Raw genomic sequence first — 55,790 nt, forward strand, 5'->3', positions numbered from 1 at the left:
CGCGAAGGCGTGCTGCGTGCCGAGCGCCAGCGCAAGGTCGGCGAGCTGATTCTCAGCCGCGAACCGTTGACCGGTCTGGATGAAAACGCGCGCAGTCAGGCCCTGGTCAATCTGGTGCGACGCAAGGGTCTGGAGCTGCTGCCATGGACGCCAGAACTGCGCCAGTGGCAGGCGCGGGTGGCGCTGCTGCGTCAGCTCGATCTGAACACTCAGGACGACAGCCAATGGCCGGATGTCAGCGATGCAGCGCTGCTCAATACCCTGGAAGACTGGTTGCTGCCGTATCTGGGCAAGGTCTCGCGGCTGAGCCATTTCGCCAACCTCGACCTGTCGAGCATCGTGCGCAATCTGCTGCCGTGGCCGCTGCCACAGAAACTCGACGAGCTGGCGCCGCATCATTTGAGCGTGCCGTCGGGTTCATCGATTCGTCTGGATTACAGCGAACATCCACCGATTCTCGCGGTGCGTTTGCAAGAGCTGTTTGGTCTGGCCGATACGCCACGGATCGCCGGCGGCCGGCAAGTGGTCAAGCTGCATCTGCTGTCGCCAGCGCGGCGACCGGTGCAGGTCACGCAGGACCTGGCCAACTTCTGGCGCAGCACCTATGCCGAGGTGAAGAAGGATCTGAAGGGGCGTTATCCGAAGCATTATTGGCCGGACGATCCTTTGATCGCCGAAGCCACGGCGCGGGCGAGACCACGGGGCACCTGACCCGCAATGGCTGCGTGCCATTAGCCCATCCGTGCTAATTGCCCTTGGTTGTTCAGGCTCGCAAAATCGCCGCCTGAACAATAACAAGCCTTGTTGCCTGACAACTTGCGCCCAAGGAACGGAACTGCCCATGAGCTCTTTCTTCAAGTTCAAGAAGTTGATCTTCTTGTCGGCTGCGCTGCTGGCCGCCTCTGATCCGGCAATGGCCGAAGAGTCCAACCCGATTGGCGACTGGTGGATTATCTACGGCAACGGCGTGCCCCAGAAAAACATCATGTACGTCGCTGATGCCACCTCGGTCGTGCCTTCGCAGAAAACCAAAGGCGCGACCATGGTCGCAGTGACCCTGGTGTATGAAGAGCCGGGCAAACCGATGATCGACGTCTACAACCTCGAAGCCCAATGCTCTACGGGCAAGGTGCGTTTTATCAATGGCCAGTCCATCGAGCGTCTTGCCTACACCATGCGTCATCTGAAAGTTGCCAATCAATGGCAGGCCCCCAAAGAGTTCTGGGTCCAGCAAGCGCTGAAGTTTGCCTGCGCCCCTGGCAGTCGCGCCAAAAACGACATGGCCGCAGTGGGCAAGATGGAATACCTGCAGATGATCGAGATGCTGCAGCAGATGTTCTTCAAGCTCGCGCCGATTCAGCAAAAGAGCCAGATGATGGACAACATCGACAGCCTGCTCGAACTGAAGAAATAAGCCGGGGCATCCAATGACTTACACACGTTTGTGGCTGGCAACCCTGGTGGCAGGATTGCTCTTGAGCGGTTGTGGCACTATCGCGCAGAGCCGCTGGGAAGGCCGCGATCTCCAGGAAGCACTGGACCTGTTCGGCACGCCTGATTCGATGAAAAAAGAAATTGGCCCAAATGGCGAACCCTTGGCCGTGCTGACCTGGTACAAGTCCGCGAGCTGGACCACCACCGAAGCGGCTGGCACTTCGATGACCCATACCGGCAACGGCATGGTGTACACCGAGCATTATCAGCAAGTTGGGCACAGTTCCGATTGCAAATTGCAGGCGAAGATCGATCAACAGAAGAAGATTGCACAGTTCCTGATCGAGGACGGGCGAATCCTGCATGGCAAGTGCCTGGGCGTCCGGTTTGTCCCCGGTTACATTCCGCCCGGCTTCTAAGGGCAGAGCGCTCAGGGCGCAGCAGGCAGGAGGAACCGCGCAATCACCGGCATGTGGTCGGAGATGCGCAAGGTATCGTCCTGCCGCACCTGCGCTTGCACTCGTTTGAGCTTCGGGCTGTAGAACAGATAATCCACCGTGCGATCCGGGCCGTTGAGGCCGGGGTCGTTGGGGTAATGGGTCAGCCATTTGGCCCGGTCGATGCCGCCAGCCTCGTTGTTGGTCGGGATCATCGGGTACTTGTCCCACAGCAGATGCAGTTCGCTGTCGGCAGAGTAGGGCGCGCGCCGCTCGACGGGCAGGCGTCGGTACTGGCCCAGCGGCAACAGATTGAAATCGCCACCGATCAGCCAGGGCAGGCCTTGGCTTTCATATTTGTCTAGCACCTTGGCCACGGCGGCGACTTGCGCCTGCAAGTGGCCGTCCGCCTGGCTGGCGCGCTGCAAGTGGGTGTTGAACACGGTCAGTTGTCCGCCATCGCTGAGCGGCAGTTTGACTGCCAGCAAAGCGTCTTTGGGCTGGAACTGGCGGCTGATGAAGTTGCTCGGGGCCACGGGCAGTTGCAGGCGTTCGGCGTGTTCGATGCGATAGCGACTCAACGTCGCCAACTGGCGGCCGACGCTGCCGTAGATATGTGGCTCGGGAACAAAATCCGCCTTCCAGTCGAAGGCGCTGGTGCTGCACGGGTACAGATCGGCGACACGTTCCTGCAACAGCTTTAGCTGATTCTGGTAGTCGCTGGCCTTGGCGCCGTCGTCGAGCTCCTGCAACAGCACCACATCGGGTTGTTCGTCGCGGATCACCCGCGCCACTTCGTCGAGGCTGAAGGCCATGTCTTCGGCGGTCGGCGCTTCGTCGTCGCCCTGAGCCAGGTCATTCCAGAATACGTAGCGCTTGCCGGCGAGGAACTGCACGTTCCAGGTCATGACTTTCAGTGCTTGCCCGGGCACCAGCGTCGGCGCCGTGGCGTTGCAACTGACCGGCAGGGTTTCGCGGGCATCGGGGCGCCAGGTCAGGCTGAACAGCAGTACGCCGAACAGGACGACGGCAAGGATGACGAGAAGCAGGGTGTAGCGCAGCAGACGGGTCATGGCTCGGCTTATAGCGTTACAGGAAGTGGCCCCGAGCATACCTGACGGCAGCCGCGAAGCCCAAGCACGGCGCGGTCAGACCGCTCCGTTACGTTTGTCAGGCAATTCGCTGATCAGCATGAACAGGCGGAACAGCACCACACTGGTGAACAGTTGCAGAAAGCTGTGAGCGCTGTCGATCAGCCCGGCAATCAGCGGATTCTGCGGTTCGGGGTACACCGCAAGCGTCGCGCCCTTGAGCAACCACAACGGAGTCATCACGCAGAGAATGCACAGCAGGATGCGCCAGAAGTGCCCGCGCGTCAGGCGCAGGCTTTCCTTCATCGCCTGCAACGGCCCGAGGCCGCGCAGCACCAACAGGTATTCAGCGAAGGCGAGCATGACCATCAGCATCAGGCCCGGGAGGAAGTACAGCGACAGGCCCAGCAGAATCAGCAAGGTATTGAGCGCGGTCAGCACGGCGAAGCGTGGCCACAGGGTTGCGGCCATCGCCAGCAGGTCGCTGTTGCGCGGCGACTCGCCACGGCTGCGCGCATCGAGAAACAGGATCAGCGCGGCGGTGTACAGCGGATACACCAGCAGGCCGACGATGATGCTGACTCCGGCGAAGGTGTCCGGCCCGGTGGCGTGATCGACCGCCTGCTGCAAGAAAGCTTCGACGATCACCAGCGGCAGGCACAACTGCACGATGCTGCCCAGATGGCGTTTGAAAAAATACAAAGAGTCGCGCAGTACTTCGAGGGCATTCATCAGTCGGTATCGCAGGTCGAAAACAGTGGCTCACTTTAACCGATGCAACGCGGGCCGACACAAACGTAAACATTCGGTAAAGGTCATTGAAACGTTTTGTCACTGTCTCCATTACAGGAGAGCACCGCGCCCAGAGTGGGTGCGGGCACGTTATTACCGGCAATCTACGAGGTCGCCATGAACAGCGAAGAGCAAACCCTGATCGATGGACTGTTTTCCCGGCTGCAACAGGCCGAAACGGAGGCAGCCCCGCGCGACGCCCAGGCCGAGGCGCGGATCAAGGAACACCTGACGCGCCAACCGGCGGCGGGCTATTTCATGACCCAGGCGATTCTGGTGCAAGAGGCCGCGCTGAAAAGCCTCGATGAGCAGAACAAGCAACTGACCCAGCAAGTCCAGCGCCTGCAGGCCGAGCTGCAATCGGCCAAGGCCCAGAGTGGCGCTGCGGCAGCGAGCGGTGGCGGTGGCTTTCTGTCGAGCATTTTTGGTGGCGGCAATTCGCGTCCGGCGCCGAGCCAGAGCGCAGCGCCGTCGTCCTCCGGCGGCTGGCGTGAACCAGCGCCGCAGCAGAGCTACCAGGCACCGGCGCCACAACAGAGCTTCGGCGCCGCGCCACCCAACTATGCGCAGCAGGCAGCCCCGGCGGCGGGCAACAGCTTCCTCGGCGGCGCGCTGAAAACCGCCGCTGGCGTGGCCGGCGGTGTGATGCTGGCGCAGGGCATCAGCAGCCTGTTCCACCACAATCAGCAACCGGAAGAAATCGTCGAGGTCATCAAGGAAGAACCGGCGCAGGTCGCCGACCAGAGCAACAACGGCTGGGGCGATGATCAGCGCGTGGCGGACAACGGCTTCTCTGGCAATGACCAGGGCGGTTTCAGCGACGCCGATTACAGCAGCGACAATTCGTCGTTCTTCGATGACGACGACTCCTTTGTCTGACATAGCCTCTGAAGGCTGACATGCACCCTGTGGCGAGGGGATTCATCCCCGCTGGGCTGCGCAGCAGCCCCCGCTTTTCCTGGTTAAAGCGAGGACTGCTGCGCAGCCCAGCGGGGCGGTGCGACGTTTCGCTAAATCCCCTCGCCACAACACCGTTTGTCAGGGACACCTCGGCGCCAGCCGGTGATTATTCGCTGAATCTTTCTCTTGGCTGGCATACTGAGCGCCTTTTTCAGGCCTGATCGCCTGACCCCGCTTCGTGCGCTTGTGCGCCCACAGGAACTCCGGTGAAAAAAATCGCAGTGTTCGCCGATGTGCAGAACCTCTACTACACCGTGCGTCAGGCCTATGGTTGCCACTTCAACTACGCCGCATTGTGGGCGGACATCAGCAAGAACGGGCAGATCGTCGAGGCCTACGCCTACGCGATCGACCGTGGCGACAGCAAGCAGCAGCAGTTTCAGCAGATCCTGCGCAACCTCGGCTTCATCGTGAAGCTCAAGCCCTACATCCAGCGCAGCGACGGCTCGGCCAAGGGTGACTGGGACGTGGGCATTACCCTGGACATCATGGACGCCGCCGACCATGTCGACGAAGTGGTGCTGGCCTCCGGTGACGGCGATTTCGACATGCTGCTCGAGCGCATCATCAACAAGCACGGTGTGCAAGCGGTGGCCTACGGCGTCCCTGGCCTGACCGCCAACTCGCTGATCCGCGCCGCCAGCCGCTACGTGCCGATCGAAGGCGCACTGTTGCTCAAGAGCTGAGCTGAACAATAGATTTGAACGGAGTACACCCCGGTTTGGAACGCATCGCAGTCATCGACTTTGAAACCACCGGCCTGTCGCCGAACAGCAGCTGCCGCGCCACGGAAATCGCCGTGGTCATGCTGGAAAACGGCCGCATCGTCGAGCGTTACCAGAGCCTGATGAACGCCGGCGTGCGCGTCCCCGCGTTCATCGAGCAACTGACCGGCATCAGCAACGCCATGCTGCGCACCGCGCCGCCGGCCGAGCGGGTGATGGAAGAGGTCAACGAATTCGTCGGCTGCACGCCGTTGCTGGCGCACAACGCCTCGTTCGACCAGAAGTTCTGGGATTTCGAACTGGGGCGGATCAAACGCACACGCCTGCAGAATTTCGCCTGTTCACTGCTGCTGGCGCGGCGCCTGATGCCGGCGGCGCCGAATCACAAGCTCGGTACGCTCACCACGTTCGCGCAGTTGCCGCACACCGGCCAGGCTCACCGGGCCATGGCCGACGCCGAGATGGCCGCCAATCTGATGGCGCATCTGGCTGAAGAGCTGCGGGGCAAACATGGAGTGCGCGAGTTGAATCACGACCTGCTGTGCAAATTGCAGAAAGTCCCTGCCGCAAAAGTCGGCGAGCATCTGCAGCGTTATCGCTGATCCCGGGTACTCCGACTGATCGTTCCCACGCTCTGCGTGGGAATGAAGCCCGGGACGCTCCGCGTCCCTTTCAAAGCCGAACGCAGAGCGTCCGTTGAGGCATTCCCACGCGGAGCGTGGGAACGATCCATGCGGTGTGTCATTCAACGCAACTGTGACTGATACACCGCTTTCGCGAGCAGGCTCGCTCCCACAAGGACCTTGTCGGTCTCAGTTGCTTTCATGCAAAAGTGTACCGGCGCGATAAACAGGTTTTGTAACTTATTTTTGCGCGGCAGCCTTTCTAGAATAAACCGTTCACCGAATCTGACTGTCGAGCTGCCCATGCCTGCATTGCGCCGTTTTTCCCTGCCGTTGATCGCTGCGTTTTTTGCGTTGTACGTGATTTGGGGATCGACCTATCTGGTGATTCGCATTGGCGTCGAATACTGGCCGCCGCTGTTGCTGGCCGGGGTGCGCTTCGTCATTGCCGGCAGCTTGATGTACGCCTGGCTGCGCTGGCGCGGTGCTCCTGCGCCGACCTGGGCGCAGTGGAAAGCGGCGGGGCTGGTCGGCATTCTGCTGCTCAGTTTTGGTAATGGCGCGGTCAGCGTGGCCGAGCACACTGGTGTGGCTTCCGGCGTTGCCGCGCTGGCGGTGGCGACGGTGCCACTGTTCACCTTGTTGTTCGGCTACTTCTGGGGCGCGCGCAATACGCGGCTGGAGTGGGCCGGTGTGGCGTTGGGGATTATTGGCATCGCCATGCTCAACATGGGGTCCAACCTGCAATCGAGCCCGCTCGGCGCGATGTTGCTGATCTTCGCGGCGGCGAGCTGGGCGTTCGGTTCGGTATGGAGCAAGCATCTGCCGCTGCCAGCAGGGGCGATGGCCAGTGCGGTGGAAATGCTCGTCGGCGGCGTGGTCTTGCTGATCGGCAGTGCGCTGAGTGGCGAGCACCTGCAAGCCATGCCGCCGCTCGAGGGTTGGCTGGCGCTGGCCTATCTGATCTTCTTTGGCTCGATCATCGCCTTCAATTCCTACATGTATCTGCTCAAACACGTGCGCCCAGCGGCGGCGACCAGTTATGCCTACGTCAACCCGGCGGTGGCGGTGTTGCTCGGTGTGGTGTTTGTCGGCGAGACCATCGGCATCGAAGAAGCGCTGGCGATGCTGGTGATCATCAGCGCTGTGCTGCTGATCAGCCTGCCGCAGTGGCGTCGACCGCCGCAGCTTCCGGTCGAAGAGGCGAAAGCCGTTCCGACGGAAGCGCGTACGAATTAGGGTAAACTGCGCGGCATTGCATCCCCGCGTCATTTTTTCCTACGGTACTCCCATGACTTTCGCCTCCCTTGGCCTGATCGAACCCTTGCTGCGCTCCCTCGAGACGCTCGGCTACCAGACCCCGACGCCGGTGCAGGCGCAAGCCATTCCGGCGGTGCTGGCCGGTCGCGACCTGATGGCAGCGGCCCAGACCGGCACCGGTAAAACTGCCGGTTTCGCTTTGCCGCTGTTGCAGTTGCTGACCATGGAAGGGCCGAAAGTCACCGCCAATTCGGCGCGTGCGCTGATTCTGGTGCCGACCCGCGAGCTGGCCGAGCAGGTCCACGAAGCCGTGCGCCAGTACGCGGAAAACCTGCCGCTGCGTACTTACGCGGTGTATGGCGGTGTCAGCATCAACCCGCAGATGATGAAGCTGCGCGGCGGCGTCGATGTGCTGGTCGCCACACCCGGTCGCTTGATCGACCTGTTCCGCCAGAACGCGCTGAAACTCGATCAACTGCAAACGCTGGTGCTGGATGAAGCCGACCGTATGCTCGACCTGGGCTTCTCCGAAGAACTGGCGAACATTTACCGCATGCTGCCGAAAAAGCGCCAGACCCTGCTGTTTTCCGCGACCTTCTCCGATGATATCCGCCTGCTTGCCGGGCAGATGCTCAACGATCCTTTGAGCGTCGAAGTCAGCCCGCGCAACGTCGCTGCCAACACGGTCAAGCAGTGGATCGTCACCGTAGACAAGAAGCGCAAGGCTGAACTGTTCGTGCACCTGATGCGCAAGAACAAGTGGAAGCAGGTGCTGGTGTTCGCCAAAACCCGCAATGGCGTCGATGCGCTGGTGGAAAAACTTCAGGGCCTCGGTGTGAATGCTGACGGCATCCATGGCGACAAACCGCAGGCCACGCGCCAGCGCGCGCTGGACCGTTTCAAGCTCAGCGAAGTGCAGATTCTGGTCGCGACCGACGTCGCCGCCCGTGGTCTGGACATCGAAGACCTGCCGCTGGTGGTCAACTTCGATCTGCCGATCGTCGCCGAGGATTACATTCACCGCATCGGCCGCACTGGCCGCGCGGGTGCCACCGGTGAGGCGATTTCGCTGGTGTGTGCCGATGAAGTGAACATGCTCTCGGCCATCGAAATGCTGACGCGGCAGAACCTGAAGCGCCAGAACGAGCCGGATTTCGAACCTGAGCACCGCGTGCCTGATACCGATGCCAGCGGTCAGGTGATCAAGAAGCCGAAGAAACCGAAGAAGCCGAAAGCCTCGGGCGGTGGCGGTGGAAAACGCAATCTGGGCAAGTGGGTCGACAGCGGCGAGACCTCGGCACCGGAGCCATCGATCAAGCCAGTGCGCAAAGTGCCGGTGTTCAATACTGGGCCGCGTAAGCGCAAGCCGTGATTTGATGCGGCGTCTGCGATAACGCCTTCGCGAGCAGGCTCGCTCTCACATTGGGGATGCGTTTCCCTGTAGGAGCTGCGGAACGCTGCGATCTTTTGATGTTGATTTTTGAAGATCAAAAGATCGCAGCCTCGTTTCACTCGTCAGCTCCTACAGGGGTTTGTGCTTAAGCCATTGCACGATTCCCAGCCCAGCCGCCCGCCCACTGGCAAAACACCCGGTCAGCAAGTAGCCGCCCGTCGGCGCTTCCCAGTCGAGCATCTCGCCGGCGCAAAACACCCCCGGCAACGCCTTGAGCATCAAGCGCTCATCCATCGCCTCGAATCTCACGCCACCGGCACTGCTGATCGCTTCATCCAGCGGACGGGTTTTCACCAAGGTCAGCGGCAACGCTTTGATCGCTCGCGCCAGGAGCGCCGGATCGGCGAACGTTTCGGCGTCGGTCAGTTCGCGCAACAACGCTGCTTTAACCCCATCAATCCCCACCTGACTGTGCAGATGCTTGGCCATCGAGCGCGAGCCGCGTGGTTTGCTCAGCGCCGCCTGTAATTTATCCACAGGCCGGCCGGGCAGCAGGTCGATGTGGATAACCGCTGCGCCATAGCGATTGATTTCTTCGCGTATCGGCGCCGACAGCGCATAGATCAGGCTGCCTTCAATGCCGGTCGCGGTGATCACGCATTCGCCCAAGCGCGGGATGTCGTCGTTCAAACCGATGGCAATGTTTTTCAGCGGCGCGCCGGCGAATTTGCTCACCATCAGCTCGCTCCAGGCCTGCACCTCGAAGCCGCAATTGCTTGGCTGCAACGGTTCCAGATCCACGCCGCGCTGCTCCAGCGGCAACATCCACGCGCCATCCGAGCCCAGCCGCGACCAACTGCCGCCGCCGAGGGCGAGCAGGGTGGCGTCGGGGTTTACGCTGATTTCGCCTTGCGGGCTGGCGATCCGCAGTGCACCGCTTGCGTCCCAGCCGAGCCAGCGATGGCGTGTGTGGATAACCACGCCACCGTCGCGCAGGCGCTTGAGCCAGGCGCGCAACAGCGGGGCGGCTTTCATGTCGGTGGGGAACACGCGGCCGGAGCTGCCGACGAAGGTTTCGATGCCCAGATCGTGAATCCACTGGCACAAGGCATCGGCATCGAATGCGCGCAGCAGCGGGGCGATCTGCGGTGCGCGTTCAGCGTAGCGGGAGAGGAACGCCGGGTACGCTTCGGAGTGGGTAATGTTCATGCCGCCAACCCCGGCCAGCAGGAACTTGCGCCCGACCGAGGGCATGCCGTCGTACACGTCGACGCGGATTCCGGCCTGGCTCAGCACTTCGGCTGCCATCAGGCCGGCGGGGCCACCGCCGATGATAGCGACGTGGGTGTTGGCGGGGGCGGAGTTCTGGGTCATGGCTATGCGCTGCGGTATGGCGGGACAAGGCGCGCATTCTAACAGCGCTGAACCCTGTGGGAGACCCCATGTGGGAGCGAGCCTGCTCGCGAACGCGGTCTGTCAGTCAATTAGATGTTGTGGGTGCTAAAGCTTTCGCGAGCAGGCTCGCTCCCACCGGGGCTGCGGTGTATTTCGAGGCTGGTTAAAAAATAAACAGTGCGCTGGGCGCCATGCCCAGCCTGGCCTGCAGTCCCTTTCACTCAGGTTATCCACAGGCAGTTCCACAGCGATTGTGGGTAACGCAGCACGTTTCAATGACAGCCGTGTGAATCCCAGACCCGTTGCGCGCTGTGATGGAGGATGCCGTGGCGGCGGGCGAGGGCGTGGCGATCCTTGCTGTAGCCGCCGCCGATCACCCCGACCACCGGGATGTCGCGGCCCAGGCAGTGGCGCATCACCCGTTCATCACGCTCGGCTACGCCCTCGTCGGTCAGTTGCAGATAACCGAGGGCATCGTCCTTGTGCACATCAACGCCAGCGTCGTAGAGCACCAGATCCGGTTGATACAGCGGCAACAGGTAATTGAGCGTGTCATCGACCACCTGCAGATAGTCGGCATCGCCCATACCTTTGGGCAGCGGAATGTCCCAGTCACTTTCTGCCTTGCGTGCGGGAAAATTCTTCTCGCAGTGCAGGGAAACGGTAATCGCCTCCGGCGTGTCATGCAGAATCCGCGCGGTGCCGTCGCCCTGATGCACGTCGCAATCGAAGATCAGTACGCGATTGACCCGGCCGCTCTGCAACAGGTACTGGCTGATGATCGCCAGGTCATTGAAGATGCAGAAGCCGGCAGGGTAATCGTAGTGAGCGTGATGGGTGCCGCCGGCCAGATGACAGGCCAGACCATGCTCAAGGGCTTGCTCTGCCGCGAGGATCGAACCGCCCACTGCACGCACGGTGCGTCGCGCCAGCGCTTCGTTCCACGGCAGGCCGAGGCGCCGTTGGTCTTCGCGGGACAACTCGCCGCTCATGTAGCGTTCGATATAGCTGCGGTCATGGGCGAGGGCGAGGATGTCGTTGGGGCAGATCTGCGGGCGCAGCAGGTCGGCGTCGCGGGTCAGGCCGCTGTCGACCAGGTGATCGCGCAACAGACGAAACTTGTCCATGGGGAAGCGGTGCTCCGCAGGAAACTCGGGGCTGTAGTCTTCGTGGTAGATCAACGGCAAAGGCATGGCTTGTTTCGCGCAGAACCTGGGAAAGAATGAACGATCCTACCAGCGATGTAGACTCAACGGCATGGAAATGGAGGGGACGATGGAGCCGATACTGGAGCTGCAAAGCGCGCGGTTGTTGATGCGTCAGTGGCAGGATGAGGATTTGCCGGCATTCGCCGCGATGTGCGCCGATCCGCAGGTGATGCGCTACTTTCCGGCGCCGTTGACCCGGCTCGAGAGTGCCGCATTGATCGGCCGTGTGCGCGGGCATTTTGCCGAGCACGGCTTTGGCCTGTGGGCGCTGGAGCGCAAGGACACGGGTGAGTTCATCGGTTTCACCGGGTTGGGCGTGGTCGGCTTCGATGCGCCGTTTACCCCGGCGGTGGAAATCGGCTGGCGTCTGGCCAAGGAACACTGGGGCCTGGGTTACGCCAGCGAAGCGGCGTGGACGGCTCTGCGCGCGGGTTTCGACCAGTTGAAACTGGAGGAAATCGTCTCGTTTACCGCCGGGCAGAACGCGCAGTCGGAGAAGGTCATGCAGGCGATCGGCATGCATCACGATCCGCAGGATGATTTCGATCACCCCAAGGTTGCGCTCGATCACCCGTTGCGCCGCCATGTTCTGTATCGCATCAGCCGCGAACAATGGCTGCAAACCTTGCATGAATAAGCCGACACGGACGTTTACAATGGCCGCCATCGTATTTGGCCCGTGCCAGAACCTGAATCGTCCGCCGCAGCCAAGACTGCGCGGCCATTGCTTTGTGTGAGGAGAGTCTGAATGAGCCAAGTGCTGGAAGATCTGGTCGATCTGCTGACCCTGGAACCGATCGAAGAAAACCTGTTCCGTGGCCGCAGCCAGGATCTGGGGTTCCGCCAGTTGTTCGGCGGTCAGGTGCTGGGCCAGTCGCTGTCGGCGGCCAGTCAGACGGTGGAAGAAGCGCGTCATGTGCACTCGCTGCACGGTTATTTCCTGCGCCCGGGCGATGCCAAGTTGCCGGTGGTCTATTCGGTGGATCGCGTGCGTGATGGCGGCAGCTTCAGCACTCGCCGCGTGACTGCGATCCAGAAGGGCCACCCGATCTTCACGTGCAGCGCTTCGTTTCAGTACGACGAACAAGGTTTCGAGCATCAGGGCCAGATGCCCGTGGTGGTCGGCCCGGAAAACCTGCCCTCGGAGCTGGAACTGATCCAGCAGCGTGCGCACCTGATTCCCGAGCACATGCGTGAAAAACTGCTGTGTCCGAAACCGATCGAAGTACGCCCGGTTACCGAAAAAGACCCGTACAACCCGCAACCGGCCGATCCGCTGAAGTACGTGTGGTTCCGCGCCGACGGCGCCTTGGCCGACATCCCGGCGCTGCACAAATACCTGCTGGCGTATGCCTCGGACTTCGGTCTGCTGACCACGTCGATGCTGCCCCACGGCAAGTCGGTCTGGCAGAAGGACATGCAGGTCGCCAGCCTCGATCACGCGCTGTGGTTCCACAATGATCTGCGCGCCGATGACTGGTTGCTCTACGCGATGGACAGCCCGTGGGCCGGCAACTCCCGTGGTTTTTCCCGTGGCAGCGTATTCAACCGTGCCGGGCAACTGGTCGCTTCGGTGACTCAGGAAGGTCTGATCCGCCATCGCAAGGACTGGGCATGAGCCTGACCGAGGTTCGTCATTGGGTGTTCGACATGGACGGCACGCTGACCGTCGCCGTGCATGATTTCGCGGCGATTCGTGTGGCACTGGCGATTCCGCCGGAGGACGACATCCTCACCCATCTCGCTGCATTGCCAGCGGATGAAGCGGCGGCCAAGCATGCCTGGTTGCTCGAGCATGAACGCGATCTGGCGCTGGGCTCGACCCCGGCCACCGGTGCGGTAGAGCTGGTGCGCGACCTGCATGCGCGCGGTTATCGCCTCGGCATCCTCACGCGCAATGCGCGGGAGCTGGCGCATGTCACGCTGGAGGCGATCGGCCTGGCTGACTGCTTCGCGGTCGAGGATGTGCTGGGTCGCGACGAAGCACCGCCGAAGCCGCATCCCGGCGGTTTGCTGAAACTGGCCGATGCCTGGCAAGTGCCGGCCAGTGACATGGTGATGGTTGGTGATTACCGCTTTGATCTGGATTGCGGCCGAGCAGCGGGGGCGCGGACGGTGTTGGTGAACCTGCCGGATAACCCGTGGCCGGAGTTGACGGATTGGCATGCAAGGGATTGTGTTGAGTTGCGGCGGATGCTGCAGGCCTGAGATCGTTGTTGTCTGATCGGACGCCTTCGCGAGCAGGCTCGCTCCCACAGGGGAATGCATTCCGAGTGTGGCATTTATTCCAAATGTGGGAGCGAGCCTGCTCGCGAAGGGGCCGGTGGATTCATTAGAAAACTCACTGATCAAACAAAGCCTTCTGCCCCTCCGCCGACGTCAGCATGCCATCCCCGTCATGCCCGACCCCAGGCACTTCAATCAGCCGCTGATTGACCCCCTCGGGATGCCGGCGCAGTAAGTAGCCGAAATACATTTTTCCGCGCATCAAGCGGTAAGCCCCTTGCGCCTCGGCCGCGCAGCTCTTGTCCAGCGCCGGATGTTCCGGGTCGACGTCCTGCTGCCCGAGCAGATAAATCACCTCGCGTTTGACGTAAGCGCTCTCGACCTGCAACGGCGTTTGCCCGCCGGCATACACCGGCATGTCCGCCAGGCCGTACTTCCAGCGATTGAAGCCCGGGCATTGTGCGTGGTCGAACGCCACTGGCCGCTGCTCGTTGAAGTACGCATAAGAAGAAGGATTGGCCACTACATAGCGCAAGCGAATACCGTTGGCCTTGAGCGCCGGCTGATCCTTGGCCAGCAGGGCGTAACGCTGCACCACCTGACCCCCACCGGAGTGGCCGAAGATCACGATCTGCTTCACGTCCGGAAACTGTTTGCGATCGCTGACCCGCGCGACGATTTCATCCAGCGCCGCGTAGGAGCTCAGCGGATTTGGCCCGCTGGACAAGCCGCCGCCCATCCACTCGTTGCCCTGCCAGCGCAGCACCGTTGGCGGCAAGGAGTACAGGGTGACGTCGCTTTCATTGAGAAACTGCGGAGCGATCACCAGCGTGTGCGCGGTCTGCCCGGCGAGTTCGGCGGCGCTTTCCGCGCTTTTGCGGTAGGTCTCGGCGTTGCGCAGGCGACCGTGAATGACGATCAGCACCCGCTCGATCTTCTCCGGTGCCGGGCCGATGCCCACCGCCATCTCCCCGGCCTTGAGTTGCAGGCGACCGGGGCTGATCGCATCGACGCCGGCCGCTTGCGCGGTGCCGACGATCAACAGTAACGCCACAAGCCATTTATGCATTTACAGGGTTTTCGCCGCGAAGGTGTCGCACTGGCTTACCTGGCCTTGCGCGAATCCGGTTTTGAACCAGCGCACCCTTTGCGCTGACGTACCGTGGGTGAACGAGTCCGGCACCACACGGCCCTGACCCTGTTGCTGCAAGCGATCATCGCCGATGGCGTTGGCGGCGTTCAAGGCTTCCTCGATGTCGCCCGGTTCCAGCCAGTTCAGGCGTTTCTGCGCGTTATACGCCCAGACGCCGGCGAGACAGTCGGCCTGCAATTCCTGGCGAACCAGCAAGCCGCCGTCGCCCTCCATCTGCCGGCCTTGCTGACGCGCCGCCTGCATCTTCGCCGAGACGCCCAGCAGCGTCTGCACATGGTGGCCGACTTCGTGCGCAATCACGTAAGCCTGAGCGAAATCGCCGGCGGCTTTGAAGCGCTGCGACATTTCCTGAAAGAACGCCATGTCCAGATAGACCTTCTGGTCTGCCGGGCAATAGAACGGGCCGGTGGCAGAAGTGGCCATGCCGCACGCGGAGTTCACCCGATTGCTGAACAGCACCAGTGTCGGGTCTTTGTATTGGCGTCCGGCCTGCTGGAAGATCGGACCCCAGGTGTCTTCGGTGTCGCCGAGGATCGAGCGGACGAATTCGGCCTGTTCATCATTGGCCGGTGGCGCCTGACGGGTTTGCGAGGAGGGCGCCGGCTGCTCCATCTGCCCGGTCAACTGGCCGAGGATCTGCAGCGGGTCCTGGCCGGTGAGCCAGCCGATGCCGACAATCAGCACGATGGCCGTCAGGCTCAGGCCCTTGCCGCCGCCGAAGCGCATGCCGCCGCCACCGCCTGCGTCATCACCCCGGGCGTCGACGACGTTGTCACTGCGTCGGCCTTTTTTCCATAGCATGTGGGAATCCTCTTTTATTGCCGGTGATGAATCTGCTGGTGATGAGTGTTGCCGCTGTGTGAGTGTGGCGCCAGTCCGGTCGTCCGTCCATGCACACGCGCCCACATGGTGCGGGCCTGGTATTGACGGTCGAGCGGGCCGTGAATTCAATCCCGAGTGGAATTTCTTCTGCCGATTCATGAACCCGCCGTTTCGACGGCAGTCTGTGATGTTGCACACTGGCCGGGCGCCGAAGTGGCGGGAATCTTGCCTCGAGGTTTTGCTTAACGGCGGTTTCCCGGCGAAGAAGAGTGCAATCTGTGCGGTTGCTGAAAGCTCTGCCGACTATGATTGCCACACCGATTGCCGCCAGCGCGAACGCTCGCCCGGGTATTTTTTCAGAGATTGCCAATGACCGTCAGCACCCCGCTCTCCGGTGTCAACCAGCCCTTCAAGGGGATTCTGCTGATTGTCGTGGCGACGTTCCTGTTTTCCAGTCACGACGCGCTGTCGAAATACCTCTCCGGTTTTTATCCGATCGTGATGGTGGTGTGGGCGCGCTACGTGGTGCACACCTTGTTGATGGCGGGGATTTTCGTGCCGCAGTCCGGTTTGCGCGTGCTGCGTACGAAAAAACCGTTATGGCAGCTCGCCCGTGCCCTGTGCCTGCTCGGCACCAGCCTGTTTTTCACCACGGCGCTGCTGTACATCCCGCTGGCGGAAGCCACGGCGGTCAACTTTCTCGCGCCGGTACTGGTGACGGCGTTATCGGTGCCGCTGCTCAAGGAACGAGTGACGCGCGGGCAGTGGATCGCGGTGATCTGCGGCTTCATCGGCGTGCTGATCATCGTCCACCCGGGCGGCGAACTGTTCACCCCGGCGATCCTGCTGCCGTTCTGCTCGGCGCTGTTCTTCTGCTTCTACCAATTGCTGACGCGCAAGCTCGCCGAAGTGGACAGCCCGACCACCAGCAACTTCTTCGCCGGGCTGTGCAATACCCTGGTGATGAGCGCGCTGGTGCCGTTCTTCTGGCAGGTGCCGACGTTGCCTCATGCCGCGCTGATGCTGGCGCTGGGCAGTTGCGGGATGACGGCGCATCTGTTCCTGACTCAGGCCTTCCGTCACGCAGCACCAGCCTTGCTGGCGCCGTTCGGCTATTGCCAGATCGTCTTTGCCGGGTTGTTGGGCTGGCTGCTGTTCAATCACACACCGAGCGGGTTGACGGTGATCGGTATTGCGGTGATCTGTTGCAGCGGATTGGCGGCGGCGTGGCAGCAGAGCCGGCGCTAGGGGGGAGCAAAGATCCCTTGTAGGACCTGACGAGTGAAACGAGGCTGCGATCTTTTGATCTTAAACAGCAAAATCAAAAGATCGCAGCGTTCCGCCGCTCCTACAGGGGCAATTTAGCGGGTTATTCGACGGTCGGAATCTTGCGCGGTGCCATGAAGTACATCCACGTCAGTGCGAGGAAGTACATCGCCGGGATCAGCGTGAACAGCACTGTGTAGTTATTGTTGGTGACGGTGAGGATGTGGCCGACGATCTGGGTCATGAACATCCCGCCGATCGCCGCGCACATGCCGCCGAAGCCGAACACCGTGCTCATCATGTGCTTGGGCGTGTAGTCCATCACCAGGCTCCAGATGTTCGCAGTCCAGGCCTGATGCGCGCCGATCGCCAGCGAGATCGCCGCCACCGCCACCCACAGATTCGCCGAACCGGCGGCCATCACCACGCCGATGATGCAGCAGGCAAACAGCAACATCGACAGCAGCCGCGCCTTGATCGAGTTCATCCCGCGACCGATCAGGAACGAGGACAGAATCCCGCCGCCGACACTGCCGAAGTCAGCCGTGACGTAGATGATGATCAGCGGAATACCCATCTGCGTCACGTTGATGCCGAGGTTGTATTGCTGATTGAGAAACGGCGGCAGCCAGTACAGATAGAACCAGAACACCGGCGCGGTCAGCGAGTAAGCGAGGGCGAAGGCCCAGGTGCCGCGCATGCGCAGGATCTTGCTGAACGGCACGCGGGCCTGTTCCGGTTCGACTTGCTGCTGGATGTAATCGAGTTCCGACTGTTTAACCGTCGGGTGATCTTCCGGATTGAAATACTTCAAGCCCCAGAACAGCAGCCAGATGCCGCCGAGTGCCGCCATGCACAGGAACGCCGCTTGCCAGCCCCACACATGCAGGACCAGTGGCAGCAGCATCGGCGTGAACATCGCGCCGACGTTGGTGCCGGCGTTGAAGATGCCGGTAGCGACAGCGCGTTCACCGGCCGGGAACCACAGGCGCGTGGTTTTCACACAGGCCGGGTAGTTGGCCGCTTCCGTCAGGCCGAGGATGAAGCGGCAGACCATGAAGCCGACTGCCGAGGTCGCCAGGCCATGGGCGCCAGTGGCCAGGCTCCAGAGCAGTACGGCGCAGAAGAACACGCGCTTGACGCCGACCCGGTCGATCAGGCGTCCCTGCAGGACAAACCCGATCGCGTAGCCGACCTGAAACCAGAAGTTGATGTTGGCGTAGTCCATCGCCGTCCAGCTCATTTCCTTGGCGAGGATCGGCTGCATGACGCCGAGGGCGGCGCGGTCGATGTAGTTGAGGGTGGTGGCAAAAAACACCAGCGCCAGCATGCCCCAGCGGGTCTTGCCGACGGCCATGGCGCCGCGGATCTTGTCGCCAATGCCACCCGTGGCAGTGCTCATGGCCGGAGCCATGCGGGAAGTCTGTGAAGGAATCATGTGTTCCACCCGTTTTTGGATTTGTTATTTGGTGTTCTTTTCTGTCGAACACCTTGCCCGGTGGTTAGTGGCCGGACTCGATGTGCAACCGATGTTGGGCAGTGAACAAAAAATCGTCAATTCGCCAAATCGCCTTAGTGTTCGATAATCGCACGCAAAACTAACCGGGTAGTACACTTTAAATTGCTGCGCGCAGGGATGCAGCCAATAATTTCCCTCACTATAAAAACCCATTCCCCGGTAGGAGCTGCCGAAGGCTGCGATCTTTTGATTTTGCTGTTTTGGTAATCAAGATCAAACGATCGCAGCCTTCGGCAGCTCCTACAGTAAAGATAAAGCGGCGCAGTCCGGGAGTTGAAACATGCAGCGTTCCATTGCCACCGTTTCCTTGAGCGGCACCCTGCCGGAAAAACTCGAAGCCATTGCCGCCGCCGGGTTCGACGGCGTGGAGATTTTCGAAAACGACCTCCTTTACTACGACGGCAGTCCCCGGGAAATTAAACAGATGTGCGCCGATCTGGGGATCGCCATCACCCTGTTTCAGCCGTTCCGTGACTTCGAAGGCTGCCGCCGCGATCGCCTGGCGCGCAACCTCGAGCGTGCCGAGCGCAAGTTCGACCTGATGCAGGAACTTGGCACCGACCTGGTGCTGGTCTGCAGCAACGCCTCGCCGGACAGTGTCGGCGATCAACAAATCCTCGTCGATGATTTGCGCCTGCTGGCTGAACGCGCCGGCGCCCGTGGCTTGCGCATCGGTTACGAAGCGCTGGCGTGGGGCCGTCACGTCAATACTTATCAACAGGTCTGGGACATCGTTCGTCAGGCTGATCACCCCAACCTCGGCGTGCTGCTCGACAGCTTTCACACCCTGTCGCTAAAGGGCGATCCCAGCGCGATCGCCGACATTCCCGGCGACAAGATCTTCTTCGTGCAAATGGCCGACGCACCGATCCTGGCCATGGATGTGCTGGAGTGGAGTCGGCATTTCCGCTGTTTCCCGGGGCAGGGCGAATTCGATCTGCCGGGTTTCCTCGCGCCGATCATCAAGAGTGGCTATAGCGGGCCGCTGTCGCTGGAAATCTTCAACGACGGCTTTCGCGCCGCGCCCCCGCGAGCCAACGCCGCCGACGGTTTGCGCTCTCTGCTTTATCTGGAAGAGAAAACCCGTCAGCGTCTCGAGCAGGAAGCGGCGCCGGTGGCCAACCGTGAGATTCTTTTCGAAACGCCGCCGGCCAGCGAATACAACGGCGTGGAATTTCTCGAATTTGCCGTCGACGAAGCGCTGGGCGCGAAGCTCAGTCACTGGCTGCAACGCCTCGGTTTCGCCAAGGCCGGGCAGCATCGCTCCAAGAGTGTCAGCCTGCTGCGTCAGGGCGATATCAACCTGATCCTCAACTCCGAGCCGTATTCCTTCGCCCACAGCTTTTTCGAAGCCCACGGCCCGTCACTGTGCGCCACGGCCGTGCGGGTCAAGGACAGCGCCAGTGCGCTGGCCCGCGCGGTCGCTTACAAGGGGCAGCCCTATCGCGGGCTGGTCGGGCCGAATGAACTGGAGCTGGCGGCGGTGCGCGCACCGGACGGCAGCCTGATTTATCTGGTCGATGAGGACGCCGACGTGTACGGCACCGATTTCAATCTGTTGCCGGACGCGCAGACCGGCGGCGGCCTCAAGCGTATCGATCACATGGCCATGGCGTTGCCGGCGGACAGCCTCGACAGTTGGGTGCTGTTTTACAAAAGCCTGCTGGATTTCGAAGCCGACGACGAAGTGGTGCTGCCCGATCCGTACGGTCTGGTGAAGAGCCGCGCACTGCGCAGTCGCGACAGCTCGATCCGGCTGCCGCTGAACATTTCCGAGAACCGCAACACTGCCATTTCGCATGCGCTGTCGAGTTATCGCGGCTCCGGCGTGCATCACATCGCCTTCGATTGTGACGACATCTTCGCCCAGGTCAGTCGCGCCAAAGAGGCCGGTGTGCCGCTGCTGGACATCCCGCTGAATTACTACGACGACCTCGCGGCGCGTTTCGATTTCGACGATGAGTTTCTCAGCGAGCTGGCCTATTACAACGTGCTCTACGACCGTGACGCCCAGGGCGGCGAGTTGTTTCACGTCTACACCGAGCCGTTCGAGGGGCGTTTCTTCTTCGAGATCATCCAGCGCAAGAATGGCTATGCCGGCTACGGCGCGGCCAACGTTGCGGTGCGGCTGGCGGCGATGGCCAAATCCCGCAGCGGTGCGGTGCGTCAGGCGAAGTTGTAGGGAATTCGTAAACGCGGGATTAAACACCGGCTGCGCGGCTTCCTTCACTGTCCCGCGCGGCCCATAATCGCCAGCTTGTGCAGTGATGGCCGTGAGCCCGCGATGACCATGAATTCAGAACTTTCCGCCGCTGCTGTCGAGTCCGACGCAGTGCCGCGCAAGAGTCGCAAGAACAATCCGGAAAAGACCCGCGAAAACATTCTGCAGGAGGCGATCGTCGAGTTCGTCCAGCAGGGCTTGTCCGGCGCCCGCGTCGACGCGATCGCCGAGCGCATCCACACCTCCAAGCGGATGATCTATTACTACTTCGGCAGCAAGGAGCAGTTGTACGTCGAGGTGCTGGAGAAGCTTTACGGCGATATTCGCAGCACGGAAAACCGCCTGCACCTGGACGAGCTGCTGCCCGAGCTGGCGATCCGCCGACTGGTGGAATTCACCTTCGATCACCATGACCACAACGTCGATTTCGTGCGCATCGTCAGCATCGAAAACATCCACAACGCCGAGTACGTAAAGCGTTCCGATGCGATCAAGGCGCTGAACAACACGATCCTCGACACCTTGGGCGGGATTCTGCAACGAGGCGCGGACGAAGGTTTGTTCCGGCGTGGCATCGATGCGCTGGACGTGCACCTGCTGATCAGTTCGTTCTGCTTCTATCGCGTGTCGAACCGCCACACGCTGGGAGAAATCTTCCAGATCGACCTGCCGGACGAAACCATCAAGCAGCGCCACCGCGAGATGATCTGCGAATCGGTGTTGCGCTACCTGAAGGCCTGACTCGATCCCCCCTGTGGGAGCGAGCCTGCTCGCGAAAGCGGTGTGTCAGTCGCCCTGTTCGTTGACTGAATCGACGCCTTCGCGAGCAGGCTCGCTCCCACAGAGTTACCCTGTTGTTCAGCCATTCATGCTCTGAAAATGCTCAAGCATGCGCTGCGCATCCGGCACCACGCCGCTGAACAGTTCAAACGCCTTCACCGCCTGAAACACCGCCATGTTGCCGCCATCCAGGGTGCGGCAACCCAAGGCGCGGGCATCGCGCAGCAGCTCGGTTTCCAGCGGGAAATACACAATTTCCGCGACCCACATTGCCTTGCGTAGCAAGCCGGCCGGCACCGGTGAACCCGGCAGCTTGGCCATGCCCATCGGCGTGGTGTTGACCAGGCCATCGGCCTGCGCCAGCGCCCCGGGCAAATCCCGTCCCGCCTGCGCGCGACCGGCGCCAAAATGTTGATTCAGATTGTTCGCCAGGCTCTCGGCACGCTCGCGGTCGACATCAAAAATCGTCAATTGCCGTACGCCTTCACTGAGCAGCGCGTGGGCCACCGCCGCGCCAGCGCCACCGGCGCCCATCTGGACGACACGTTCTCGGGCAGCGTCCGGCAGACCTCGGCGAAAACCCTCGGCGAAACCGAGGCAATCGGTGTTGTGGCCGACACGCTTGCCGTCCTTCAGCACCACGGTGTTGACCGCGCCGATGCCACGGGCTTCCGGCGATAACTCATCGAGCAGCGGGATGACCGCCTGTTTGCACGGGAAAGTGATGTTCAGTCCGGTGTAATTCATCCGCTCCGCCGCTTGCAGCAGGTCGGGCAGGGCCGTGCTGTCGAGGTGCAATTGATCGAGGTCGATGAGCTGGTACAGATAACGCAGGCCCTGCGCATCGCCTTCGTGCTCATGCAGTGCCGGTGTACGTGAAGCCTGAATCCCGGCGCCGATCAGCCCGGCGAGTATCACCTTGGAACGCGACATGGTTCTTACCTCTGCAACCGCTGACTGAAATGCTCCAGCGCCAGGCGATAGCCATGGCTGCCGAACCCGCACATCACCGCCGTGGCAATGCCGGAAACAAACGAGTGATGACGGAACGGCTCGCGGGCATGCACGTTGGACAGATGCACCTCGATCACCGGCAGTTCACTGGCGACCAGCGCATCGCGAATCGCCACGGACGTGTGCGTCCACGCCGCCGGATTGATCACGATTCCGGCACAACGACCGCGGGCGGCGTGAATCCAGTCGAGCAGCTCGCCTTCATGATTGGTCTGGCGAAATTCCACGGTCAGGCCGAACTCGTCAGCCGCGCGACCACACAGTGCAGAAATATCGGCCAGGGTTTCATGACCATAAGTCGCCGGCTCGCGGGTGCCGAGCAGGTTCAGGTTCGGGCCGTTAAGCACCAGAACGATAGGGGACATGGGGGCAACTCCACTTATTGTTTTTGGCATGGGCCGAGAGGTTCCGGCCTGTGGAGATAAAATGTACTAGATGGTTACATCGGTCAATTGAACAGAAATGACCTGGGCGTTTTATGTTCGGTGATCGCACAGATCAAAAGATCGCAGCCTTCGGCAGCTCCTACAGATAACCGCGTTCCACATGTAGGAGCTGCCGAAGGCTGCGATCTTTTAGAGCACCCACAAAAAAGCCGTCAATCACGACGGCTTTCTCGTACCAACTACCCGCGATTAGCGTCGGGTCAGCAGCACACCGGATTCCATGTGATGGGTCCACGGGAACTGGTCGAACAATGCGCACTTGGTAATGCGGTGGGTGTCATGCAGCTGGGCGATGTTGGCCGCGAGGGTGTCAGGGTTGCAGGAGATGTAGAGGATGTTGTCGAAGCGTCGTGTCAGCTCGCAGGTGTCCGGATCCATGCCGGCGCGTGGCGGGTCGACGAAGACGCTGCCGAATTCGTAGCTCTTCAGATCGATGCCGTGCAGGCGGCGGAACGGGCGCACTTCGTTGAGCGCTTCGGTCAGCTCCTCGGCGGACAAACGCACCAGCGTGACGTTATCCACAGTGTTTTCGCTGAGGTTGCTCAAGGCCGCGTTGACTGAAGTCTTGCTGATTTCGGTAGCGAGCACTTTGCGCACGCGAGTCGCCAGCGGCAGGGTGAAGTTGCCGTTGCCGCAGTACAACTCGAGCAGATCGTCGCTGCGATCGCCCAGCGCTTCGTAAGCCCAATTGAGCATCTTCTGGTTCACCGTGCCGTTGGGCTGGGTGAAGGCGCCTTCGGGCTGGCGATAGCTGAAGGTGCGGCCGCCGACTTCGAGTTTCTCGACGACATAGTCCTGACCGAGCACTTCGCGCTTGCCTTTGGAGCGGCCGATGATGCTCACGCCGAGATCTGCCGACAGCTTCGTTGCTGCCGCATGCCAGTGCTCGTCCAGCGGACGGTGATAGCACAGGGTGATCATCGCGTCGCCGGCCAGCGTGGTCAGGAATTCGACCTGGAACAGCTTGTGGCTCAGCGCCGAACTGGCTTGCCACGCGGCCTTCAACTGCGGCATCAACTGGTTGATGCGCAGGCTGGCAATCGGGAATTCTTCGATAAGGATCGGCGTGCGCTTGTCGTCCTGGGAGAACATCGCGTAATGGCGTTCGCCGCCCTCGCGCCACAGGCGGAATTCGGCGCGCAGGCGGAAGTTCTGCAGAGGCGAGTCAAACACCGTCGGCTCGGGTGCATCGAACGGTGCCAGCAGATCACGCAAACGCGTGACCTTGGCTTCGAGTTGTTCGGCGTAGGCTTGGGAATCGAAACTCATGCGTTGAACCAACCCAACTTGATCACAAACAGAATCGACAGAATCACCAGTGCCGGGTTCAGCTCACGGGCACGGCCGGACAGCAGCTTGATGGCAGTCCAGGCGATGAAGCCGAAGGCGATACCGTTGGCGATCGAATAGGTGAACGGCATGGCCAGCGCGGTAACCACAACCGGCGCAGCCACGGTGATGTCGTCCCAGTCTATTTCCGCCAGGCCGGAAGTCATCAGCACGGCGACGAACAGCAGCGCTGGCGCAGTGGCGAACGCCGGAACGCTGGCCGCCAGGGGCGAGAAGAACAGCGCCAGCAGGAACAGGATTGCCACGACGATGGCGGTCAGGCCCGTGCGGCCACCGGCACTGACGCCGGCAGCGGATTCGATGTAACTGGTGGTGGTCGAAGTACCCAGCAGCGAGCCGGCCATGGCCGCAGTACTGTCGGCGATCAGCGCACGGCCCATTTTCGGCATGTGGCCGTCCTTGCCCATCAGGCCGGCGCGCTTGGCGACGCCGATCAGGGTCCCGGAGTTGTCGAACAGGTCGACGAACAGGAAGGCGAAAATCACGCTGACCAGACCGATGTCGAGTGCGCCTTTGATGTCCAGTTGCAGGAAGGTCGGCGCCAGCGACGGCGGCATCGACAGGATGCCGCCGAACTCGGTGACGTTCAGTACGATCGAGGCGATGGTTACGGCGAGAATGCCTATCAGCACCGCGCCACGCACTTTCAGCGCTTCGAGGGCGACGATCACGGCAAAGCCGACGGTGGCCAGAATCGGTGCCGGTTTGGTCAGATCGCCGAGGCCGACCATGGTCGCCGGGTTGCTGACCACGATACCGGCGTTGTGCAGGGCGATCAGCGCCAGGAACAGGCCGATACCGGCGGCAATCGCCGAGCGCAGTGGCAGCGGAATGGCGTTGATGATCCATTCACGGATGCGGAAGATCGACAGCAGAAAGAACAGCACGGCGGAAATGAACACCGCACCCAGCGCCACTTGCCAGGTGTGGCCCATGTGCAGCACCACGGTGTAGGTAAAGAAGGCGTTCAGGCCCATGCCCGGAGCGAGAGCGATCGGGTAGTTGGCGATCAGGCCCATGACGGTCGAGCCGATTGCAGCCGCCAGACAGGTGGCGACGAAGATCGCGCCTTTGTCCATGCCGGTCTCGCCGAGGATGCTCGGGTTGACGAACAGAATGTAAGCCATGGCCAGGAAAGTCGTGACGCCCGCAAGAATTTCGGTGCGCACGTTGGTGTTGTGTGCCTTGAGTTGAAACAGCCTTTCCAGCATGTCTGCTCCCCGTGGCGCGCGTGGCGCCGTGAATGTATCGACCTCAACAGCAAAGCACAGACCGTCGCAAGCGCCTGGAAAATTGTAGTGGGCCGGAAAAAGCCGCGCATCATACCAGCCGCGTGAGGAATTTGGCGGATGTTGGTGTCGATCGTCGGCGAAGTTTTGCGCAGCCAACAACTGCGCCATACTGCGCGCTGATTTTTTGGAGTGGGCAGGCATGCGCAACGGTTGGATCAGGATTTTCGGATGGATTGCAGCACTGCTGCTGACAGCTCCGGCGTTCGCGGCATCGGCGCCGCCGCTCACCGAGGTGAAGGTGATCAAAGTGCAGTCACCGTCCTGCGGCCTGGAAGATATTGCCGATAACCAGCCGCAAACCCAATGCAATCACAGCGGGCCGAATATCAAAGTCTTCGTGCTGGAAGTCGGCTATGGCCAGAACCAGCCACACGTGACTCTGGATGGCTTCGAGGTCAACGGCACCCGAGGTCCGGTGTGCGCCTTCGATAATGGCAACCTCACCGAATGCACGCCTGGCAGCAAAACCGTCGGCTCTCTTTATACCTTCGATCTGGCCGGCAAACAGGAAGGCACCTTCAACTTCAGCAACACCTCGATCAACGCCCCGCGCAACACGCTTTCGACCCAGCTTTACATCAAGTAACGGCTGTCTGCGAACAGGGTGGGACAAAGCTGACTACGCTTGACTGACTATCCAGCGGAAAGCGCCCATGACTTCCAGAGCCCTGATTGCCCTCGCCGAGGGCATCGACGATTTGCAAAGCGTGACCCTGATCGACGTGCTGCGCCGCGCCGGCATCGAAGTGGTCGCCGCCAGCATCGAAGGCCGACGCATGCTGACCTGCGCGCGCGGCACCCGGCTGACTGCCGACGGCATGCTCGTCGATGTACTGGCACAGACTTTTGACCTCATTGTCCTGCCGGGCGGTGCCGTCGGTTCCCGGCATCTGGCGGCGCATCAGCCCTTGCAGCAATTGCTCAAGGACCAAGCCAGCGCCGGCCGCCTGTTCGCCGCCATCGGCGAAGCTCCGGCTGTCGCCCTGCAAGCATCAGGCGTGCTGCGCCAGCGACGCATGACCTGCCTGCCCGGCGCCAGCCATCAACTATCAGGCTGTACGTTTGTTGATCAAGCGGTGGTGGTCGACGGCAACTGCATCACCGCCCAAGGCTCGGGCGCGGCGCTGGAATTTGCCTTGGCCCTGGTCGAGCAGCTTGGTGGCAAGGCGTTGCGGGCGAGGGTGGCGGGGGAGTTGATGGCCTGACGGGTCAGCCGTGGGCTGCGAGGGGTTCTATCATTGGTTGCTCACGGTGCTCCGCTTGCCAGAGATCGTAGTCGGTTTGGACGCCTAGCCAAACGCGCGCCTTGCCGATCCCTGCACGCTCAAGTCGTACTGCCAGATCCGGGCTGATTGGCGCGTGTCCGTGCAGTACGCGCGAAAGATGCGGGCGTGCAAAGCCAAGGTGCCGGGCCAATTCGCTCACGCTGATACCAAGCTCGGGCAAGACATCCAGCAGCAGGGTTTCACCGGGGTGTGGCGGGTTGTGCATGGGCATGAGCCTGCCTCCTGTCAGTGGTAGTCCAGATAATCGACCAATTCGATATCCGAACCGACAAAACGAAAGATCACTCGCCAGTTGCCTGAAACGCTGAGCGACCAATATTCGCTCAGCTCACCTTTCAACGGATGCAGGCGCCAGCCGGGCAAGTCCAGGTCTGCGGGAAGCGTCGCTCGATCCATGAACTGCAACATGCGCGAAAGCCGTTTTGCATGGTCGGCACGAATTCCACGAGTCGTACCTGTTTCATAGAAGCCACGAAGGCCTTTGTGCTGAAAGGATTTGATCATGGCGGCGAGTGTAAGGCGATACATTACACCCGGTGCGGTAACTATGTACCGCACGTTGTCGCTTAATGAGTGCTAAGCAGGTGAGTTTTTCCAAAAAACTCAGACCTTCTCTTCCACCGGTACATGCATCCGATCCCGATTCGCCAGGGTCGGGAACAGCTTGATCCACGTCCCCGTGACCACCAGCGTGCCGATCCCGCCCATGACCACCGCCGGCACGGTGCCGAACCAGTGGGCGGTGAGGCCGGATTCGAATTCGCCCAACTGGTTGGATGCGCCGATGAACAGGCCGTTGACCGCACTGACCCGGCCGCGCATTTCGTCGGGGGTTTCCAGTTGTACGAACGAGGCGCGGATGACCATGCTGATCATGTCCGCTGCGCCGAGCACCACCAGCACCGCCAGGGAGAACCAGAACGAGGTCGACAAACCAAACGCGATAGTGGCGACGCCGAAGATGCCGACGGCGGTGAACATCACCCGGCCAACATTGCGCTCCACGGCAAATCGCGCCAGGAACAGTGACATCAGCAACGCACCCACCGCCGGCGCCGAGCGCAACAGGCCAAGGCCCCACGGGCCGGTCAGCAGAATGTCCTTGGCGAACACCGGCAGCAACGCCGTGGCGCCGCCGAGCAACACGGCGAACAGGTCCAGCGAGATCGCACCGAGGATGTCCGGGCGGCTGCGGATGAAGCGAATTCCCGCCAGCAGCGAGTCCAGCGTGGCTTTGCCTTTATTCAATGGCGTCTGGCGTGCCGGCAGGTTGAGCATCAGCGTGCAGGCGATCACGTACAGCAGCACGGTCGGGCCGTAGACCCAGACGCTGCCGAACGCGTAGAGCAAACCGCCAAGAGCCGGAGCGACGATAGTGGCCGACTGCTGCGCCGATTGCGCGGCGGCAACCGCACGGGGGAAAAGCGCACTGGGGACGATGCTCGGCAGCAAGGCCTGAGTCGTCGGCATCTCGAACGAACGGGCGGCGCCGAGCAGGAAGGCGAGGATGAAAATCATCTCGCGGGTGACGTGATCGGTGGCGCTGCCGATGGCCAGCGCCAAGGCAATCAATGCCTGCAACGACTGGCAAAGCGCGGCGACCTTGCGCCGATCATAGCGATCGGCAACGTGCCCGGTGTGCAGCATGAAAAGCACGCGCGGGGCGAATTCGACCAGCCCGACCAGGCCCAGATCCAGCACGTTGCCGGTCAGTTGATACAGATTCCAGCCGATCGCCACGGTGAGCATCTGGAAACCGCTGGCGGTGAAAATCCGCGCCAGCCAAAAGGCCATGAATGGACGATGGTGACGTAACAGCAGGGGCTCTTGAATGGGCATCTGAAGGCAGGTCTTGGGCGAGTGAACGGCGAGATTATCACCAGTCTGTAACAGGAAGTTGCTACGAGAAACAATTCAGTTAGCCAGACATCGATCTTTCATGCTGACAATCAACCCTGTGGTGAGGGGATTTATCCCCGTTGGGTCGCGCAGCGGCCCCAAAAGCTGGAAGCGACGACTGCTGCGCAGCCGAACGGGGATAAATCCCCTCGCCACGGGGGAGTGAGGCAACTTGTCACGCGGCAAACCACCACGCAGTTCATTGGTAAAAATGGGACTACTCTTTCAACGTTGCTTGATCCAGATCAAGACCCCGACCGGAACTGATCTGGCGGCCATTTGGCCAGACTCCCTGCGTTGCGATGGTTGCAAAAAAAGAACGAATCCGAATTCGCCGCACTCCATATCCGTGGGGGCAGTGGTGCAGGCCTCCGGGCCAGCTACCCGTATTACCTGACAGAGGAAGCCATATGTTCGGTTTAGAGGCTCTGGATCTCGCCCGAATTCAGTTCGCGTTCACCATCTCGTTCCACATTCTGTTCCCGGCCATCACCATTGGCCTGGCGAGTTACCTGGCGGTGCTCGAAGGCTTGTGGCTGAAGACCCGCAACGACACCTACCGCGATCTCTACCATTTCTGGTCGAAGATTTTTGCCGTCAACTTCGGCATGGGCGTGGTTTCCGGGCTGGTCATGGCTTATCAGTTCGGCACCAACTGGAGTCGTTTTTCCGACTTCGCCGGTGCCGTCACCGGGCCGTTGCTGACCTATGAAGTGCTTACGGCGTTCTTCCTTGAGGCCGGTTTCCTTGGCGTGATGCTGTTCGGCTGGAACAAGGTCGGGCGCGGCCTGCACTTCTTCTCGACGGTGATGGTAGCGATCGGCACGCTGATTTCGACCTTCTGGATTCTCGCCTCCAACAGCTGGATGCAGACCCCGCAAGGCTTTGAAATCGTCAACGGTCAGGTCATCCCCACCGACTGGCTGGCAATCATCTTCAACCCGTCATTCCCTTACCGGCTGATGCACATGGCCACGGCGGCGTTCGTCGCCACGGCGTTCTTCGTCGGCTCGTCGGCGGCCTGGCACCTGCTGCGCGGCAGGGACAACCCGGCGATCCGCACCATGCTGTCGATGGCCATGTGGATGGCATTGATCGTCGCGCCGATTCAAGCGGTGATCGGCGACTTCCACGGCCTCAATACGCTCAAGCATCAGCCGGCAAAAATCGCTGCGATCGAAGGCCACTGGGAAAACCATGGCGACGAAGCGACGCCGCTGATCCTGTTCGGCTGGCCGGACATGAAAGAGGAACGCACCAAGTTCGCCGTAGAGATTCCATACCTCGGCAGCCTGATTCTGACCCACTCGCTGGATAAACAAGTACCGGCGCTGAAGGAATTTCCACCGGAAGACCGGCCGAATTCGACCATCGTGTTCTGGTCCTTCCGGATCATGGTCGGTCTCGGTTTCCTGATGATCTTCACCGGTTTGTGGAGTCTGTGGCTGCGCAAACGCGATTCGCTGTATACCTCGCGGCCGTTCCTGCATCTGGCGTTGTGGATGGGGCCGTCCGGCCTGATCGCAATTCTTGCCGGTTGGTTCACCACGGAAATCGGCCGTCAACCGTGGGTGGTCTATGGCCTGATGCGCACCGCAGATGCTTCGTCCAACCACAGTTTCATGCAGATGAGCATCACCCTGATCATGTTCGTAGTGGTGTATTTCGCCCTGTTCGGCGCCGGTCTCGGCTACATGATGCGCCTGGTGCGCAAAGGGCCGAAGATCAGCGAAGGCAGCGCAACGCCGGACGGTGGTCCAGGCAAGAAACGCACCCCGGCGCGTCCGTTGTCCGCAGCCGATGATCCGGCCGAGGGCGAGCACGAAGACAACACTCGCTTGACCAAGGAGATTTGACTCATGGGTATCGATCTTCCGCTGATCTGGGCCGTGATCATCATCTTCGGCATCATGATGTACGTGGTCATGGACGGCTTCGACCTGGGCATCGGCATTCTCTTCCCGTTCGTACCCGGCAAGACCGATCGCGACGTGATGATGAACACCGTCGCCCCGGTCTGGGACGGCAACGAAACCTGGCTGGTGCTGGGTGGCGCGGCGTTGTTCGGCGCCTTCCCGCTGGCCTATTCGGTGGTGTTGTCGGCGCTGTACCTGCCGCTGATCTTCATGCTCATGGGCCTGATCTTTCGCGGTGTGGCCTTCGAGTTCCGCTTCAAGGCGAAGGATGAAAAACGTCACCTGTGGGACAAGGCATTCATCGGTGGTTCGATCGCGGCGACGTTCTTTCAGGGCGTGGCGCTGGGAGCGTTCATCGATGGTCTGCCGGTGGTCAATCGCCAGTTCGCTGGAGGTTCACTGGACTGGCTGACACCGTTCACGCTGTTCTGCGGCGCGGCGCTGGTGGTGGCCTATGCCTTGCTCGGCTGTACCTGGCTGATCATGAAAACCGAAGGCAAGTTGCAGGAACAAATGCATGATCTGGCGCGACCGCTGGCGTTCGTCCTGTTGGCAGTGATTGGTGTCGTCAGCCTGTGGACGCCACTGTCGCATCCGGAAATCGCCTCACGCTGGTTCAGCATGCCGAATCTGTTCTGGTTCATGCCGGTGCCGATTCTGGTGCTGGTCACCTTGTACGGCCTGATCCGCGCGGTGGCACGTAACGCCAACTACACGCCGTTCCTGCTGACCCTGGTGCTGATCTTCCTCGGCTACAGTGGCTTGGGCATCAGCCTGTGGCCGAACATCGTGCCACCGTCGATCTCGATCTGGGACGCCGCCGCGCCGCCGCAAAGTCAGGGCTTCATGCTGGTCGGCACGTTGTTCATCATCCCGTTCATCCTGGGGTATACCTTCTGGAGCTACTACGTGTTCCGCGGCAAGGTGACCCATGAAGACGGTTACCACTAAGCGAAACCCTGTGGGAGCGGGCTTGCCCGCGATGGCGTCGCCAGCGGCGCCATCGATTTTGAAGAGGTTTGAAGAAAATGACCGGCAAACATTCCCTGCACGACATTGAAGAAGCCGAAAAAAAGCCGCTGTGGCAGCGGCTCGGCTGGTTGGCCTTGATCTGGGTTGGCAGTGTCGGCGTGTTGTTCATCGCCGCCAGCCTGATGCGCATGTTCATGAATGCCGCAGGTTTGACCACCCACTGAAATATCCCGTCCCGGCGCCTTCGGGTATGGACTTGCGACCCTCCTCACGGAGGGTTTTTTTATGCCGCAGATTTATTTGCGCGCTTTGAGGATGACGAATTTCGGCGTGGCCGCCACTTGCTCGACGCCACGAAACAAGCGCGCCAGTTTGCTGTGATAGCCCAGATGCCGATTGCCGACAATGTACAGCGCACCGCCGACCACCAGCGCCTCGCGCGCCTGCTGGAACATGCGCCAGGCGAGGAAATCGCCGACCACCTGTTGCTGATGGAACGGTGGGTTGCACAGCACCACGTCCAGCGACTGCGGCGCCTGCCCGGCCAGACCATCGCCAGCGCGCACGATCACTTCGCGATCGCCCAATGCCGCGCGCCAGTTCTCGGCAGCCGATTGCACCGCCATGAACGATTCGTCGACCAGCGTGTAATGCGCATCCGGGTTCTGCAAGGCGCTGGCAATTGCCAGGACACCGTTGCCGCAACCGAGATCGGCGACTCGCGCGTGGCCAAGGTTCTTCGGCAGATGCGGCAGAAACGCGCGAGTGCCGATGTCGAGGCCTTCGCGGCAGAACACATTGGCGTGGTTGAGCAATTCGATCGCTGGTTCGTCGAGACGATAACGAGTCGGATAGGGCGATGTAGCGGGCGCTTTGCTTTCAGGCGTGGCGATCAGCAGTCGGGCTTTCTTCACGGCCAGCGACGCCTGCACCGGGCCAATGTAGCGCTCGAGCAGATCGCCGGCAGCGCGCGGCAGATGCTTGACCATGGCGGCGGCGATCACTTGCGCGCCCGGAGCGAGTTGCCCTTGCAGGCGGATCAACTGCTCTTCCAACAGCGCCAGGGTTTTAGGGACGCGGATCAGCACCCGGTCAAACGGCCCGACCAAGGGCTCACTGGCCGGAATCGGACGAATCGCATCGAACGCCTGGCCATTGCGTAGCAGATTCTTTTCCAGCCCGACGAAACCCAGGAACGAATCGCCGCTGCTGCTCACCTCGACCTTGCCCAGCAGGCTGATCGCCAAGGCGCCGAAGCTGTCATTGAGCACCAGCACGCGGGTGCTGCTCTGAGGTTGTTCGCTGGCGAGATGATTGAGCAGGTATTCGTCCGCCGCATCGAACGCTTGCAGCGGTTCATTCTGCTGTTCAGGCTGGCGGATCAGGTCGAGCTGGGCGAAAGGCGTTTCGAGCAAGGGCATGGGGCGGGGACTCAGGATATTCGGCAGATATCCCGTTGCCGGCAGATGGTGCGACGGGATCCGACCGAGTGGACTGCGATGCAAGCAGGTTGCGTCATCACTCGGAAAGGCCTGAATGGTACGTTTTTTTGCGCGTAAATACTCGCAGGATTACCGTGCGATATTGCTCGTCAGTCAGATAATCCCGGCACGAGCGGCGGCAATCACTGCGGAAATCTTGTTGCAGACGTTGAATTTTTCGATGACGTTTTGCACATGATAGTTAACGGTGCGTTCGCTCAGGCTGAGGATTCTCGAGATATCGTGAGCGGTCTTTCCCATGGCGGACAATTTCATGATCTCCAGTTCCCGGGACGATAGCCTCGGTTTGCTGGGTTTGGCCGGTGTGGGAACGGTGCGGGCATACAGGTCACTGAAGTGTCGGTTGGCAAAAAACAGATAACCGTAATGCTCATACAGTTCGAGCGGGCTGATCGGGCAGTGGGTTCGAGCCAGACTGATGATGCTGCACAAACCGCTGGTTTCGTCATGAAAGGCCTGCGACCAGCCATGCTGCAGCCCATTCTGTTTCAACGCCTGCCACAACTCGGGTGCATCGTTGAAGACTCTTTCTTCCCAGACGATGGGTAATATTGAGTGATTGCAATGCGCTATTACCGGATCAATATTGCGGAAGTTCTCTTTGTTGTACTGAATGTTCCATTCTTTAGGGTAGTTATTGATCTGCAAGGCATTCAGGTGGACATCACGATGAGGGGACGTCACTGCTATTGCACAGTAGTTAAAGCCCAGATTCTCGGCAAATCTCAGCAGTATCGGGTATGCCGCTTCAATGCCTTTGGCAAATGTCAGTTGTTTCAATTGTGATTCCTTCCACGTTTCCATGAACTTTGCCTCTGTATCTTGATATCGGGGTGCGGAATGGATCCAAAAGATCCGGCACGAATCGAAGTGTAGGATCTTTCCTGCGAAACGCCTTACATTTTTTCGAGATTGAAACTTTGATGTTTTTTATAAAGTGTTCTTAGCAATACGCGCTGTTATATTTTAACTGCCATCTTAAAGTTATTACTCTAGATCTAACATTGACATCACATCGAATGTGCAGCGCTGATTCTGTCAATATCATTACCGTTGGCAGGTGTTTGGCAGCGCGGTTTTGCGGGACACTGTAGGCAATCGTTTCAAGGAGTGCCTCATGACTGCCAGTGCCGAGAAGTACACCACCCAGACCTTGCTCGATGTGCAACCGTTGACGCCGAACCTGTTCACGCTGCGCACCAGCCGCGACCCCGGCTTTCGCTTCCGTGCCGGCCAGTTCGCCCGGCTGGGCGTGAGCAAGGCCGATGGGAGCACGGTCTGGCGCGCCTATTCGATGGTGTCGTCGCCGTTCGACGAGTTTCTCGAGTTCTTTTCCATCGTCGTGCCGGGCGGCGAATTCACCAGTGAGCTGAGCCGGCTCCAGGTCGGCGACAGCTTGATGGTAGAACGCCAGGCGTTTGGCTACCTGACGCTGGATCGCTTTGTCGATGGCCGAGACCTGTGGTTACTGTCCACCGGCACCGGGGTGGCACCGTTTCTGTCGATCCTGCAGGACTTCGAGGTCTGGGAGAAATTCGAGCGAATCATTCTGGTTTACAGCGTGCGGGAGGCGCGGGAGCTGGCTTATCAGGAGTTGATCGCCGGGTTGGCGCAACGGGAGTATCTGAGCGAATACGCCCACAAGCTGCAATTCATCCCCACTGTGACCCGCGAAGCGCATCCAGGCGCGCTGCGGGGCCGGATTACTACGCTGATTGAAAACGGCGAGCTGGAACGCGCGGCGGGCGTTAAGCTCTCGCCAGAGCATTCGCGTGTGATGTTGTGCGGCAACCCGCAGATGATCGACGACACCCGCGCCTTGCTCAAGCAGCGCGACATGCGCCTGAGCCTGACGCGCAAGCCGGGGCAGGTTGCGGTGGAAAATTACTGGTAACGAAAACGGCACCCGCGGGTGCCGTTTTGATGACTACCGAATGCCTCAGGGCCGCTCGTTCTGCGCCTTGAGCAGGTCGCGAATTTCGCCCAGCAGTTGCTCTTCCTTGCTCGGGATCGGCGGCGCGGTCGGTGCTACAGCTTCTTCGCGCTTGAGGCGGTTGATGGCTTTGACACCCATGAAAATCGCGAAAGCGACAATCACGAAATCCAGCACCGTCTGCAGGAATTTGCCGTAAGCCAGCACCACTGCGGGCGCATCGCCCTGGGCTGCTTTGAGCGTGACAGCCAGATCACTGAAGTCCACCCCACCGATCAACAGGCCAATCGGCGGCATGATCACGTCGCCGACAAACGACGAAACGATTTTGCCAAACGCCGCGCCGATGATGATACCGACGGCCATGTCGACCACATTGCCTTTGACCGCGAAGGCCTTGAACTCGCTAAGCACGCCCATAGTTATTTCCTTGTTACAGATGAGTTTGGTGTTGGCAGTGTAAATCAGCGAAACGCCTCCTGCGCGAAACACCTTCTTACAATGCCCGTTTTTATCGACACATCGATTGACGATTAGTTTGCAAATTGCCAGCAATCGCGCGCGGAATACGCGCTAACCCGCTGACGGGAAAGCCAATTTCTTCAATCATGGTGTTACGTTCTTTCTATTTATGTTCTGCGGCACAGGCCTCTAGCCTTGGTGTGGCGCACCTGGATGCGCCCAATAAAACCAGAGGAACCTGATATGACATCCACTCCTGGACTGGGGGCTTTTCCCTTCCGCCGCACCTTCGGCGTACTGACTGCCGGGCTGCTGACCTTCTCGGTCAACGCCGCTCCGCTGACCCGCGATAACGGCGCGGCAGTCGGTGACAATCAGAACTCGCAAACTGCCGGCGCCAACGGCCCGGTGCTGCTGCAGGATGTGCAACTGATCCAGAAGCTGCAGCGCTTCGATCGTGAACGCATCCCCGAGCGCGTCGTACACGCACGCGGCACCGGCGCTCACGGCACCTTCACCGTGACCGATGACCTCAGCGACCTGAGCAAGGCCAAGGTGTTCGCCGCAGGCCAGAGCACGCCGGTATTCGTGCGTTTCTCGGCGGTGGTGCATGGCAACCACTCCCCGGAAACCCTGCGTGACCCGCGCGGTTTCGCCACCAAGTTCTATACCGCTGACGGCAATTGGGATCTGGTCGGCAACAACTTCCCGACCTTCTTCATCCGTGATGCGATCAAATTCCCGGACATGGTCCACGCCTTCAAGCCCGATCCGCGCACCAACCTCGATGACGATTCGCGCCGGTTCGATTTCTTCTCCCATGTACCGGAAGCCACCCGCACGCTGACCGAGTTGTATTCCAACTACGGCACTCCGGCCAGTTACCGGGAGATGGATGGCAATGGTGTTCATGCCTATAAGCTGATCAATGCCAAGAATGAAGTTCACTACGTGAAGTTTCACTGGAAGAGTCTTCAAGGCATCAAGAACCTCACGCCAAAACAAGTCAGCGAAGTTCAAGGTCAGGATTACAGTCATATGACTAACGACTTGGTGAGTAATATCAACAAGGGCAACTTTCCGAAGTGGGACTTGTACGTGCAAGTTCTCAAGCCACAGGATTTGTCCAAGTTTGATTTCGATCCATTGGATGCAACCAAGATCTGGCCGGGTATTGCCGAGCGCAAAGTTGGACAAATGGTCCTGAACCGTAATCCGGCCAATGTCTTCCAGGAAACCGAACAAGTTGCCATGGCTCCAGCCAACGTAGTTCCGGGTATCGAACCTTCGGAAGACCGCTTGTTGCAGGGCCGAGTGTTCTCTTATGCCGATACGCAGATGTATCGCCTCGGCGCCAACGCTTTGCAATTGCCGATCAACGCACCGAAAACCGCAGTGAACAATGGCAATCAGGATGGTGCGATGAATTTCGGCGCCAGCCAGTCCGGCGTCAACTACCAGCCAAGCCGCCTGCAACCGCGTGAAGAAACATCATCGGCGCGTTACAGCCAGTCGGCGCTGTCGGGCAGCACGCAGCAGGCGAAGATCCAGCGTGAGCAGAACTTCAAGCAGGCCGGTGATCTGTATCGCTCGTACAGCAAGCAGGAACGCCGCGACCTGATCGACAGCTTCGGCGGCTCGCTGGCCACCACTGATGACGAGAGCAAGCACATCATCCTGTCGTTCCTGTACAAGGCCGACCCTGAGTACGGCAGCGGTGTGACCGAAGTGGCCAAGGGCGACCTCAACCGCGTGAAAGCATTGGCGGCGAAATTGACCGACTGATAGCCATGCGGCGCACGCGAGGGCCTGTGCGGCCTCGCGTGCGCTCAAGGAGAGCCCGATGCGTGTTTTTCTTTTATGCCTGGCCGGGTGCCTGTCGTTCAGCGCGTGGGCGGCACCGGTCGAGCAAAGTCCCGAGGCGGTCAAGGCGCAGTTGCAGGATTACTACTTCGACGCCGCCCGCCGGGGTGATGTGCCGATGCTCGAGACCTTTATCGAGTCTGGCTATTCCCTCGATACCCGCGACAGCAAGGGTTACACCGCGCTGATCCTGGCGGCCTATCACGGTCAGGCGCCGGCGGTTGAGCGCCTGCTCGCCGCTGGCGCAGATGCCTGTGCCCAGGACCAACGCGGTAACACGGCGCTGATGGGCGCGATATTCAAAGGCGAATTACAGATCGCCCGGCGACTGATGGCCAGCGATTGCAGCCCCGACCAGCGTAATGGCGCCGGACAGACAGCGGCGATGTACGCCGGGCTGTTCAAGCGTCTGGAATTGCTTGATGCGTTGAAAGCCAGAGGCGCCGACCTCAATGCCGAGGATCCGCTGGGCAACAGCGCCGCACGTCTGGCCAGCGGCGAAATCCGTACTGCTGCGCCGCGCTGATCGGCGGTGGCTGCGTTATCATCGCGTCTTTTGTTCCGGGGGTTCTGATGGCCAAGGCCAAGCGCATGTACGGCTGCACCGAGTGCGGCGCAACCTTTCCCAAGTGGGCCGGGCAGTGCGGCGAGTGCGGTGCCTGGAACACCCTGACCGAAACCATGATCGAAAGCGGCGGCGCCACGGCACCCACCGGGCGCACCGGTTGGGCTGGCCAGCAGGCGCAGATCAAGACGCTCGCCGAAGTCAGCATCGAAGAGATTCCACGTTTTTCCACCGCTTCCGGTGAGCTCGACCGCGTGCTCGGCGGTGGTCTGGTCGATGGCTCGGTTGTGCTGATCGGCGGTGATCCGGGGATCGGCAAATCGACCATTCTGTTGCAAACCCTGTGCAATCTGGCCAAAAGCATGCCGGCGCTGTACGTCACTGGTGAGGAATCCCAGCAGCAAGTGGCGATGCGCGCCCGCCGTCTCGGCCTGCCGCAGGATCAACTGCGGGTGATGACCGAAACCTGCATCGAAACCATCATCGCCACCGCTCGCCAGGAAAAGCCCAAGGTCATGGTGATCGACTCGATCCAGACCATCTTCACCGAACAGCTGCAATCGGCGCCGGGCGGCGTGTCGCAGGTGCGTGAAAGTGCGGCGCTGCTGGTGCGTTACGCCAAACAGAGCGGCACGGCGATCTTCCTCGTCGGCCACGTCACCAAAGAGGGCGCCTTGGCCGGTCCGCGTGTTCTGGAACACATGGTCGATACCGTGCTGTATTTCGAAGGTGAATCCGATGGTCGTCTACGTCTGCTGCGCGCGGTGAAGAACCGTTTCGGGGCGGTCAACGAATTGGGCGTGTTCGGCATGACCGACAAGGGCCTGAAAGAAGTCTCCAACCCATCGGCGATTTTTCTCACCCGCGCCCAGGAAGAAGTCCCGGGCAGTGTGGTCATGGCGACGTGGGAAGGCACCCGACCGATGCTGGTGGAAGTGCAGGCACTGGTCGATGACAGCCATCTGGCCAACCCGCGTCGGGTGACGCTGGGGCTGGATCAGAACCGTCTGGCGATGTTGCTTGCGGTGCTGCACCGCCACGGCGGGATTCCGACCCACGATCAGGACGTGTTCCTCAACGTGGTCGGTGGCGTGAAGGTGCTGGAGACAGCGTCGGATCTGGCGTTGATGGCGGCGGTGATGTCGAGTTTGCGCAATCGGCCGTTACCGCATGATCTGCTGGTGTTCGGCGAAGTCGGCCTGTCTGGCGAAGTGCGCCCGGTGCCGAGCGGGCAGGAGCGGCTGAAAGAAGCGGCCAAGCACGGCTTCAAACGCGCCATCGTGCCGAAGGGTAATGCTCCGAAGGAATCGCCTCCCGGCTTGCAGATCATCGCCGTGACGCGTCTCGAACAGGCCCTCGACGCACTCTTCGAGTAACCACAATCCCCTGTGTAGGAGCAGCCTTCGGCAGCTCCTACAGGGGGCAAGTCAGATTTCGATCAGCGCACCCAGTTCGCGCTCCAGCTCGGCCTCATCCGCCAGATTCAGTTCGATCAAGCGGCGCAGGCGCTGGATCGATTCCAGGCTGATATGCCGGCAGATGAATCCCAAGTGGCCGTTTTCCTCGTGGGCCAGATGCACGTCCATTTCGATATCGACGTCTTCGCTCAGATGAATGTCGACTAGGAAGTCCTGCTCTTTATCCCCAAGCCACGGCTCCGGTCGCTCGATCAGCAGGCCCTTGAGCGACAGGTCGATCAGTTTGACCGGCCAGATGTATTCGCCCTGTTTCAGCTCGGTTCGGGCATCGAACGCAATACGTTTGAAACGACGTCGATTGGCGGGGTGCTCGCTCATGGCGCAATCCTCATGAAGGTTCGCTGACTATAGACCGCGAATGCGGGCGCCAGCCAATCGTTCAAGCGTCTAGACCTATGTCGGGGTATGGCCTTTGGCGCCGTAAGCGCTAAACTCGGGGTGGCTGTCTTTCTTGTCCACCCTGGCTGGAATAATAAAATGAAAAATAATAATAGCCTGCTGCGCCACTTACCCTGGCTCGTGCTGGCAATCGTAGGAGCGTGCGCCCTGGGCGTAGTGGCATTGCGCCGCGGCGAGGCGATCAACGCCTTGTGGATTGTGGTCGCTGCCGTGGCCATTTATCTGGTTGCGTACCGTTACTACAGTCTGTTCATCGCCAACAACGTGATGCAACTGGATCCGCGTCGGGCCACCCCCGCCGTGCTCAACAACGATGGTCTGGACTACGTGCCGACCAACAAACACATTCTTTTCGGTCACCACTTCGCGGCCATCGCTGGCGCGGGGCCACTGGTCGGTCCGGTGCTGGCGGCGCAGATGGGGTATCTGCCCGGCACACTCTGGCTGATTGCCGGTGTGGTGCTGGCGGGCGCGGTGCAGGACTTCATGGTCCTGTTCATGTCGACCCGACGCAACGGCCGTTCCCTGGGCGACATGGTGCGTGAAGAGATGGGCCGGATTCCCGGGACCATCGCACTGTTCGGCTGCTTCCTGATCATGATCATCATCCTCGCGGTGCTGGCGCTGATCGTGGTCAAGGCCCTCGCCGAGAGCCCGTGGGGCATCTTCACCGTGATGGCGACCATCCCGATCGCGATGTTCATGGGCATCTACATGCGCTACATCCGCCCGGGCCGCATCGGCGAAATCTCCGTGGTCGGTGTGTTGCTGCTGCTCGGTTCGATCTGGCTGGGCGGGCAGATTGCTGCCGATCCGGTATGGGCCAAAGCCTTCACCTTCACCGGTGTGCAAATTACCTGGATGCTGGTCGGTTACGGTTTTGTCGCCGCGTCGCTGCCAGTGTGGCTGATTCTGGCACCGCGTGACTATCTGTCGACCTTCCTCAAGATCGGCACCATCGTCGCCTTGGCGATCGGTATTCTGGTGACCATGCCCGAGCTGAAAATGCCGGCACTGACCCAGTTCGTCGACGGCACCGGCCCGGTGTGGAAGGGCGGTCTGTTCCCGTTCCTGTTCATCACCATCGCTTGCGGTGCGGTTTCCGGTTTCCACGCGTTGATCTCGTCGGGCACCACGCCGAAGCTGCTGGATAACGAAACCAACGCCCGCTACATCGGTTACGGCGGCATGCTGATGGAATCGTTCGTGGCGATCATGGCCATGGTTGCCGCTTCGGTGATCGAGCCAGGCGTGTACTTCGCCATGAACAGCCCGGCCGCCGTGGTCGGCAGTGATGCCGCGTCAGTGGCGCAAATGGTCACCAGCTGGGGCTTCGCGATCACGCCGGAAGCGCTGCAAGCCGTGGCCCACGACATCGGTGAAACCACCATTCTGGCCCGTGCTGGCGGTGCGCCGACCCTGGCGGTCGGTATCGCGCAGATCCTGCACAGTGTCCTGCCGGGTGAAAACACCATGGCGTTCTGGTACCACTTCGCGATCCTGTTCGAAGCGCTGTTCATCCTCACCGCTGTGGACGCCGGTACCCGTGCCGGGCGTTTCATGCTGCAGGATCTGCTCGGCTCCTTCGTACCGGCGCTGAAGCGCACCGAATCGTGGACCGCCAACCTGATCGCCACCGCCGGTTGTGTCGCGATGTGGGGCTGGTTGCTGTATCAGGGCGTGATCGATCCACTGGGCGGCATCAACACCTTGTGGCCATTGTTCGGCATCTCCAACCAGATGCTCGCCGGTATCGCGCTGATGCTCGGCACCGTGGTCCTGATCAAGATGAAGCGCCAGCGCTACATCTGGGTCACCCTGTTGCCGGCCACCTGGCTGTTGATCTGCACCACCACTGCTGGCTTCATCAAGCTGTTCGACGCCAACCCGGCGATCGGCTTCCTGTCCCTGGCCAAGAAGTACAGCGATGCGCTGGCCAACGGTCAGGTGCTGGCGCCGGCGAAAAGCGTCGAGCAGATGCAGCACGTGATCTTCAACGCCTACACCAACGCCACACTCACCGCGCTGTTCCTGTTCGTGGTGTTCAGCATCCTGTTCTATGCGCTCAAGGTCGGCATCGCCGCCTGGGGCAAGAAAGAGCGTACGGATAAAGAATCGCCATTCCAGGCCCTGCCGGATGCGTAACCAGAGGATTGCAGCATGTTCAATGACCTGAGTCGCCTCGGTAAATACCTCGGTCAGGCCGCGCGCCTGATGGTCGGCATGCCCGACTACGACACCTACGTCGAGCATATGCAAACCAAACACCCGGACAAACCGGTGATGAGCTACGAGATGTTCTTTCGCGAACGTCAGGAAGCCCGTTACGGTGGCAAGGGTGGGCCGAAGTGCTGTTGAGCTGACAGCCTGCGGTTGAGGTAATCCCCTGTGGGAGCGAGCCTGCTCGCGAATACGGAGTGCCAGTTGATGAAGGATTTGACTGACACACCGCTTTCGCGAGCAGGCTCGCTCCCACATTTGTTTTTGTATTCTTTTCAGGAGATCGGGTTTTGTCTTCTCCCATTCCGGTAACGGTCCTCAGCGGTTTCCTCGGCGCCGGCAAGACCACTTTGCTGCGTCATTTATTGAAAGCCGAGCACGGCCTGAAAATCGCCGTGATCGAAAACGAATTCAGCGACGCCGGCATCGACACTCAGTTGCTGGGTGACGAGCCGGTGCAGGTCATGACCCTGGCCAACGGCTGCGTCTGCTGCACCATTCACACCGATCTGACCAAGGCGCTGTACTTGCTGCTCGAGCGCCTGGACAGCGGCGAGATCGCCTTCGATCGTCTGGTGATCGAGTGCACTGGTCTCGCCGATCCGGCACCGGTGGCGCAGACGTTCTTCATCGACGAAGAGCTGCGCGAGCGTTACCTGCTCGACGGCATCATCACCCTGGTCGACGCCGCTCACGCCGACGTGCACCTGACCCAGACCATCGCCCAGGCGCAGATCGGTTTCGCCGATCGTCTGCTGGTAAGCAAGACCGATCTGGTCGATGAGGCGACGTTCACCGCGCTGAGCGAGCGCCTTACGCGAATCAACCGCCGCGCGCCGATCCGCGTGGTCGAGCATGGCAACATCGATCTGGCTGAACTGCTGGATGTGCGTGGTTTCAACCTCAATGCTGACCTGGGCGGCGGTTTGAGCTTGCGTCCGGTGAGCAAGGCGCCGTCGATCGATCGCATCTCCAGCCTGGTGCTGCGCACCGATCAGGCGCTAGATATCGATCAGCTCAGCGAATTCATGAACGAACTGCTGGAAGAACACGGCAAGCAATTGCTGCGCTACAAAGGCGTGCTGAATATTGCCGGGGAAGATCGGCGCCTGGTGTTTCAGGGTGTGCTGAAACTCTATGGTTTCGACTGGGACACCGAATGGGCCGAGGGCGAGACGCGCGAGAGTCTGATCGTGTTTATCGCCGATGACTTGCCGGAAGAGAAGATTCGGGCGGGGTTTGCCAGGGTTGCAGCGCAACAAGCCTGATAATTTCAATAGCTCAACGGGCCTCTTCGCGAGCAGGCTCGCTCCCACAGTAGAACGCATTCTGTCAGAAGGAATGCAATCCACTGTGGGAGCGAGCCTGCTCGCGAAGGCGGTCTAACCGACAGCACAATGCTCAAGATCTGAACCCAGCAGTGTCTGCTCAAGATGATCCAGATGCCGATTCATCAGCCCCTCTGCCTTGGCAGCATCACCTCGCTCCACAACCTCAACCAACGCCAAATGCTCCTGCCATGCGCAACAGCTTCGCGTCGAACCCTGACTCCGCGCAATCGCCAACGAGGTCAACGGCACCAGACTGCGCAGAAAATGCGCCAACGGCACATTACCCGCCATCCGCGCCAACTGCAGATGAAACTCCCCCGACAACCGAATCGCCGCCCCGCGCCGATCCTGCTCGATGGCGCGCTTCTCGCGCTCTATCAACGTGCGCAAGCATTTCAGATCGTCTGGCTGCGGACGCTGACACGCCAACCGCACCAACGTGTTCTCAGCCAACCGTCGCGCATGCAAGGTCTGCCGGATCAGCTCCCGATCAGGCGCGGCCACTCGTGGACGATGATTGGCGCGCAATACCACGATCTGCTCATGGGACAACTGCGTCAGCACCCGTCGTACATCGGCGCGGCCGGCGCCGAACATCGCTTGCAGACTGTCCTCGGTGAACCGGCTGTCTTCATCGATACGCTGCTCGAGAATCGCGTCGAACAGTCGCGGATACAACTCCTCAACCGGCATGCGCAGGCGAGAGACGGGCAGGGCGGTAGAATCGGCATGCGAGGCTGAAGCAAAACTGTTCATGGCCGTTCTCCTGGCAAATCAGGTGGGCAGGTTGTCGTCCGGGATGTTCAGCTCAACGCCCATGCGCTGGCCTTCGCGCAGAATGTGCCGACGCATTTCGGCGCTGGCCTGAGCGCTGTTCTTGCTGCGGATCGCGCGGACTACGGCTTCGTTTTCTTCCAGGCGTTCGGCCAGATGCTCCGGTGAATTGCGCAACACTTCGGCACTTTGCTTGAGCGCGTTGCTGGTCTGCTGCACCACGCTCTGGAAAATCGGGTTCGAGGTCAGCGTGAACAGTTCTTCGTGAAAGGCGATGTAGGCGCTGACCCCGGCTTCACTGTCACCGGCTTCGAGGGCTTCGCGCATGTCCATCAGGGTCAGGCGCAACTGGCCGACTTCCTTGCTGCTGATCGATTGCGCAACCAGCCCGACAATGAACGGCTCGAGGGTGTAGCGCAGTTGCAGCACATCTTCCAGGCTCGCCCCGGCGACTGCGCTGTCGTGGCTCTGGCTGTCGCTGAGTTGCGCATCGAGGACGACCACGCCTTTGCCCGGCATCGAGCGCACCAGGCCGAGTGTTTCCAGCACGATCACCGCTTCGCGCAGGCTCGGCCGGCTGATGCCCAGCTGTTCGGCCAGTTCACGCTGGCCCGGCAGCATGTCGCCGGAGCGCCACTGGCCTCGGGCCAACGCGGCGCGGAGTTTTTCCACCACTGAATTGACGACGGTTGAAGTTGTAATCACGTATTGGCTCCCTGCGCCGTGCCTGCGCATTGGCAGGCACGGCACTCATTCAGAATTCTTTCGCCGCCGCCGGAGCGACGGTTTTTCGCGGTTGAAAGTTATAGCCCTGTTCGCCGTTGAGCACCTTGTTCGCTCGCTGTACATCGATGTCCTTTTCCCAGCGGGCGATGGCCACGGTGGCGACGCAGTTGCCGATCAGATTGGTCAGCGCGCGGCCGATGCCCATGAACCAGTCCACGGCCAACACCAGCACCAGGCCGACCACGGGAATCGCCGGGATCGCCGTCAGCGTTGCCGCCAGGATCACCAGTGCCGAACCGGGAATGCCGTGGGCGCCTTTGGAGGTGATCAGCGACACCAGCAGAATGGTCAGCAAGTCGGTCATCGCCAATGGCGTGCCGGTGGCGTTGGCGATGAATACGATGGCCAGGGTCAGGTAAATCGAGAAGCCGTCGAGGTTGAACGAGTACCCGGTCGGGATCACCAGACCGACCGTCGAGCTGCCAATACCGAGGTGTTCGAGCTTGCGCATGATCTGCGGCAGTACGGCGTCGGAAGAGGCGGTGCCCATCACGATGAGCAGTTCTTCCCGCAGGTACTTGAGCAGCGGCCACATGCGCAGGCCGGAGACGCGCATCACCAGACCGAGGATCAGCGCGACGAAGGCGACGCAGGTCAGGTAGAACAGACCGACCAGACTGCCCAGGTGCTGCAACGAATCGAGGCCGTATTTGCTGGTGGTGAAGGCGATGGCGCCGAATACGCCGATCGGCGCCAGCCGGACGATCATGCCCATGATGCGGAAGATCACGTGGCTGAGTTCGTTGATCAGCCGCGAAATCCCGGAAGCCGCTTCGCCAACCAGATTCAGTGCACTGCCGAACAGCACCGAGAACAGCAGCACTTGCAAGATATTGTTGTCAGCGAAGGCACCGATCACCGAGGTCGGGATCAGGTCCATCAGAAATTGCGTGGTGGTGTGCATGTGCTGGCTGCGCTCGGCGAGGTCGCCCATGTCGGCGCTGGAGAGCTGCTCCAGATGAATGTTCGCGCCGCTGCCAATGCCGGTGCTGAAGGCGAACACCAGACCAATCACCAAGGCGATGGTGGTCAGCACTTCGAAGTAGATCACCGACTTGAGGCCGATGCGCCCGACCTTCTTCAGATCGCCCGCGCCGCTGATGCCGCTGACCACCACGCAGAACACGATCAGGCCAATCAGCATCTTGATCAGTTTGATGAAGCCATCGCCGAGCGGTTTGAGCTGAGCGGAGTATTCAGGAAGGGTCAGCCCGCAGACGATGCCGAGCATCAGTCCGAGAACCACTTGAAGGAAGATTGAACGCGAGCACCATCTGAGCATGGGAGGAATCCTGGGTCGGTGTCCTGGCTGCCGCACGCGTTGCGCATCGGATGCAGGACTTAATTATTGTGGTCTTACCGGTATGTCCAGTGCAGGCGCAGTCTAGGCTTGGTTTTTTCCTGATTACAAGGGGAAAGCATGAAATTGGCATGACCGGTCTGACCAGCGGCCAAAGCCGCGTAGGAGCTGCCGAAGGCTGCGATCTTTTGATCTTGTTTATAAAATCCAGATCAAAAGATCGCAGCCTTCGGCAGCTCCTACAGGTGAATTGCAGGCGAAAAAAAACCGGCCAATCACTTGGCCGGTTTTTCATGCTGCTGGTTTAACGTCGCGATTAAGCGCCGTACACCGGCAGTTTCTTGCAGATGGCTTTGACTTTCTCGCGAACGGCGTCGATCACCGCTTCGTTGTTCAGGTCAGCCAGGATGTCGCAGATCCAGCCGGCCAGCTCTTTGCACTCAGCCTCTTTGAAACCGCGAGTGGTCACAGCCGGAGTACCGAAGCGCAGGCCGGAGGTGACGAACGGCGAGCGTGGATCGTTAGGCACGGAGTTCTTGTTCACGGTGATGAACGCTTTGCCCAGAGCGGCGTCGGCGTCTTTACCGGAGATGTCCTGCTTGATCAGCGACAGCAGGAACAGGTGGTTTTCAGTACCGCCCGAAACCACGTCGAAACCGCGCGCGATGAACACTTCGGCCATGGCCTTGGCGTTCTTCACCACTTGTTGCTGGTAAGCCTTGAACTCAGGCTGCAGCGCTTCCTTGAAGCAGATCGCCTTGGCCGCGATCACGTGCTCCAGCGGGCCACCCTGGGCGCCCGGGAACACTGCGGAGTTGAGCTTCTTCTCGATCTCGGCGTTCGCTTTGGCCAGGATCAGACCGCCACGTGGACCGCGCAGGGTCTTGTGCGTGGTGGTGGTCACGACGTCGGCGAACGGTACCGGGTTCGGGTAGACACCAGCGGCAACCAGACCGGCGACGTGAGCCATGTCGACGAACAGGTAGGCGCCAACCTTGTCAGCGATCTCGCGGAAGCGCGGGAAGTCGAGGATCTGCGAGTAGGCCGAGAAACCGGCAACGATCATTTTCGGCTTGTGCTCGACCGCCAGACGCTCGACTTCGTCGTAGTCGATCAGGCCGTTGGCATCGATACCGTATTGAACGGCGTTGTACAGCTTGCCCGAGGAGGAAACGCTGGCGCCGTGGGTCAGGTGACCGCCATGGGCCAGGCTCATGCCCAGAATGGTGTCGCCACCTTGCAGCAGAGCCAGGTAAACAGCGGCGTTGGCTTGGGAACCGGCGTGCGGCTGAACGTTGGCGTAATCAGCACCGAACAGTTCCTTGGCACGGTCGATGGCCAGTTGTTCAACCACGTCAACGTATTCGCAACCACCGTAGTAACGCTTGCCCGGATAGCCTTCGGCGTACTTGTTGGTCAGGACCGAGCCTTGAGCTTCCATCACCGCTGGGCTGGTGTAGTTTTCCGAAGCGATCAGCTCAATGTGTTCTTCCTGACGCTGAGCTTCTTGCTCCATGGCGGCAAAAAGGTCGGCGTCGTACTTGGCAATAGTCAAATCACGGCTGAACATGGCGGTCCTCAAGGATCGGGGGCAGAAAAGGGGGGCATTCTAACCCAACCGCTTTTGGATGACATATGAAACGACGTCATGTCGCAGACAAGTGGCGTTCATGACAGATGTGCGGTGCTTTTGCCGGCCCCTTCGCGAGCAGGCTCGCTCCCACATTTGAGATGCATTCCCCTGCTGCAATGCATTCCCCTGTGGGAGCGAGCCTGCTCGCGAAGGGCGCGCCGCAGATGTTCAGTCGAACATGAACAGCGCATCGTTACAGAACTGCGCTTCAAACCGTCCCGCCGGCATCGGCCGGCCGAACAGATAGCCCTGCACCTCATCGCAACCATGCTCACGCAGGAAGTCCAGTTGCTCGTGGGTTTCCACGCCCTCGGCGATCACCGCCAGGTTCAGGCTGTGGGCCATGGCGATGATCGCCCGGGCGATCTGCGCGTCCTGTTCGCCGGACGGCAGGCCGTCGACGAAAGTACGGTCGATCTTCAGCACGTCGATCGGGAATTGCTTGAGGTAGTTGAGCGATGAATAACCGGTGCCGAAGTCATCGACTGCGATGCTCAGGCCGAGGTTTTTCAGCCCGGCAAGAATCTGCATCGCTTCGCTGACTTCGCGCATCAGGATGCTTTCGGTCAGCTCCAGCTCCAGGCACGCCGGTGGCAGGCCGGTTTCGCGCAGGATCGTCGCGATTCGGGTGCCCAACTGGCCGTCGGAGAACTGCCGTGCGGAAATGTTCACCGAGACCTTCGGCACCCGCACCCGTTGCTGGTGCCAGGTTTTCAGCTGTCGACAGGCCTCGCTGATGACCCAGTCGCCAACGTCCACCACCAGGCCGAGCTCTTCCAGCACCGGAATGAAATCACCCGGCGGCACCAGCCCGCGACGTGGATGGCGCCAGCGCAGCAGCGCTTCGGCGCCGGTCAGGCGCTTGCCGTCGCCACTGAACTGCGGCTGGTAATACAGGACGAATTCGTTCTGCTCCAGCGCATGGCGCAGATCGCTTTCCAGTTCCAGACGCTCCAGCGCACTGGCGTTCATGTCGGCCTGATAGAACTGGAAGTTGTTCTTGCCGCGTTCCTTGGCGTGGTACATCGCCGTGTCGGCGTTCTTCATCAACTGGCTGAGTTCGTTGCCGTCCTGCGGACTCAGGGCGATGCCGATACTGGCGGTGACGAAGAACTCGCGGCCCTCGAGCACGAACGGCCGCACCAGGCTGGCGAGAATCTGCTCGGCGACATGAATCGCCCGGTTCAGCGCCAGTTCGCGATTGGAGCGATGCTGCAGCAGCAAGGTGAATTCGTCGCCGCCCATGCGAGCCACGGTGTCGTCGTCATCGACGCAGGCCAGCAGGCGCGTGGCCATGTCCTTGAGCATGCGGTCGCCGGCGGCGTGGCCGAGGGAGTCGTTGATCGGTTTGAAACGGTCGAGGTCGAGGAACATCAGCACCACCCACGACTTCTGCCGTTCGGCCGCTTGCAGCGCGGTGTGCAGACGATCCTGGAACAGCGTGCGGTTCGGCAAATGGGTGAGGGCATCGTAATAGGCGAGGCGGTGGATGCGCTGCTCGCTGGCCTTGCGCTCACTGATGTCGCTGAAGAAACACACGTAACTGGCCAGATCGCCCTCGTCGTCTAGCACGGCAGTGATGCCGACCCACGCCGGGTAATGCTCGCCGTTACGGCGCTTCATCCACACTTCGCCTTCCCAGGTGCTGTGCTCGTGCAACTGCTTGAGCACGTAGCGCAGGTGCGCATCCTGCTGCTCGTCGACGGTGAGCATGTTCGGCAACTGGTCGAGCACTTCGCCGACGCTGTAGCCGCTGACCCGACTGAACGCTTCGTTGGCCTGGACGATGTAGCCGGCCGGGTCGGTGATCAGGATTGCCGAAGTCGAGTGCTCGAATACCGTAGCGGCCATGCGCAGGTCTTTTTCGGCACGGCGCTGCTGGCTGATATCGCGGCCCACGCCGAGCACGCCTTCGAACGCGCCGTGCTCGTCCCACACCAGCACCAGGCGCAGTTCGATCGGAATCTTGCGGCCATCGGCACGCAGGCAATCGAAGAGGAACAGCTGCGTTTGCACCTGACTGCGCAGCAATGCCAGTTGCTCGGGCTTGTCCAGCGCCTTGCTGACGCGGTCCATCAGCACATGAATGCCATTCAGTTGCCCGGGATTGGCGATGATCGATTGCCAGCCGTTCTGGAAAATCCATTCGGCGTTGTAACCGAGCACCGCCTGCACCGACGGGCTGACGTAGTTCAGCGAGAGCTTGCTGTCGGTGGAGAAAATCACGTCGCTGATGCTTTCGGCGAGCATGCGGTAACGCTGCTCGCTGTCACGCAGCGATTCGCTGGCCTCGATCTGTTCGGTGATGTCCTTGGCCACGCCGATGATCCGCGTGACCTGATCGTGCTTGTCCCGCGCCAGCGCCTGTTCACGGATGTCGAAGCGCCGCCACTTGCCGTCGCGATGACGGAAGCGCAACTGGCATTGCAACAGCTGGCTGTAACCGGCGTGGCGCTGCAACTGCCGCGAGCGATGGTAATAGTCGGCGTCTTCCGGATGCAGAAGGATTTCCCAGAAGTATTCACCCATCTGATGCAATTCAGTGCGGTTGTAGCCCAGGGTCTGGCCGAGGTGGTGGTTGCTGAAAATCATCCGCTGGCTGATCACGTCCTGCACATACAGATGATCCGGCACGGTGCGCACCACGTCCGACCAGAAGCCTTCGCGCTCCAGCAACGACAGCTCGATCAGCTTGCGGCTGGTGATGTCGTTGATGCTGAGGATCACCGCTTTATAGTCGTGCTGCTCGCTCGGCAGGCGCAAAACCATCCACAGATGCTGGTCGCGACCGTTGCTGTTGGGCAGTTTGATTTCCAGTTCCAGCTGTTTCTGCTGCTGCAGGACGGCGTCGAGGATCTGCTGACCGATCGCGCACTGCGGATGGCGCTGGCCATCGATCAGCAGTTGCCAGGCATCGTCGCAGGAATGCACATCGAGCAGTTGCAGGGCGACCTGATTGACCTCGGTGACGCGCATTTCCGCGAGCAACTGCTGGCGCTGCTGCGGTTGGTCGAGCCAGGCCTTGAGCTGGTCGCTGGTCTGGATCTGCGCCTTGTCGAACATCTGCTTGAGGCCGGACAGGTCAAGCACGCACAAGGCCACGCCGGTGCCTTCGAAAATATCCTGGTAACGCCGCCGGCCTTCATGCACCTGGCGCTGGCGCCGACGCATGTTTAGCAGTGCAATCACCGGCAACATCGAGAACGCCAGGCCGAGCAGGCATTTGCCGATGAACGCCGGCAGCAATTCTTCCAGTACGCGCTGGCGGTCGAACAGCCCGCGCAGTTGCCAGTCGCTGCTGCTCAGCGGCACGGTCAGTACGGTGTTGGCGACATCGTCAGGCGTCAGCCCGCCAGCCTTGACCGAGGGCAGCCCTGCTTCGCGGCTGATGATCTGGTGATTGAGGCGGTTTTCCACCAGCCACAACGGGCGCAGGGCGGTGGCGTCCTGTTTGGTCAGCGAGTCGAAGAAGGTTGGCGTCAGGCGCAAGGCCCAGTAACCGCGACTGCTGCCGCTGGCCTGATGCAACAGCAGGTGCACCACCGAGCCGTCATCGGCATTGCTGAAGTAATGCGCCTGGGCGCGGCTGCGGCGCACCAGTTCGGTCAGGTAATCGGCGTCGGAACTGTCGGTGGCGCTGTCGCTGATGATGCGGCCGGAGGGTGAGAGCAGGGCCATGCTGCGCAGGTCGGGCAGCGAGCGTTGCAACTTGCGCAGGAGCATCTGCTGTTCGTCGGCAGTTTGCGGTTGTTCGACGATCGGTAGCAGATTGAGGGCGATTTGCGCATTCAGCGCCATGTTCAGGCTGACCTGAGCGGCGAGATCGGCGGTGTAATCGATGGTGTACTGGCGCTGGTTCTTCTGGGTTTCACGCAATTGATCGAGCAGTTGCCAGAACAGCAACGCGAGCAATAACAGCACGAGGGTGGCCAGCGCACCCTTCAATGTCCCGCGCAGGGGCGAGCCGGGCGCCGGTGGGGTGCTGCTCACAGAGGCTGGCGGAGTGACATTGGTCAAGCTGTGATCCTGCGATTTGGCTGGACTGGCGCGACGTGCACTATAAGCCGGACGCCCGAAGGGCGGCTAGCATGCCTTGAGTTGTGGCGAAGTGCCAGCCCCTCTCGGCTGGACTGCCTTCCGGCATTAAGGTAGCTTTGCCGGTTAGACCGGGGGCGTTCCAGCCCCTACAATCAGACTTTTTCCAGCGCGCACGCATTGATTGCGATCAAGTGAACGACGCGCACAGTCTGGCCAGGCATCGCCTGCGCTCCAATCATTCATCTGTCACTGACCCAAGGTTCTCCATGGCTCAATACGTCTTCACCATGCATCGGCTGGGCAAAGTTGTTCCGCCGAAGCGGGAAATCCTCAAGAACATTTCGCTGTCCTTCTTCCCCGGCGCCAAGATCGGCGTGCTCGGCCTCAACGGTTCGGGTAAATCCACGCTGCTGAAAATCATGGCTGGCGTCGACACCGAGTTCGAAGGCGAAGCCCGTCCGATGCCGGACCTGAACATCGGTTACCTGCCGCAAGAGCCGCAGCTCGACCCTGCCAAGACCGTACGTGAGGTGGTCGAGGAAGCGGTCAGCGTGATCAAGGATGCGCAAGCGCGTCTGGACGAGGTCTACGCGGCCTACGCCGACCCGGATGCCGACTTCGACAAGCTTGCTGCTGAACAGGCCAAGCTCGAAGCGATCCTGCAGGCCAGCGACGGCCACAACCTCGAGCGCCAGCTGGAAGTTGCTGCCGATGCACTGCGTCTGCCGGCCTGGGACGCGAAAGTCGAACACCTGTCCGGTGGTGAAAAGCGCCGTGTCGCCCTGTGCCGTCTGCTGCTGTCCGCGCCGGACATGCTGCTGCTCGACGAACCGACCAACCACCTGGATGCCGATTCGGTGGCGTGGCTGGAGCATTTCCTCCACGACTTCCCGGGCACCGTGGTCGCGATCACGCACGACCGTTACTTCCTCGACAACGTCGCCGGCTGGATTCTGGAACTCGACCGCGGCGCGGGCATTCCTTACGAGGGCAACTATTCGGGCTGGCTCGAAGCCAAGTCCGATCGTCTGGCTCAGGAATCCAAGCAGCAGTCGGCTCACGAAAAAGCCATGAAAGAAGAACTGGAGTGGGTGCGCAAAGGCGCCAAGGCCCGCCAGTCGAAATCCAAGGCACGTCTGCAACGCTTCGAAGAAATGCAATCGCAGGAATTCCAGAAGCGCAGCGAGACCAACGAGATCTACATCCCGGCCGGTCCACGCCTGGGCGACAAGGTCATCGAGTTCAAGAACGTCACCAAGGGCTACGGCGATCGCGTGCTGATCGACAACCTGTCGTTCTCCATGCCGAAAGGCGCCATCGTCGGCGTGATCGGCGGTAACGGTGCCGGTAAATCGACGCTGTTCCGCATGCTGATGGGCAAGGAAACTCCGGATTCGGGCAGCATCGAAATCGGTGAAACCGTGCAACTGGCCTGCGTCGACCAGAGCCGCGAAGACCTCGACGGCAGCAAGACCGTGTTCCAGCAGATTTCCGACGGTTCCGACCAGATCCGCATCGGCAACTACGAGATCCCGTCGCGTACCTACGTCGGTCGCTTCAACTTCAAGGGCGGCGATCAGCAGAAGTTCGTCAAGGACCTCTCCGGCGGTGAGCGCGGTCGTCTGCACCTGGCGCTGACCCTGAAGGAGGGCGGCAACGTCCTGCTGCTCGACGAACCGTCCAACGACCTCGACGTGGAAACCCTGCGTTCGCTGGAAGAAGCCCTGCTGGACTTCCCGGGCGCCGCCATTGTGATCTCCCACGATCGGTGGTTCCTTGACCGTGTCGCCACGCACATCCTGGCGTACGAAGACGACTCGCAAGCGGTGTTCTTCGAAGGCAACTACACCGAGTACGAAGCCGACCGCAAAAAGCGCCTCGGCGAAGCAGCGGCCCAGCCACACCGGGTACGTCACAAGAAACTGGCCTGAAATCGGGTTGGTTGCAGAAAGCGGAGCCTTCGGGCTCCGTTTTTTTTGCCCTGGGTTTTTCCTGATAAACCGAGTTGCGGCTTTCGCGAGCAGGCTCGCTCCCACAGGGGTAACGCATTCCAAATGTGGGAGCGAGCCTGCTCGCGAATACGGTGTAACTGTTGGTGCAAGTCTTGGATCTGTGCTCCCCACTCAGGTGCAAAAACGGATCAAATACCCCTCGGATTTATATCCTGTGCACCATTTAATTTCATAACTGCGACATTTTGCTCTGTTCCTGTGCGCAATTCGTTTGTTACAGTCCGGCCCAATCTCCTCCAACGACAATAAATTTGCCGAGACTTTGCCCATGATCGAATCCGTCGAATCCTTCCTTGCGCGCCTGAAAAAACGCGACCCGGATCAACCCGAATTCCACCAGGCTGTCGAAGAAGTCCTGCGCAGTCTGTGGCCGTTTCTTGAAGCCAATCCGCATTACCTGACTTCAGGCATTCTCGAGCGTATCTGCGAGCCGGAGCGCGCGGTGGTGTTTCGCGTGTCGTGGGTCGACGATCAGGGCAAGGTCCAGGTCAATCGCGGCTTCCGTATCCAGATGAACAGCGCCATCGGCCCGTACAAGGGCGGCCTGCGCTTCCATCCGTCGGTGAACCTCGGCGTGCTGAAATTCCTCGCCTTCGAGCAGACCTTCAAGAACTCGCTGACCTCCCTGCCCATGGGCGGCGGCAAGGGCGGTTCCGACTTCGATCCGAAGGGCAAGAGCGACGCCGAGGTCATGCGTTTCTGCCAAGCGTTCATGAGCGAGTTGTATCGCCACATCGGCGCCGACGTTGACGTGCCGGCCGGTGATATCGGTGTCGGTGCGCGGGAGATCGGTTTCCTCTTTGGCCAGTACAAGCGCCTGAGCAACCAGTTCACCAGCGTCCTCACCGGCAAGGGCATGACCTACGGCGGTAGCCTGATTCGCCCGGAAGCCACCGGTTTCGGCTGCGTGTACTTCGCCGAAGAAATGCTCAAGCGCCGTGGGCAGACCGTGGAAGGCAAGCGCGTGGCGATTTCCGGTTCCGGCAACGTTGCCCAGTACGCGGCGCGCAAAGTGATGGATCTGGGCGGCAAGGTGATTTCCCTGTCCGATTCCGAAGGCACGCTGTACTGCGAGGCAGGCTTGAGCGAAGCACAGTGGCTGGCGCTGCTGGAGCTGAAGAACATCAAACGCGGGCGCATCAGCGAACTGGCGAGCGCCCATGGTCTGGAATTCCGCGCCGGCCAACATCCGTGGTCGCTGCCGTGTGATATCGCGCTGCCCTGCGCGACGCAGAACGAACTCGACGCCGAGGCCGCACGCACGCTACTGCGCAACGGCTGCGTCTGTGTGGCTGAAGGCGCGAACATGCCGACCACGCTGGAGGCTGTGGATATCTTTATCGAGGCCGGCATTCTGTTCGCACCGGGCAAGGCGTCGAATGCGGGCGGTGTTGCCGTGAGTGGTCTGGAAATGTCGCAGAACGCCATGCGCCTGCTGTGGACGGCGGGCGAGGTGGACAGCAAGCTGCACGCGATCATGCAGTCGATCCACCACGCCTGTGTGCATTACGGCGAAGACAACGGTCAGGTCAATTACGTCAAAGGCGCGAACATTGCCGGCTTCGTCAAAGTCGCCGATGCGATGTTGGCGCAGGGCGTGGTTTAAGCCGGTTCGATGCGGATCACTTCGATCAGTTGATCGCCGGCCGGTCGCTGCCAAAGCACTTCATCGTTGAGCCGGGCGCCGAGCAAGGCCCGGCCCAGCGGCGATGCCCAGTTGATCAGACCCTGACTGGCGTCGGCCTGATCTTCGCCAACCAGTTGCACGCGGTGTTCAGTGTCGTGTTGGTCGGCGAAGGTCACCCAGCTACCGATTTGGACCTTGTCGGTGGAGGTCGCAGCGACTGCGACTTGGGCGCTGCTCAGGCGTTGAGTGAAATAGCGCAGATCCCGTTGCAGATCGGCCAGACGTTGCTTGTCGGCCTGCTCGCCCTTGGCCGTTTGCTCGGCGTGCAGGCTTTGCAGCTCGGCGACTTTCCCCTGCAACTGCGCCAGACCTTGCGGTGTGACGTAA

The 55,790-nt window shown here is 60.7% G+C and carries 53 protein-coding genes (2 of these 53 only partly in view); 29 read left to right on the forward strand and 24 right to left on the reverse strand.

The window, feature by feature from the left end; genetic code table 11:
* The 3 genes from hrpB to ACV8MC_RS10355 all read left to right on the forward strand — a co-directional run.
* On the forward strand, window positions 1–711 hold the 3' portion of the coding sequence (gene hrpB / locus ACV8MC_RS10345) for an ATP-dependent helicase HrpB (protein ID WP_457265189.1). The gene continues 1,809 nt to the left of window position 1, outside the view; only the last 711 of its 2,520 coding nucleotides appear in the window; its start codon lies off the left edge, out of view; the stop codon is at window positions 709–711.
* 130 nt (window positions 712–841) lie between these two features.
* Window positions 842–1,414, forward strand: a complete 573-nt coding sequence (locus ACV8MC_RS10350; protein WP_457265191.1) for a hypothetical protein — start codon at window positions 842–844, stop codon at window positions 1,412–1,414.
* Between the two features lie 13 nt (window positions 1,415–1,427).
* The gene (locus ACV8MC_RS10355) at window positions 1,428–1,853 is read left to right on the forward strand and encodes a hypothetical protein (RefSeq protein WP_052392144.1); all 426 of its coding nucleotides are present in this window, start codon (window positions 1,428–1,430) and stop codon (window positions 1,851–1,853) included.
* 11 nt (window positions 1,854–1,864) lie between these two features.
* Here ACV8MC_RS10355 and ACV8MC_RS10360 read toward each other — a convergent pair whose 3' ends face one another.
* Entirely contained in the window at window positions 1,865–2,944 is a 1,080-nt protein-coding gene (locus ACV8MC_RS10360; RefSeq protein ID WP_457265194.1) for an endonuclease/exonuclease/phosphatase family protein, read from the reverse strand.
* Between the two features lie 75 nt (window positions 2,945–3,019).
* Window positions 3,020–3,694, reverse strand: coding sequence for a YciC family protein (locus ACV8MC_RS10365; RefSeq protein WP_252868332.1), 675 nt, complete (start codon window positions 3,692–3,694; stop codon window positions 3,020–3,022).
* Between the two features lie 177 nt (window positions 3,695–3,871).
* Between ACV8MC_RS10365 and ACV8MC_RS10370 the strand changes: the two genes are divergently transcribed.
* The 5 genes from ACV8MC_RS10370 to ACV8MC_RS10390 all read left to right on the forward strand — a co-directional run bounded on the left by ACV8MC_RS10370 (window position 3,872) and on the right by ACV8MC_RS10390 (window position 8,694).
* A complete protein-coding gene (locus ACV8MC_RS10370; RefSeq protein ID WP_457265196.1) occupies window positions 3,872–4,633 on the forward strand; it encodes a DUF2076 domain-containing protein in 762 nt (253 codons plus the stop codon).
* A gap of 287 nt (window positions 4,634–4,920) precedes the next feature.
* Entirely contained in the window at window positions 4,921–5,400 is a 480-nt protein-coding gene (locus ACV8MC_RS10375) for a LabA-like NYN domain-containing protein (RefSeq protein WP_095181882.1), read from the forward strand.
* A 35-nt stretch (window positions 5,401–5,435) separates the two neighbouring features.
* The gene (locus ACV8MC_RS10380) at window positions 5,436–6,041 is read left to right on the forward strand and encodes a 3'-5' exonuclease (protein ID WP_095181881.1); all 606 of its coding nucleotides are present in this window, start codon (window positions 5,436–5,438) and stop codon (window positions 6,039–6,041) included.
* Between the two features lie 324 nt (window positions 6,042–6,365).
* Window positions 6,366–7,301: a drug/metabolite exporter YedA gene (gene yedA / locus ACV8MC_RS10385; protein WP_375122721.1), complete on the forward strand. Its 936-nt coding sequence runs from the start codon at window positions 6,366–6,368 to the stop codon at window positions 7,299–7,301.
* A 52-nt stretch (window positions 7,302–7,353) separates the two neighbouring features.
* Window positions 7,354–8,694, forward strand: coding sequence for a DEAD/DEAH box helicase (locus ACV8MC_RS10390; RefSeq protein WP_041477749.1), 1,341 nt, complete (start codon window positions 7,354–7,356; stop codon window positions 8,692–8,694).
* 150 nt (window positions 8,695–8,844) lie between these two features.
* Here ACV8MC_RS10390 and ACV8MC_RS10395 read toward each other — a convergent pair whose 3' ends face one another.
* The gene (locus tag ACV8MC_RS10395; RefSeq protein WP_457265200.1) at window positions 8,845–10,089 is read right to left on the reverse strand and encodes a TIGR03862 family flavoprotein; all 1,245 of its coding nucleotides are present in this window, start codon (window positions 10,087–10,089) and stop codon (window positions 8,845–8,847) included.
* 293 nt (window positions 10,090–10,382) lie between these two features.
* Window positions 10,383–11,303 (reverse strand): histone deacetylase family protein, encoded by a 921-nt coding sequence (locus tag ACV8MC_RS10400; RefSeq protein ID WP_056790583.1) that lies wholly within the window; start codon window positions 11,301–11,303, stop codon window positions 10,383–10,385.
* A gap of 82 nt (window positions 11,304–11,385) precedes the next feature.
* Here ACV8MC_RS10400 and ACV8MC_RS10405 point away from each other — a divergent pair, with 82 nt between their 5' ends.
* The 3 genes from ACV8MC_RS10405 (at window position 11,386) to ACV8MC_RS10415 (ending at window position 13,526) form a co-directional block, all read left to right on the forward strand.
* Entirely contained in the window at window positions 11,386–11,955 is a 570-nt protein-coding gene (locus tag ACV8MC_RS10405) for a GNAT family N-acetyltransferase (RefSeq protein ID WP_095181877.1), read from the forward strand.
* Window positions 11,956–12,066: 111 nt separating this feature from the next.
* Window positions 12,067–12,936: an acyl-CoA thioesterase II gene (gene tesB / locus ACV8MC_RS10410; RefSeq protein ID WP_236168718.1), complete on the forward strand. Its 870-nt coding sequence runs from the start codon at window positions 12,067–12,069 to the stop codon at window positions 12,934–12,936.
* A complete protein-coding gene (locus ACV8MC_RS10415) occupies window positions 12,933–13,526 on the forward strand; it encodes an HAD family hydrolase (protein ID WP_150638437.1) in 594 nt (197 codons plus the stop codon). The genes tesB and ACV8MC_RS10415 overlap by 4 nt, the downstream gene beginning before the upstream one ends.
* A 133-nt stretch (window positions 13,527–13,659) precedes the next feature.
* On the opposite strand, the gene ACV8MC_RS10420 is transcribed toward ACV8MC_RS10415, so the two are convergent.
* A complete protein-coding gene (locus ACV8MC_RS10420) occupies window positions 13,660–14,613 on the reverse strand; it encodes an alpha/beta fold hydrolase (RefSeq protein WP_457265202.1) in 954 nt (317 codons plus the stop codon).
* Complete coding sequence (ypfJ, locus tag ACV8MC_RS10425; protein WP_310220142.1) at window positions 14,614–15,498, reverse strand: KPN_02809 family neutral zinc metallopeptidase; 885 nt, start codon at window positions 15,496–15,498, stop codon at window positions 14,614–14,616. It lies immediately after the preceding gene.
* A gap of 390 nt (window positions 15,499–15,888) precedes the next feature.
* Here ypfJ and ACV8MC_RS10430 point away from each other — a divergent pair, with 390 nt between their 5' ends.
* Window positions 15,889–16,767 (forward strand): DMT family transporter, encoded by an 879-nt coding sequence (locus ACV8MC_RS10430; RefSeq protein ID WP_457265205.1) that lies wholly within the window; start codon window positions 15,889–15,891, stop codon window positions 16,765–16,767.
* A 121-nt stretch (window positions 16,768–16,888) separates the two neighbouring features.
* On the opposite strand, the gene ACV8MC_RS10435 is transcribed toward ACV8MC_RS10430, so the two are convergent.
* Window positions 16,889–18,223 carry an MFS transporter gene (locus tag ACV8MC_RS10435; protein WP_041477757.1) on the reverse strand — a complete coding sequence of 445 codons (1,335 nt, stop codon included), beginning with the start codon at window positions 18,221–18,223 and terminating at the stop codon, window positions 16,889–16,891.
* Between the two features lie 361 nt (window positions 18,224–18,584).
* On the opposite strand from ACV8MC_RS10435, the gene quiC reads away from it, so the two are divergent.
* Together quiC and ACV8MC_RS10445 are read left to right on the forward strand one after the other, a co-directional pair.
* Window positions 18,585–20,486 carry a 3-dehydroshikimate dehydratase QuiC gene (quiC, locus tag ACV8MC_RS10440; RefSeq protein ID WP_457265207.1) on the forward strand — a complete coding sequence of 634 codons (1,902 nt, stop codon included), beginning with the start codon at window positions 18,585–18,587 and terminating at the stop codon, window positions 20,484–20,486.
* Window positions 20,487–20,588: 102 nt separating this feature from the next.
* A complete protein-coding gene (locus ACV8MC_RS10445; RefSeq protein ID WP_252868321.1) occupies window positions 20,589–21,266 on the forward strand; it encodes a TetR/AcrR family transcriptional regulator in 678 nt (225 codons plus the stop codon).
* A 117-nt stretch (window positions 21,267–21,383) separates the two neighbouring features.
* On the opposite strand, the gene ACV8MC_RS10450 is transcribed toward ACV8MC_RS10445, so the two are convergent.
* The 4 genes from ACV8MC_RS10450 to ACV8MC_RS10465 form a co-directional block, all read right to left on the reverse strand.
* Complete coding sequence (locus ACV8MC_RS10450) at window positions 21,384–22,238, reverse strand: shikimate dehydrogenase (protein ID WP_457265209.1); 855 nt, start codon at window positions 22,236–22,238, stop codon at window positions 21,384–21,386.
* A 5-nt stretch (window positions 22,239–22,243) separates the two neighbouring features.
* On the reverse strand, window positions 22,244–22,684 hold the full coding sequence (gene aroQ / locus ACV8MC_RS10455; protein ID WP_137215639.1) for a type II 3-dehydroquinate dehydratase: 441 nt from the start codon (window positions 22,682–22,684) through the stop codon (window positions 22,244–22,246).
* Window positions 22,685–22,954: 270 nt separating this feature from the next.
* Entirely contained in the window at window positions 22,955–24,034 is a 1,080-nt protein-coding gene (trmA, locus tag ACV8MC_RS10460) for a tRNA (uridine(54)-C5)-methyltransferase TrmA (protein ID WP_457265211.1), read from the reverse strand.
* Window positions 24,031–25,326, reverse strand: coding sequence for an NCS2 family permease (locus ACV8MC_RS10465; RefSeq protein WP_071173664.1), 1,296 nt, complete (start codon window positions 25,324–25,326; stop codon window positions 24,031–24,033). The genes trmA and ACV8MC_RS10465 overlap by 4 nt, the downstream gene beginning before the upstream one ends.
* A gap of 220 nt (window positions 25,327–25,546) precedes the next feature.
* On the opposite strand from ACV8MC_RS10465, the gene ACV8MC_RS10470 reads away from it, so the two are divergent.
* Together ACV8MC_RS10470 and ACV8MC_RS10475 are read left to right on the forward strand one after the other, a co-directional pair.
* The gene (locus tag ACV8MC_RS10470; protein WP_252886831.1) at window positions 25,547–25,993 is read left to right on the forward strand and encodes a DUF4879 domain-containing protein; all 447 of its coding nucleotides are present in this window, start codon (window positions 25,547–25,549) and stop codon (window positions 25,991–25,993) included.
* Window positions 25,994–26,060: 67 nt separating this feature from the next.
* Window positions 26,061–26,612 carry a DJ-1 family glyoxalase III gene (locus ACV8MC_RS10475; protein WP_457265213.1) on the forward strand — a complete coding sequence of 184 codons (552 nt, stop codon included), beginning with the start codon at window positions 26,061–26,063 and terminating at the stop codon, window positions 26,610–26,612.
* A gap of 4 nt (window positions 26,613–26,616) precedes the next feature.
* Here the strand turns inward: ACV8MC_RS10475 and ACV8MC_RS10480 are convergent, their stop codons facing one another.
* The 3 genes from ACV8MC_RS10480 to ACV8MC_RS10490 form a co-directional block, all read right to left on the reverse strand.
* On the reverse strand, window positions 26,617–26,904 hold the full coding sequence (locus tag ACV8MC_RS10480; RefSeq protein WP_016773085.1) for a HigA family addiction module antitoxin: 288 nt from the start codon (window positions 26,902–26,904) through the stop codon (window positions 26,617–26,619).
* Between the two features lie 14 nt (window positions 26,905–26,918).
* Entirely contained in the window at window positions 26,919–27,197 is a 279-nt protein-coding gene (locus tag ACV8MC_RS10485) for a type II toxin-antitoxin system RelE/ParE family toxin (RefSeq protein ID WP_041477766.1), read from the reverse strand.
* A gap of 99 nt (window positions 27,198–27,296) precedes the next feature.
* Entirely contained in the window at window positions 27,297–28,532 is a 1,236-nt protein-coding gene (locus ACV8MC_RS10490) for an MFS transporter (protein WP_400501154.1), read from the reverse strand.
* Between the two features lie 470 nt (window positions 28,533–29,002).
* Here ACV8MC_RS10490 and ACV8MC_RS10495 point away from each other — a divergent pair, with 470 nt between their 5' ends.
* The 3 genes from ACV8MC_RS10495 (at window position 29,003) to ACV8MC_RS10505 (ending at window position 31,704) form a co-directional block, all read left to right on the forward strand.
* A complete protein-coding gene (locus ACV8MC_RS10495) occupies window positions 29,003–30,448 on the forward strand; it encodes a cytochrome ubiquinol oxidase subunit I (RefSeq protein WP_041477768.1) in 1,446 nt (481 codons plus the stop codon).
* 3 nt (window positions 30,449–30,451) lie between these two features.
* A complete protein-coding gene (gene cydB / locus ACV8MC_RS10500; RefSeq protein WP_024014408.1) occupies window positions 30,452–31,459 on the forward strand; it encodes a cytochrome d ubiquinol oxidase subunit II in 1,008 nt (335 codons plus the stop codon).
* Between the two features lie 77 nt (window positions 31,460–31,536).
* Window positions 31,537–31,704, forward strand: a complete 168-nt coding sequence (locus ACV8MC_RS10505) for a DUF2474 domain-containing protein (protein ID WP_016773090.1) — start codon at window positions 31,537–31,539, stop codon at window positions 31,702–31,704.
* Window positions 31,705–31,776: 72 nt separating this feature from the next.
* On the opposite strand, the gene ACV8MC_RS10510 is transcribed toward ACV8MC_RS10505, so the two are convergent.
* Window positions 31,777–32,901 carry a methyltransferase gene (locus ACV8MC_RS10510; protein ID WP_457265217.1) on the reverse strand — a complete coding sequence of 375 codons (1,125 nt, stop codon included), beginning with the start codon at window positions 32,899–32,901 and terminating at the stop codon, window positions 31,777–31,779.
* A gap of 174 nt (window positions 32,902–33,075) precedes the next feature.
* Window positions 33,076–33,786, reverse strand: a complete 711-nt coding sequence (locus ACV8MC_RS10515; RefSeq protein ID WP_041477771.1) for an autoinducer binding domain-containing protein — start codon at window positions 33,784–33,786, stop codon at window positions 33,076–33,078.
* A 313-nt stretch (window positions 33,787–34,099) separates the two neighbouring features.
* Between ACV8MC_RS10515 and ACV8MC_RS10520 the strand changes: the two genes are divergently transcribed.
* Window positions 34,100–34,876, forward strand: coding sequence for a ferredoxin--NADP reductase (locus ACV8MC_RS10520; RefSeq protein WP_457265219.1), 777 nt, complete (start codon window positions 34,100–34,102; stop codon window positions 34,874–34,876).
* A 45-nt stretch (window positions 34,877–34,921) separates the two neighbouring features.
* On the opposite strand, the gene mscL is transcribed toward ACV8MC_RS10520, so the two are convergent.
* The gene (gene mscL, locus ACV8MC_RS10525; protein WP_024014404.1) at window positions 34,922–35,335 is read right to left on the reverse strand and encodes a large-conductance mechanosensitive channel protein MscL; all 414 of its coding nucleotides are present in this window, start codon (window positions 35,333–35,335) and stop codon (window positions 34,922–34,924) included.
* Window positions 35,336–35,620: 285 nt separating this feature from the next.
* Here mscL and katB point away from each other — a divergent pair, with 285 nt between their 5' ends.
* Genes katB through radA form a run of 3 tightly spaced genes read left to right on the forward strand, consistent with a single transcriptional unit; the run spans window position 35,621 to window position 39,181 of the window.
* Window positions 35,621–37,162: a catalase KatB gene (gene katB / locus ACV8MC_RS10530; protein ID WP_457265220.1), complete on the forward strand. Its 1,542-nt coding sequence runs from the start codon at window positions 35,621–35,623 to the stop codon at window positions 37,160–37,162.
* Between the two features lie 58 nt (window positions 37,163–37,220).
* Window positions 37,221–37,766 carry an ankyrin repeat domain-containing protein gene (locus ACV8MC_RS10535; RefSeq protein WP_095181862.1) on the forward strand — a complete coding sequence of 182 codons (546 nt, stop codon included), beginning with the start codon at window positions 37,221–37,223 and terminating at the stop codon, window positions 37,764–37,766.
* A 47-nt stretch (window positions 37,767–37,813) separates the two neighbouring features.
* Complete coding sequence (radA, locus tag ACV8MC_RS10540; protein ID WP_007909773.1) at window positions 37,814–39,181, forward strand: DNA repair protein RadA; 1,368 nt, start codon at window positions 37,814–37,816, stop codon at window positions 39,179–39,181.
* 51 nt (window positions 39,182–39,232) lie between these two features.
* Here the strand turns inward: radA and ACV8MC_RS10545 are convergent, their stop codons facing one another.
* On the reverse strand, window positions 39,233–39,601 hold the full coding sequence (locus ACV8MC_RS10545) for a PilZ domain-containing protein (protein WP_041477779.1): 369 nt from the start codon (window positions 39,599–39,601) through the stop codon (window positions 39,233–39,235).
* Between the two features lie 159 nt (window positions 39,602–39,760).
* On the opposite strand from ACV8MC_RS10545, the gene ACV8MC_RS10550 reads away from it, so the two are divergent.
* The 3 genes from ACV8MC_RS10550 to yjiA all read left to right on the forward strand — a co-directional run bounded on the left by ACV8MC_RS10550 (window position 39,761) and on the right by yjiA (window position 43,170).
* On the forward strand, window positions 39,761–41,827 hold the full coding sequence (locus tag ACV8MC_RS10550; protein ID WP_041477781.1) for a carbon starvation CstA family protein: 2,067 nt from the start codon (window positions 39,761–39,763) through the stop codon (window positions 41,825–41,827).
* A gap of 15 nt (window positions 41,828–41,842) precedes the next feature.
* Window positions 41,843–42,040 carry a YbdD/YjiX family protein gene (locus ACV8MC_RS10555; protein ID WP_003228401.1) on the forward strand — a complete coding sequence of 66 codons (198 nt, stop codon included), beginning with the start codon at window positions 41,843–41,845 and terminating at the stop codon, window positions 42,038–42,040.
* 152 nt (window positions 42,041–42,192) lie between these two features.
* Window positions 42,193–43,170 (forward strand): GTPase, encoded by a 978-nt coding sequence (gene yjiA / locus ACV8MC_RS10560; RefSeq protein ID WP_457265222.1) that lies wholly within the window; start codon window positions 42,193–42,195, stop codon window positions 43,168–43,170.
* A gap of 114 nt (window positions 43,171–43,284) precedes the next feature.
* Here the strand turns inward: yjiA and ACV8MC_RS10565 are convergent, their stop codons facing one another.
* Genes ACV8MC_RS10565 through ACV8MC_RS10575 form a run of 3 tightly spaced genes read right to left on the reverse strand, consistent with a single transcriptional unit; the run spans window position 43,285 to window position 46,075 of the window.
* Window positions 43,285–43,989, reverse strand: coding sequence for a GntR family transcriptional regulator (locus ACV8MC_RS10565; protein ID WP_457265223.1), 705 nt, complete (start codon window positions 43,987–43,989; stop codon window positions 43,285–43,287).
* An 18-nt stretch (window positions 43,990–44,007) separates the two neighbouring features.
* Window positions 44,008–44,712, reverse strand: coding sequence for a FadR/GntR family transcriptional regulator (locus ACV8MC_RS10570; RefSeq protein ID WP_016773102.1), 705 nt, complete (start codon window positions 44,710–44,712; stop codon window positions 44,008–44,010).
* Between the two features lie 49 nt (window positions 44,713–44,761).
* Window positions 44,762–46,075, reverse strand: a complete 1,314-nt coding sequence (locus ACV8MC_RS10575) for a C4-dicarboxylate transporter DctA (RefSeq protein ID WP_041477785.1) — start codon at window positions 46,073–46,075, stop codon at window positions 44,762–44,764.
* A 149-nt stretch (window positions 46,076–46,224) separates the two neighbouring features.
* Between ACV8MC_RS10575 and ACV8MC_RS10580 the strand changes: the two genes are divergently transcribed.
* A complete protein-coding gene (locus tag ACV8MC_RS10580; RefSeq protein WP_177434227.1) occupies window positions 46,225–46,401 on the forward strand; it encodes a hypothetical protein in 177 nt (58 codons plus the stop codon).
* Between the two features lie 8 nt (window positions 46,402–46,409).
* Here ACV8MC_RS10580 and glyA read toward each other — a convergent pair whose 3' ends face one another.
* Both glyA and morA read right to left on the reverse strand, forming a co-directional pair.
* Window positions 46,410–47,663, reverse strand: coding sequence for a serine hydroxymethyltransferase (gene glyA / locus ACV8MC_RS10585; RefSeq protein WP_041477786.1), 1,254 nt, complete (start codon window positions 47,661–47,663; stop codon window positions 46,410–46,412).
* Between the two features lie 231 nt (window positions 47,664–47,894).
* Window positions 47,895–51,743 carry a cyclic di-GMP receptor MorA gene (morA, locus tag ACV8MC_RS10590; RefSeq protein WP_056790520.1) on the reverse strand — a complete coding sequence of 1,283 codons (3,849 nt, stop codon included), beginning with the start codon at window positions 51,741–51,743 and terminating at the stop codon, window positions 47,895–47,897.
* 287 nt (window positions 51,744–52,030) lie between these two features.
* On the opposite strand from morA, the gene ettA reads away from it, so the two are divergent.
* Both ettA and gdhA read left to right on the forward strand, forming a co-directional pair.
* A complete protein-coding gene (gene ettA / locus ACV8MC_RS10595; protein WP_016773108.1) occupies window positions 52,031–53,695 on the forward strand; it encodes an energy-dependent translational throttle protein EttA in 1,665 nt (554 codons plus the stop codon).
* A 349-nt stretch (window positions 53,696–54,044) separates the two neighbouring features.
* On the forward strand, window positions 54,045–55,382 hold the full coding sequence (gdhA, locus tag ACV8MC_RS10600) for an NADP-specific glutamate dehydrogenase (protein ID WP_457265226.1): 1,338 nt from the start codon (window positions 54,045–54,047) through the stop codon (window positions 55,380–55,382).
* Here gdhA and ACV8MC_RS10605 read toward each other — a convergent pair.
* Window positions 55,379–55,790: the 3' portion of a GreA/GreB family elongation factor gene (locus ACV8MC_RS10605; RefSeq protein WP_457265227.1), read on the reverse strand. 83 nt of this gene lie beyond the right edge of the window; only the last 412 of its 495 coding nucleotides appear in the window; its start codon lies beyond the right edge, outside the window; it ends in the stop codon at window positions 55,379–55,381. The two genes, gdhA and ACV8MC_RS10605, sit on opposite strands and share 4 nt — an antisense overlap.

Source organism: Pseudomonas sp. PK-RTE-24 (genome assembly GCF_054052265.1).

What these genes read in the sequence shown, in the direction of transcription:
- ACV8MC_RS10350 (WP_457265191.1), top strand. Translation starts at nt 842, where the DNA reads ATGAGCTCTTTCTTCAAGTTCAAGAAGTTGATCTTCTTGTCGGCTGCG.
- ACV8MC_RS10355 (WP_052392144.1), top strand. Translation starts at nt 1,428, where the DNA reads ATGACTTACACACGTTTGTGGCTGGCAACCCTGGTGGCAGGATTGCTC.
- ACV8MC_RS10360 (WP_457265194.1), bottom strand. Translation starts at nt 2,944, where the DNA reads ATGACCCGTCTGCTGCGCTACACCCTGCTTCTCGTCATCCTTGCCGTC.
- ACV8MC_RS10365 (WP_252868332.1), bottom strand. Translation starts at nt 3,694, where the DNA reads ATGAATGCCCTCGAAGTACTGCGCGACTCTTTGTATTTTTTCAAACGC.
- ACV8MC_RS10370 (WP_457265196.1), top strand. Translation starts at nt 3,872, where the DNA reads ATGAACAGCGAAGAGCAAACCCTGATCGATGGACTGTTTTCCCGGCTG.
- yedA (WP_375122721.1), top strand. Translation starts at nt 6,366, where the DNA reads ATGCCTGCATTGCGCCGTTTTTCCCTGCCGTTGATCGCTGCGTTTTTT.
- ACV8MC_RS10390 (WP_041477749.1), top strand. Translation starts at nt 7,354, where the DNA reads ATGACTTTCGCCTCCCTTGGCCTGATCGAACCCTTGCTGCGCTCCCTC.
- ACV8MC_RS10395 (WP_457265200.1), bottom strand. Translation starts at nt 10,089, where the DNA reads ATGACCCAGAACTCCGCCCCCGCCAACACCCACGTCGCTATCATCGGC.
- ACV8MC_RS10400 (WP_056790583.1), bottom strand. Translation starts at nt 11,303, where the DNA reads ATGCCTTTGCCGTTGATCTACCACGAAGACTACAGCCCCGAGTTTCCT.
- ACV8MC_RS10405 (WP_095181877.1), top strand. Translation starts at nt 11,386, where the DNA reads ATGGAGCCGATACTGGAGCTGCAAAGCGCGCGGTTGTTGATGCGTCAG.
- tesB (WP_236168718.1), top strand. Translation starts at nt 12,067, where the DNA reads ATGAGCCAAGTGCTGGAAGATCTGGTCGATCTGCTGACCCTGGAACCG.
- ACV8MC_RS10415 (WP_150638437.1), top strand. Translation starts at nt 12,933, where the DNA reads ATGAGCCTGACCGAGGTTCGTCATTGGGTGTTCGACATGGACGGCACG.
- ACV8MC_RS10420 (WP_457265202.1), bottom strand. Translation starts at nt 14,613, where the DNA reads ATGCATAAATGGCTTGTGGCGTTACTGTTGATCGTCGGCACCGCGCAA.
- ypfJ (WP_310220142.1), bottom strand. Translation starts at nt 15,498, where the DNA reads ATGCTATGGAAAAAAGGCCGACGCAGTGACAACGTCGTCGACGCCCGG.
- ACV8MC_RS10430 (WP_457265205.1), top strand. Translation starts at nt 15,889, where the DNA reads ATGACCGTCAGCACCCCGCTCTCCGGTGTCAACCAGCCCTTCAAGGGG.
- ACV8MC_RS10435 (WP_041477757.1), bottom strand. Translation starts at nt 18,223, where the DNA reads ATGATTCCTTCACAGACTTCCCGCATGGCTCCGGCCATGAGCACTGCC.
- quiC (WP_457265207.1), top strand. Translation starts at nt 18,585, where the DNA reads ATGCAGCGTTCCATTGCCACCGTTTCCTTGAGCGGCACCCTGCCGGAA.
- ACV8MC_RS10445 (WP_252868321.1), top strand. Translation starts at nt 20,589, where the DNA reads ATGACCATGAATTCAGAACTTTCCGCCGCTGCTGTCGAGTCCGACGCA.
- ACV8MC_RS10450 (WP_457265209.1), bottom strand. Translation starts at nt 22,238, where the DNA reads ATGTCGCGTTCCAAGGTGATACTCGCCGGGCTGATCGGCGCCGGGATT.
- aroQ (WP_137215639.1), bottom strand. Translation starts at nt 22,684, where the DNA reads ATGTCCCCTATCGTTCTGGTGCTTAACGGCCCGAACCTGAACCTGCTC.
- trmA (WP_457265211.1), bottom strand. Translation starts at nt 24,034, where the DNA reads ATGAGTTTCGATTCCCAAGCCTACGCCGAACAACTCGAAGCCAAGGTC.
- ACV8MC_RS10465 (WP_071173664.1), bottom strand. Translation starts at nt 25,326, where the DNA reads ATGCTGGAAAGGCTGTTTCAACTCAAGGCACACAACACCAACGTGCGC.
- ACV8MC_RS10470 (WP_252886831.1), top strand. Translation starts at nt 25,547, where the DNA reads ATGCGCAACGGTTGGATCAGGATTTTCGGATGGATTGCAGCACTGCTG.
- ACV8MC_RS10475 (WP_457265213.1), top strand. Translation starts at nt 26,061, where the DNA reads ATGACTTCCAGAGCCCTGATTGCCCTCGCCGAGGGCATCGACGATTTG.
- ACV8MC_RS10480 (WP_016773085.1), bottom strand. Translation starts at nt 26,904, where the DNA reads ATGCCCATGCACAACCCGCCACACCCCGGTGAAACCCTGCTGCTGGAT.
- ACV8MC_RS10485 (WP_041477766.1), bottom strand. Translation starts at nt 27,197, where the DNA reads ATGATCAAATCCTTTCAGCACAAAGGCCTTCGTGGCTTCTATGAAACA.
- ACV8MC_RS10490 (WP_400501154.1), bottom strand. Translation starts at nt 28,532, where the DNA reads ATGCCCATTCAAGAGCCCCTGCTGTTACGTCACCATCGTCCATTCATG.
- ACV8MC_RS10495 (WP_041477768.1), top strand. Translation starts at nt 29,003, where the DNA reads ATGTTCGGTTTAGAGGCTCTGGATCTCGCCCGAATTCAGTTCGCGTTC.
- cydB (WP_024014408.1), top strand. Translation starts at nt 30,452, where the DNA reads ATGGGTATCGATCTTCCGCTGATCTGGGCCGTGATCATCATCTTCGGC.
- ACV8MC_RS10505 (WP_016773090.1), top strand. Translation starts at nt 31,537, where the DNA reads ATGACCGGCAAACATTCCCTGCACGACATTGAAGAAGCCGAAAAAAAG.
- ACV8MC_RS10510 (WP_457265217.1), bottom strand. Translation starts at nt 32,901, where the DNA reads ATGCCCTTGCTCGAAACGCCTTTCGCCCAGCTCGACCTGATCCGCCAG.
- ACV8MC_RS10515 (WP_041477771.1), bottom strand. Translation starts at nt 33,786, where the DNA reads ATGGAAACGTGGAAGGAATCACAATTGAAACAACTGACATTTGCCAAA.
- ACV8MC_RS10520 (WP_457265219.1), top strand. Translation starts at nt 34,100, where the DNA reads ATGACTGCCAGTGCCGAGAAGTACACCACCCAGACCTTGCTCGATGTG.
- mscL (WP_024014404.1), bottom strand. Translation starts at nt 35,335, where the DNA reads ATGGGCGTGCTTAGCGAGTTCAAGGCCTTCGCGGTCAAAGGCAATGTG.
- katB (WP_457265220.1), top strand. Translation starts at nt 35,621, where the DNA reads ATGACATCCACTCCTGGACTGGGGGCTTTTCCCTTCCGCCGCACCTTC.
- ACV8MC_RS10535 (WP_095181862.1), top strand. Translation starts at nt 37,221, where the DNA reads ATGCGTGTTTTTCTTTTATGCCTGGCCGGGTGCCTGTCGTTCAGCGCG.
- radA (WP_007909773.1), top strand. Translation starts at nt 37,814, where the DNA reads ATGGCCAAGGCCAAGCGCATGTACGGCTGCACCGAGTGCGGCGCAACC.
- ACV8MC_RS10545 (WP_041477779.1), bottom strand. Translation starts at nt 39,601, where the DNA reads ATGAGCGAGCACCCCGCCAATCGACGTCGTTTCAAACGTATTGCGTTC.
- ACV8MC_RS10550 (WP_041477781.1), top strand. Translation starts at nt 39,761, where the DNA reads ATGAAAAATAATAATAGCCTGCTGCGCCACTTACCCTGGCTCGTGCTG.
- ACV8MC_RS10555 (WP_003228401.1), top strand. Translation starts at nt 41,843, where the DNA reads ATGTTCAATGACCTGAGTCGCCTCGGTAAATACCTCGGTCAGGCCGCG.
- ACV8MC_RS10565 (WP_457265223.1), bottom strand. Translation starts at nt 43,989, where the DNA reads ATGAACAGTTTTGCTTCAGCCTCGCATGCCGATTCTACCGCCCTGCCC.
- ACV8MC_RS10575 (WP_041477785.1), bottom strand. Translation starts at nt 46,075, where the DNA reads ATGCTCAGATGGTGCTCGCGTTCAATCTTCCTTCAAGTGGTTCTCGGA.
- ACV8MC_RS10580 (WP_177434227.1), top strand. Translation starts at nt 46,225, where the DNA reads ATGACCGGTCTGACCAGCGGCCAAAGCCGCGTAGGAGCTGCCGAAGGC.
- glyA (WP_041477786.1), bottom strand. Translation starts at nt 47,663, where the DNA reads ATGTTCAGCCGTGATTTGACTATTGCCAAGTACGACGCCGACCTTTTT.
- ettA (WP_016773108.1), top strand. Translation starts at nt 52,031, where the DNA reads ATGGCTCAATACGTCTTCACCATGCATCGGCTGGGCAAAGTTGTTCCG.
- gdhA (WP_457265226.1), top strand. Translation starts at nt 54,045, where the DNA reads ATGATCGAATCCGTCGAATCCTTCCTTGCGCGCCTGAAAAAACGCGAC.